The 57,671-nt window shown below is 46.6% G+C and carries 41 protein-coding genes (2 of these 41 only partly in view); 22 read left to right on the top strand and 19 right to left on the bottom strand.

Annotated features, from left to right (window positions below):
• Positions 1-1,299 carry the 5' portion of a translational GTPase TypA gene (typA, locus tag ECHVI_RS19750; protein WP_015267805.1) on the bottom strand. 507 nt of this gene lie to the left of the window's left edge, so 1,299 of the gene's 1,806 nt are visible here — the first part of the coding sequence; its start codon is at positions 1,297-1,299; its stop codon lies beyond the left edge, outside the window.
• 718 nt (positions 1,300-2,017) lie between these two features.
• Here typA and ECHVI_RS19745 point away from each other — a divergent pair.
• The 4 genes from ECHVI_RS19745 (at position 2,018) to ECHVI_RS19730 (ending at position 5,512) form a co-directional block, all read left to right on the top strand.
• Positions 2,018-2,227 carry a hypothetical protein gene (locus ECHVI_RS19745; protein ID WP_015267804.1) on the top strand — a complete coding sequence of 70 codons (210 nt, stop codon included), beginning with the start codon at positions 2,018-2,020 and terminating at the stop codon, positions 2,225-2,227.
• 142 nt (positions 2,228-2,369) lie between these two features.
• On the top strand, positions 2,370-3,743 hold the full coding sequence (gene hisS, locus ECHVI_RS19740) for a histidine--tRNA ligase (protein WP_015267803.1): 1,374 nt from the start codon (positions 2,370-2,372) through the stop codon (positions 3,741-3,743).
• Between the two features lie 340 nt (positions 3,744-4,083).
• Positions 4,084-4,419, top strand: coding sequence for a YbaB/EbfC family nucleoid-associated protein (locus ECHVI_RS19735; RefSeq protein WP_015267802.1), 336 nt, complete (start codon positions 4,084-4,086; stop codon positions 4,417-4,419).
• 85 nt (positions 4,420-4,504) lie between these two features.
• On the top strand, positions 4,505-5,512 hold the full coding sequence (locus ECHVI_RS19730; protein WP_015267801.1) for a glycosyltransferase family 2 protein: 1,008 nt from the start codon (positions 4,505-4,507) through the stop codon (positions 5,510-5,512).
• Here ECHVI_RS19730 and ECHVI_RS19725 read toward each other — a convergent pair.
• Positions 5,509-5,727 (bottom strand): PspC domain-containing protein, encoded by a 219-nt coding sequence (locus ECHVI_RS19725; RefSeq protein WP_015267800.1) that lies wholly within the window; start codon positions 5,725-5,727, stop codon positions 5,509-5,511. The two genes, ECHVI_RS19730 and ECHVI_RS19725, sit on opposite strands and share 4 nt — an antisense overlap.
• 81 nt (positions 5,728-5,808) lie before the next feature.
• Here ECHVI_RS19725 and ECHVI_RS19720 point away from each other — a divergent pair, with 81 nt between their 5' ends.
• The 5 genes from ECHVI_RS19720 (at position 5,809) to ECHVI_RS19695 (ending at position 11,279) form a co-directional block, all read left to right on the top strand.
• A complete protein-coding gene (locus ECHVI_RS19720; RefSeq protein WP_245553376.1) occupies positions 5,809-7,611 on the top strand; it encodes a tetratricopeptide repeat protein in 1,803 nt (600 codons plus the stop codon).
• Between the two features lie 844 nt (positions 7,612-8,455).
• Positions 8,456-9,439, top strand: coding sequence for an isoaspartyl peptidase/L-asparaginase family protein (locus ECHVI_RS19710; RefSeq protein WP_015267798.1), 984 nt, complete (start codon positions 8,456-8,458; stop codon positions 9,437-9,439).
• Positions 9,440-9,441: 2 nt separating this feature from the next.
• Positions 9,442-10,185 carry a copper homeostasis protein CutC gene (locus ECHVI_RS19705; protein WP_015267797.1) on the top strand — a complete coding sequence of 248 codons (744 nt, stop codon included), beginning with the start codon at positions 9,442-9,444 and terminating at the stop codon, positions 10,183-10,185.
• A gap of 57 nt (positions 10,186-10,242) precedes the next feature.
• A complete protein-coding gene (locus ECHVI_RS19700; RefSeq protein WP_052331455.1) occupies positions 10,243-10,689 on the top strand; it encodes a hypothetical protein in 447 nt (148 codons plus the stop codon).
• A gap of 128 nt (positions 10,690-10,817) precedes the next feature.
• Positions 10,818-11,279, top strand: a complete 462-nt coding sequence (locus ECHVI_RS19695) for a CBS domain-containing protein (protein WP_015267795.1) — start codon at positions 10,818-10,820, stop codon at positions 11,277-11,279.
• A gap of 33 nt (positions 11,280-11,312) precedes the next feature.
• Here the strand turns inward: ECHVI_RS19695 and ECHVI_RS19690 are convergent, their stop codons facing one another.
• Positions 11,313-12,083, bottom strand: a complete 771-nt coding sequence (locus ECHVI_RS19690; protein ID WP_015267794.1) for a YdcF family protein — start codon at positions 12,081-12,083, stop codon at positions 11,313-11,315.
• 446 nt (positions 12,084-12,529) lie between these two features.
• Between ECHVI_RS19690 and ECHVI_RS19685 the strand changes: the two genes are divergently transcribed.
• Positions 12,530-15,796: a UvrD-helicase domain-containing protein gene (locus ECHVI_RS19685; protein WP_015267793.1), complete on the top strand. Its 3,267-nt coding sequence runs from the start codon at positions 12,530-12,532 to the stop codon at positions 15,794-15,796.
• 94 nt (positions 15,797-15,890) lie between these two features.
• Positions 15,891-18,764: a PD-(D/E)XK nuclease family protein gene (locus tag ECHVI_RS19680; RefSeq protein WP_015267792.1), complete on the top strand. Its 2,874-nt coding sequence runs from the start codon at positions 15,891-15,893 to the stop codon at positions 18,762-18,764.
• Between the two features lie 65 nt (positions 18,765-18,829).
• Here the strand turns inward: ECHVI_RS19680 and ECHVI_RS19675 are convergent, their stop codons facing one another.
• Positions 18,830-19,282: a YciI family protein gene (locus tag ECHVI_RS19675; RefSeq protein WP_015267791.1), complete on the bottom strand. Its 453-nt coding sequence runs from the start codon at positions 19,280-19,282 to the stop codon at positions 18,830-18,832.
• A 720-nt stretch (positions 19,283-20,002) separates the two neighbouring features.
• On the opposite strand from ECHVI_RS19675, the gene ECHVI_RS23430 reads away from it, so the two are divergent.
• The 5 genes from ECHVI_RS23430 (at position 20,003) to ltrA (ending at position 25,697) form a co-directional block, all read left to right on the top strand.
• Complete coding sequence (locus tag ECHVI_RS23430; RefSeq protein ID WP_157501542.1) at positions 20,003-21,178, top strand: response regulator; 1,176 nt, start codon at positions 20,003-20,005, stop codon at positions 21,176-21,178.
• A gap of 69 nt (positions 21,179-21,247) precedes the next feature.
• On the top strand, positions 21,248-22,045 hold the full coding sequence (locus ECHVI_RS19660; protein WP_015267787.1) for an MlaE family ABC transporter permease: 798 nt from the start codon (positions 21,248-21,250) through the stop codon (positions 22,043-22,045).
• A gap of 3 nt (positions 22,046-22,048) precedes the next feature.
• Positions 22,049-22,798: an ABC transporter ATP-binding protein gene (locus ECHVI_RS19655; RefSeq protein WP_015267786.1), complete on the top strand. Its 750-nt coding sequence runs from the start codon at positions 22,049-22,051 to the stop codon at positions 22,796-22,798.
• A complete protein-coding gene (locus tag ECHVI_RS19650; RefSeq protein WP_015267785.1) occupies positions 22,798-23,796 on the top strand; it encodes an MlaD family protein in 999 nt (332 codons plus the stop codon). The genes ECHVI_RS19655 and ECHVI_RS19650 overlap by 1 nt, the downstream gene beginning before the upstream one ends.
• A 482-nt stretch (positions 23,797-24,278) precedes the next feature.
• Positions 24,279-25,697: a group II intron reverse transcriptase/maturase gene (gene ltrA / locus ECHVI_RS19645; protein WP_245553375.1), complete on the top strand. Its 1,419-nt coding sequence runs from the start codon at positions 24,279-24,281 to the stop codon at positions 25,695-25,697.
• 126 nt (positions 25,698-25,823) lie between these two features.
• Here ltrA and ECHVI_RS19640 read toward each other — a convergent pair whose 3' ends face one another.
• Positions 25,824-26,870, bottom strand: a complete 1,047-nt coding sequence (locus ECHVI_RS19640; RefSeq protein ID WP_015267784.1) for an endonuclease/exonuclease/phosphatase family protein — start codon at positions 26,868-26,870, stop codon at positions 25,824-25,826.
• A gap of 163 nt (positions 26,871-27,033) precedes the next feature.
• On the opposite strand from ECHVI_RS19640, the gene acnA reads away from it, so the two are divergent.
• Entirely contained in the window at positions 27,034-29,811 is a 2,778-nt protein-coding gene (acnA, locus tag ECHVI_RS19635; RefSeq protein ID WP_015267783.1) for an aconitate hydratase AcnA, read from the top strand.
• Positions 29,812-29,960: 149 nt separating this feature from the next.
• Here acnA and ECHVI_RS19630 read toward each other — a convergent pair whose 3' ends face one another.
• Both ECHVI_RS19630 and ECHVI_RS19625 read right to left on the bottom strand, forming a co-directional pair.
• Positions 29,961-32,840 (bottom strand): TIM-barrel domain-containing protein, encoded by a 2,880-nt coding sequence (locus ECHVI_RS19630; protein WP_245553374.1) that lies wholly within the window; start codon positions 32,838-32,840, stop codon positions 29,961-29,963.
• A 155-nt stretch (positions 32,841-32,995) separates the two neighbouring features.
• Positions 32,996-33,721 (bottom strand): AAA family ATPase, encoded by a 726-nt coding sequence (locus tag ECHVI_RS19625; protein WP_015267781.1) that lies wholly within the window; start codon positions 33,719-33,721, stop codon positions 32,996-32,998.
• A 293-nt stretch (positions 33,722-34,014) separates the two neighbouring features.
• Here ECHVI_RS19625 and pgi point away from each other — a divergent pair, with 293 nt between their 5' ends.
• Positions 34,015-35,658 (top strand): glucose-6-phosphate isomerase, encoded by a 1,644-nt coding sequence (gene pgi / locus ECHVI_RS19620; protein WP_041740057.1) that lies wholly within the window; start codon positions 34,015-34,017, stop codon positions 35,656-35,658.
• A 92-nt stretch (positions 35,659-35,750) separates the two neighbouring features.
• Positions 35,751-40,238, top strand: a complete 4,488-nt coding sequence (locus ECHVI_RS19615; protein WP_015267779.1) for an AAA family ATPase — start codon at positions 35,751-35,753, stop codon at positions 40,236-40,238.
• A 342-nt stretch (positions 40,239-40,580) separates the two neighbouring features.
• On the opposite strand, the gene ECHVI_RS19610 is transcribed toward ECHVI_RS19615, so the two are convergent.
• Positions 40,581-41,501, bottom strand: a complete 921-nt coding sequence (locus tag ECHVI_RS19610; RefSeq protein WP_015267778.1) for a 6-phosphogluconolactonase — start codon at positions 41,499-41,501, stop codon at positions 40,581-40,583.
• A gap of 321 nt (positions 41,502-41,822) precedes the next feature.
• Positions 41,823-42,911 carry a glutamate 5-kinase gene (proB, locus tag ECHVI_RS19605; RefSeq protein ID WP_015267777.1) on the bottom strand — a complete coding sequence of 363 codons (1,089 nt, stop codon included), beginning with the start codon at positions 42,909-42,911 and terminating at the stop codon, positions 41,823-41,825.
• Between the two features lie 642 nt (positions 42,912-43,553).
• Between proB and ECHVI_RS19600 the strand changes: the two genes are divergently transcribed.
• Both ECHVI_RS19600 and ECHVI_RS19595 read left to right on the top strand, forming a co-directional pair.
• Positions 43,554-44,912 (top strand): alanine/glycine:cation symporter family protein, encoded by a 1,359-nt coding sequence (locus ECHVI_RS19600; RefSeq protein ID WP_015267776.1) that lies wholly within the window; start codon positions 43,554-43,556, stop codon positions 44,910-44,912.
• A gap of 92 nt (positions 44,913-45,004) precedes the next feature.
• Positions 45,005-46,117 (top strand): glycerate kinase, encoded by a 1,113-nt coding sequence (locus ECHVI_RS19595; RefSeq protein WP_015267775.1) that lies wholly within the window; start codon positions 45,005-45,007, stop codon positions 46,115-46,117.
• A gap of 121 nt (positions 46,118-46,238) precedes the next feature.
• Here ECHVI_RS19595 and ECHVI_RS19590 read toward each other — a convergent pair whose 3' ends face one another.
• The 3 genes from ECHVI_RS19590 to ECHVI_RS19580 all read right to left on the bottom strand — a co-directional run bounded on the left by ECHVI_RS19590 (position 46,239) and on the right by ECHVI_RS19580 (position 50,277).
• Positions 46,239-47,258 carry a pirin family protein gene (locus tag ECHVI_RS19590; RefSeq protein WP_015267774.1) on the bottom strand — a complete coding sequence of 340 codons (1,020 nt, stop codon included), beginning with the start codon at positions 47,256-47,258 and terminating at the stop codon, positions 46,239-46,241.
• A gap of 106 nt (positions 47,259-47,364) precedes the next feature.
• Positions 47,365-47,862, bottom strand: coding sequence for a thioredoxin family protein (locus ECHVI_RS19585; RefSeq protein ID WP_015267773.1), 498 nt, complete (start codon positions 47,860-47,862; stop codon positions 47,365-47,367).
• Between the two features lie 51 nt (positions 47,863-47,913).
• Positions 47,914-50,277: a TonB-dependent receptor gene (locus tag ECHVI_RS19580; protein ID WP_015267772.1), complete on the bottom strand. Its 2,364-nt coding sequence runs from the start codon at positions 50,275-50,277 to the stop codon at positions 47,914-47,916.
• A 294-nt stretch (positions 50,278-50,571) separates the two neighbouring features.
• Here ECHVI_RS19580 and ECHVI_RS19575 point away from each other — a divergent pair, with 294 nt between their 5' ends.
• Complete coding sequence (locus tag ECHVI_RS19575) at positions 50,572-51,912, top strand: hypothetical protein (protein ID WP_015267771.1); 1,341 nt, start codon at positions 50,572-50,574, stop codon at positions 51,910-51,912.
• A 78-nt stretch (positions 51,913-51,990) separates the two neighbouring features.
• On the opposite strand, the gene ECHVI_RS19570 is transcribed toward ECHVI_RS19575, so the two are convergent.
• The 7 genes from ECHVI_RS19570 to ECHVI_RS19540 all read right to left on the bottom strand — a co-directional run.
• Entirely contained in the window at positions 51,991-52,791 is an 801-nt protein-coding gene (locus ECHVI_RS19570) for an MbnP family protein (RefSeq protein WP_015267770.1), read from the bottom strand.
• 60 nt (positions 52,792-52,851) lie between these two features.
• A complete protein-coding gene (locus ECHVI_RS19565; RefSeq protein ID WP_015267769.1) occupies positions 52,852-53,220 on the bottom strand; it encodes a hypothetical protein in 369 nt (122 codons plus the stop codon).
• 14 nt (positions 53,221-53,234) lie between these two features.
• On the bottom strand, positions 53,235-54,326 hold the full coding sequence (locus ECHVI_RS19560; protein WP_015267768.1) for a transporter family protein: 1,092 nt from the start codon (positions 54,324-54,326) through the stop codon (positions 53,235-53,237).
• Positions 54,327-54,335: 9 nt separating this feature from the next.
• Complete coding sequence (locus ECHVI_RS19555; protein ID WP_015267767.1) at positions 54,336-55,397, bottom strand: cytochrome-c peroxidase; 1,062 nt, start codon at positions 55,395-55,397, stop codon at positions 54,336-54,338.
• A gap of 15 nt (positions 55,398-55,412) precedes the next feature.
• On the bottom strand, positions 55,413-56,153 hold the full coding sequence (locus tag ECHVI_RS19550; protein ID WP_015267766.1) for an MbnP family protein: 741 nt from the start codon (positions 56,151-56,153) through the stop codon (positions 55,413-55,415).
• A 9-nt stretch (positions 56,154-56,162) separates the two neighbouring features.
• On the bottom strand, positions 56,163-57,263 hold the full coding sequence (locus tag ECHVI_RS19545; protein WP_157501540.1) for a cytochrome-c peroxidase: 1,101 nt from the start codon (positions 57,261-57,263) through the stop codon (positions 56,163-56,165).
• 378 nt (positions 57,264-57,641) lie between these two features.
• Positions 57,642-57,671, bottom strand: the 3' end of a protein-coding gene (locus ECHVI_RS19540; RefSeq protein ID WP_015267764.1) for a hypothetical protein. It continues 363 nt past the right edge of the window; the window shows 30 of its 393 coding nt (coding positions 364-393); its start codon lies off the right edge, out of view; it ends in the stop codon at positions 57,642-57,644.

Below are 57,671 nucleotides of genomic sequence, written 5' to 3'. Positions count from 1 at the left end.
GAGGTCTCCGCGTGGTTCCATCACGAGTAGTTCCCCTTTACGTTGCGTAGCCAGCTCAATTACCTTACCGGCTGTCTCTTCGGGTACATCTACTACAAGGGATTCGATTGGTTCGTTTTTGACACCGTCGATATCTTTATAGATTACCTGAGGTTGGCCCACCTGTAGTTCGTAGCCTTCACGCCTCATGGTTTCGATCAGTACGGACAAGTGGAGGATACCCCGGCCATAAACCAAGAATTTATCTTCATTGTCAGTAGGTTCTACCCGAAGGGCAAGGTTCTTTTCCATTTCCTTGAAGAGACGGTCTCTTAAGTGTCTGGAAGTAACGAATTTACCTTCCTTGCCAAAGAAAGGGGAGTTGTTGATCGTAAAGAGCATGTTCATGGTAGGCTCATCGATCGCAATTCTCGGAAGCGGCTCAGGGTTTTCAGCGTCGGCAATGGTGTCGCCGATCTCAAAACCTTCGATACCAGTCACTGCGCAGATATCACCAGCATGTACTTCTTCTACTTTATTTTTGCCAAGTCCTTCAAATACATGAAGTTCCTTGATACGCATTTTCTTGATGGATCCATCCGCTTTGCAAAGCGCGATCTGGGTGTTTTCTTTAAGCGTTCCACGCTTCAAACGGCCAATGGCAATCCTACCTACGAAATTGGAGAAATCCAAAGAGGTGATTTGCATTTGGGTGCTGCCTTCTTGGATGGTAGGGGCAGGGATGTGCTCGATGATGGTGTCCAAAAGCGGAAGAATGGAATCCGTAGGGTTTTTCCAATCAGGTCCCATCCAATTGTTTTTCGCGGAACCGTACATGGTCACGAAATCCAGTTGCTCTTCAGTAGCATCCAGGTTAAACATCAAATCAAACACCGCCTCGTGGACCTCGTCAGGGCGACAGTTAGGCTTGTCCACCTTGTTGACAACGACAATTGGGGTCAACCCCAGTCCCAATGCCTTGCTCAGTACGAATCGCGTCTGCGGCATAGGTCCCTCAAAGGCATCCACTAGAAGGATTACCCCGTCGGCCATTTTCAATACCCTTTCCACTTCACCGCCGAAGTCGGCGTGACCAGGAGTATCGATGATGTTGATTTTAATGTCTTTATATCTTACCGACACGTTTTTGGAAAGGATGGTAATGCCCCTTTCTCGTTCCAGGTCATTGTTGTCCAGGATAAGGTCGTCAAATTGCTGATTTTCACGGAAAATCTTGGAAGCGTGAATGATCTTGTCTACCAAGGTGGTTTTCCCGTGGTCAACGTGTGCGATAATCGCGATGTTACGAATATTCTGCATGATAAGGATTAATTAAGTTGCAAAAGTACGAATAAAATTTCGTATAATGTTTAAGCCTGTGTAAAGTTTATATCGTCTATTTTAAAAAATTGCCTTTTAAGTCTAGGCGCTCGCCCATTTTAAGCCTGAAGAGACGTAAACTTTGACACGACTAACAGCAGCATGGACTCCCGAACACGGCCATTAAGTAGCCTAGGGAAGATTGGGTAGACCACCATATCATCATTAGGCATCACGATACGTTACCGGTGATCATAGGATACCGCACAATTTTTCGGATTTAGAGGTAGCTTTTCCTTGCCGGCCACCTTTTGCCTTATTCTTATAACTCATTCTTTGCCTCACCATTGGTTTTGGGCACTATGTACTTGTAAGGAGTGGTTTTAGATGTCTTTTAAGGAACATTAATACACGATTTAACGTTGTTTATTTATAACGAGTTAGTGTTTGGTATCATTTTTGGAACAGTTTAAATCCTATTTGCCCAAAACCACTTATGAGGATCATATCGTATCTATAAGTATAGGGTCAAGATAGATTTTATGAAAATCATTTGCATTAAACTTAATTTGATTATATTTACGAAATGCAAATAATTTAGTGTAAAATACGTTTTATTAATTTTTAATGATAAGCTGAGCCTTAACAAGGCAGGAGACACGAAAGTGTAAAAGTATGATGGATTGTTTGATTTTAGACTGCTTAAACAGATGTAGTTATGAAATATCTAATAAAAATTGAGATTAATGATGTAGAGTTTCAAATCCATACAGAAGCAAGTAGTGAGAGAGAGGCCAAGGACAATGTATGGGAAATCATCAGGAGAAAGACCGCGGTGACGTCCATTGAGACGGAGTCATCTGAGCCTACCGACCATTCTATCGGCAGAAAGCTTGCTGAAGGAATCCGAAGTGCACTATTGTTGTGATGTTGAATGGAATAAAAACAGATTAGAATTTGGTAAAAATTTACACGTTATGACTCCGAAAAGAATTTAAAAAGACCGTGGCCCAAAAGCCATGGTCTTTTTTTTGAGGATATTTTTTACCTTTGGGCAAAATTAAGCATTCATGAGTATCCAAAAACCATCATTACCCAAAGGGACCCGCGATTTTGGCCCGGCACAAATGGCCCGCAGAAACTATATCCTGGACACCATCAAAGGTACTTTCCGCCTTTTTGGCTACCAGCAGTTGGAGACACCGTCCATGGAAAATTTATCGGTGCTGACCGGTAAGTATGGGGATGAAGGGGATCAATTGCTTTTTAAGATTTTGAACAGCGGTGATTTTCTCAAAAAAGTCCGACCGGAAGATTTGGAAAAAGGTGCGGTACAGGTATTGCCTAAAGTGGCGGAGAAAGGGCTGAGGTATGATCTGACGGTACCTTTTGCGCGTTATGTCGTGATGAACAGAAACGAGATTACTTTTCCGTTTAAGCGTTACCAGATCCAGCCGGTGTGGCGGGCAGACAGGCCCCAAAAGGGACGATATAGAGAATTTTACCAGTGTGATGCCGATGTGGTCGGTACAGACAGCCTGATCTGTGAAGCGGAAATCCTGCTAATGATCAGGAAGGTGTTTGCTGCATTTGGGTTGAGCGACTATGATATTAAGATCAATAACCGCAAGATCCTCACCGGGATTTCGGAGGTGATCGGGGCGCCCGGAAAAGAGGGCGAACTTTGCGTGGCCATCGATAAGCTGGACAAAATTGGCTGGGAGAAGGTTCAGGAAGAATTGGTGCAGCGAGGCTTTCACCAAGATGCCATCCAAAAACTGACTCCTATTATCAAGTTGGAAGGGGATAACAATAATAAACTGGAGTTCCTGAAGGACTTTTTAGCCACAAGTGAAGAAGGGCTGAAAGGTGTGGCCGAATTGGAAGAAGTCTTTTCCCTGTTGGAAGGGTTCGGCGAAAACCAAGCGCATGTCGTCTTCGATGTGGTACTGGCGCGCGGACTGTCCTATTATACAGGAGCCATATTTGAAGTGAAAGTGAACAATGTATCCATTGGCTCCGTCAGTGGTGGCGGTAGGTATGATAACCTGACCGGTGTGTTTGGACTTGAGGGAGTTTCCGGTGTAGGTTTTTCTTTTGGCGTGGACAGGATCTATGATGTGTTGGAGGAGCTAGGGCTCTTTCCAGAAGAAGAAATGCAGGCGACATCCGTGATGATCGGTTATTTCGATGAAAAGGGCCGGAACTATGGACTGAAAGTGCTCAATGGACTTCGCAAGGCCGGGCTGTCAGCGGAAATCTATCCTGATGTCGCGAAGGTCAAAAAGCAGTTCAATTATGCCGATAAAAAGCAAATCCCCTACGTGATGATGATTGGGGACGATGAAATCGCAGCCCATAAAGTGGCCTTGAAGAATTTAAAGACAGGAACGCAGGAAATGCACACGCTGGAAGAAGCCATAGGAATTATCAAAGCCAGCTAGCGGATGTCAGCAAATATGCTATGCCTTGATTAGGGAGGGCGGCGATCCACTGGCCAATTCGATTTTCGGGAACATGTTGGTCACCGATTAAATGGCTTTGAGAATAGAGGGGTATTCTGAACGCCAACCCTTGGGTTGACGTATAAATAGCACAACAAAATTCATCGCCAACTTCATGAAACACTGTACATGGGAGGTTGCAGTTTATTCATGCTGGTGAGGGGGTTGTTTTGAATTAGTATTTTATATTGGTTGGTTTTCCATGTTGATCCTTGGAGCGTCTTGCAACGAGAAGTCACCTGAAATCAATTATAGTTGGAATTAAAAAAGCGCGAAATTTATGTTTGATTTTATGAATATCATGAACAAGGTGAAGGAAGCTCAGGCCAAGATCAAAGAAAAGCAGGCAGAGCTGGTTCACCTTACTGCCGAAGCAGAAGCAGGAGCCGGGATGGTGAAGGTAATTGTCAATGGCCACCGTCAAATGGTCGACATCGCCATTGATGAAAGCTTGATGACACCGGACGACAAGGACATGCTCAAAGACCTCATCGTGGCAGCGGCCAACAAGGCCTATGAAAAGATGGACAAAATCATCAAGGAAGAGATGCAAAAAGCCACGGAAGGAATGATGCCCAATATTCCTGGTATGGACATGGGGAGCATGTTTGGATGAGACTTGGCATGACGAAAGCGGCATCGAGGGAAGTTTTGAATTGTGGCAGGACGCCATCTGACCAAAAACAAGGAAAGGGGAACAGATGAAGGAGGCCGCTGTCGTCATATTGAACTATAATGGGGAAGGGATGCTACGACGCTTCCTTCCGAACGTTTTGGAGAATAGTTTTTTTGATGTGATCGTCGTTGATAATAACAGTAGCGATGGTTCACGGCTTTTGATGGAAACGCACTTTTCAGAGGTGAGACTTATTTGCCTAGCCAAAAACCATGGGTTCAGCAGGGGGTATAATGAAGCACTTTCACAGCTAAAAGGACAGTACCGCCATTATATTTTATTGAATTCCGATGTAGCGGTAAGTCCGCAATGGGACCTTCGGCTAATCAATTGGCTAAAGTCACATCAGCACTTTGCCGCAGTCCAACCCAAAATCCTGTCAGCACAGGATAGATCCCGTTTTGATTATGCAGGAGCAGGAGGTGGCCATATTGACAGGTTAGGCTATCCCTTTTGTAGGGGAAGGGTGTTTGAAACCTTGGAAAAGGACTATGGTCAGTATGATGATGAGGTGGAGGTAGACTGGGTATCTGGAGCCTGTTATGCCGTGAAGGCCGATGTTTTTCATGAAATGAACGGGTTTGAGGCGGATTTCTTTGCCCATATGGAAGAGATAGACCTGTGTTGGCGCATGGTCCGAAATGGATGGAAGTTGGGGTACTTGGGCTCGGTATCTGTTTACCATCTTGGGGGCGGGACACTTTCCCGGACGAGTCCGTTTAAGACCTATCTGAATTTTCGAAACAACCTCCTGATGCTGCACAGAAACTTGACTACAGAAGGTTTCATGAAAGTGATGATGTTCAGGATGCCCTTGGATGCCGCAGCGGCCGCGCAGTTTGTGCTATCGGGAAAGGGCGACCATGCCGGACAAGTGATCAAAGCGTACCGTGATTTTTTGAAAATGCGGAACAGGTATAAAAAGGAAGGGGCTTTGGCATCAAAATTGCCTATCCAGAAAGCTAGTAAGGAAGTAACATCAGTTGTGCTTGCTTATTACGTGAAGGGCAAACGGACCTACCCCGAGCTTTAATCGAAAAGCACGGGGTTGTTACTCTTCCTGAAAAACTTTCTCACTTTCATCAGCATGGCCATGGTCACGTAAATAATGATCGGGGAGCCAAGCGTAATAAAAGAAGTGTAGATGAAGAACAGGCGAATGCCATCAATTGGGAAGTTGAGTTTTTCACCCAGTTTGGAACAAACTCCAAATGCTCTGTCTTCGAAGAATATTTTCAGTTTTTCCATCATCTTGGATTTTAAATATTGGCTAAAAGTAATATAAATATAATGAATATTCTAATAAACCGCCCTAAGCCTAATCAGTTTATGAAATACTCACTCAAGATTTTAATAGTTTGCTTTTCAGTGTTTTGGGTCTCTTGTAGTACGCAATCACTTTTTGACAAGGCTGGATTGCCGGATATTAAGGTGGACAAAGACCCGCTGGTACTGCATAACGATTCGGTTCGATTCAAATTACGTGCCACCATTCCAGCTGGCTTGGTCACAGAGGAAAATAAATATACACTGCTGCCGGAGTACCAGTATGGGGAAGGAGCACTTCCATTGGAAGAAATCAGCATAGATGAAAGTGATCTGGCAGGACCTGGGCAGGCAGTGGAAATTATCCGCAACATGGCTTTTCCATACATGGAAGGTATGGATAGGGGAACACTTCGCATAAAGGGACTCTTGGAAGAAGTGGAAACGGGAAAAACCTATACTACACCGTACATGACCTTGGCAAATGGCATCATCAGCACGGTAAATTTGGCCAGGGTGGGGCAGTTTGCCCCTGGAGAAAACATTCCAGAAGTAGGGGCTTACATGAGCTATGATGATGACTTTATGAACATGGCTGCCCACGAATTGGATTATTATTTCCCCAAAAGTTCCGCCCAAGCAAATCCCTCCGCATCCAATGAGGCCTTTACCAATGAATTGGAGCAATTGGTCGAAAAGGAAGCCGAAATCAATAAGATCGTGATCCAGGGGATGGCGTCTCCTGATGAGCCTGATTATGGTAGCTTGACTGCTGCGAGGGCGCAGGTGGCCGAACAACAAGTGAAGACGCAACTGAGAAAGTTAGGTTACACCGGTAACGTAGAAAATATCGAAATCGAATTACAGCGGAAGGAGCCCGATTGGCTGTTGTTCCGGCATTTGCTCAGGACATTTGAAGGAATAGATATGCAAGAGCGGGATAAATACTTCGATGTAATCTATGCAGATGAAAGTTATGAACACAAAGTGGAGCAGCTAAAGGAAATTCCTTCCTATCAGCGGTTTTCCAAGGAGAGGTTTGCCCAGATGCAGCTAGCAAAGATCATGGTAATGATGGCACAGGACCGCAGAAGTGATCCCGAGATTTCCGCCATGGCCAATAAGTATATCAACGGCACTGCGACAGGTGATGAGCTCACTGAGGCAGAGCTGGCCAGAGCAGCTACCTTTAATCCTGGCCTCAAGGACAAACAGCTGATCTATGAGGCCATGCTTAAGCAGCACGGTTCGGCCTTGGCCTATAACAATCTAGGGGTAGTGTACCTAAACCAGGCCCATCGCATGATCAAGATCAGCGATAAGAACAACAAGGTTAATGAGGCCATGAGGCTCTTCAGAATGTCCAATGAAATTCGGGAAAGTCCCCAAGCCATGCACAACATGGGGCAAGCCTACCTGATGTGGGGTGATTACGGGGCAGCTTACCTCGAAATATCCAAAGCGAATGCCCGGGCAGAGAACAACCCCGACTTCCAGCGTTTCAATGAAGGCAAACGAGGGGCGCTGGACATCATCAGAGGAGATTATAAATTGGCCACACTTCGGCTTGACAAAGCTCCTGAGACAGCCACTAACATGTTCAATAAAGGATTGGCCTATTATTTGGCCGAAGAATATGGTCAAGCGGCCATTGCCTTTGAAGAAAGTGCCTTGAGCAATATGGAGTTCGGATATGCATTTTATGGATTGGCTTTAGTGGCCGCCCAAAACAATGACGAAGAGCGGCTGTATGAAAACCTGGCAAAGGCTGTCCAGCGCAGTCCATACCTGAAACTCAGGGCAGCGACGGATTTGGAATTTAAGGACTATTTTACCAAACAGGCATTTATAGAGGCCATTAAGTAATCCATAAATAACGAATTTAGAAGTCAAACAGAACGTCCCCGAAAGCCATCGGGGACGTTTTTTTACCTGCATTTTATCAAAACCAGTACTCCGCTTAGCGAGATCCTTTGGATGGGGTAGACCGGGGAAAGTAGAGGGTAAGCGATATTTCTGGGGGTTGCTTTCCCCTTAAAACCTAAGCTGGGCTTATTTTAGTACTAAAAACGTTATGCCGAACCCTTTTTAGGAGGATGTGGGTTGGAAAAGGGTGCGCCAATCCCCAAATACTATGGCTGCCACGGTTCCTACGCCTAATCCTCCATCTCAGCCTCTCAGTGACGGTTTTATAATCGGAAAAGGTTTTTAGGAGGGCATGTCAACTATGGACAGGACGAATGCATCCATGATGATTTCATGGAGCATTTAGGGAATGTTTATCGCGGATATGATGGGCATGCTGATGGCAGGATCAACTAGCAGTATAATCCAAACCTTGGCAGGGAGCCTTCTTCATAGCCAAAGGCAAGTCCGAGGTAAACGTTCACCTCTTTTTAAGCCAAGGATCATAGGGATGAAGACGGATGTGCAATGCCTTAAGCATCCTGTCCGTGTTTATCAGCCTTCATCCGCGGCCCAATAGAAACCACTCGTAGCAAGGCGTAAGTTTAGCCACTGAAATAGGCTCCAAAGAAGGGGCGTCCTTCGCAAGCAGAGCCTTCCAAGCTTTCGTCCTTACTTTTGCTAAATTTGTCTCTAAATCGGATTAGTTAGTTAAAAAAATCACTTATTTGAGTGGTGGAAATATTATTTCTATGCAAAATTGATTATTTTTCGGACTGGTAAATCATGCAAAAAAGAACACATCATGTCAGATAGAAGAAAATTCCTTAAAAATTCCCTTTTGTCCTCGACCCTACTCGTACCAGGGGCCTTCCGAGGTGCTGTAGACAAGTGGTCAGGGCTTAAAAATGGGGAGAGCCACAAGCCCTTGATCCTTTCGACTTGGAACCATGGCATGCCTGCTAATGACAAAGCTTGGGAGGTTTTGGAAAAATCCGGAAACATCGTCGATGCTGTAGAGCAAGGGGTGATGGTCACAGAAAATGACTTGAAGAACCTTTCAGTAGGGCTCCAAGGGCTTCCGGATAGGGAAGGTATCGTGACCTTGGACGCTTCTATCATGAAAGGTGACGGCTCCTGCGGGTCGGTATGTTTTGTGAGGCAGGTAAAACATCCCATTTCCCTTGCCCGAAAGGTGATGGAAGATACTCCGCACGTGATGCTGGCAGGCGAGGGAGCTAGACAGTTTGCCATTCAGGAAGGTTTTCCCATAGAGAAGGAAGAACTGAGTCCTGCGGCCGAAAAAGCTTACGAGAAGTGGAAGCTTAAGTCGGAATATAAGCCGGTCATCAATATCGAAAACCACGATACCATAGGCATGATAGGCTTGGACCAAAATGGCAATTTGGCAGGATCTTGTACCACTAGTGGCCTGGCCTATAAAATGCACGGCAGGGTTGGAGACAGTCCGATCATAGGGGCAGGACTTTACGTGGACAATGAAGTAGGCGCTGCGACCGCAACGGGGTTGGGCGAATCGATAATCAAGATTTGTGGTAGTTTTCTTATCGTAGAACTTATGCGTCAGGGGAGAAGTCCCCAAGAAGCCTGTGAAGAGGCTGTCCGACGATTGATCAGTAAAAATAAGGGAATTGAAGGCATTCAAGCTGGATTTTTGGCCGTCAATAAGGATGGAGAACATGGGGCATATGCCGTTCACCCAGGATTTAACTATGCCATGCACCACAAAGAAGGGAAGGCTTTGGTAGACTCAAAAAGTAAATTTTAAAGATGACTAAGGTTTTGTTGGAAGCACCTGTGTTTACCGTGGAGGCAGCCATCAAGGCTTCCCAGTATGGCATTGACAGGTTGGAGCTTTGTGCTGATTTTCTGGAGGGAGGAGAGACGCCTTCTGCAGGAGCGCTCAAGTACATCAAAAGTAAGGTTGATATCCCGGTCTTTGTGATGATTCGGCCACGGGGTGGTGATTTTGTCTACACCAATGACGAGCTGCAGGTGATGAAAGAGGATATTCGTCTGTTAAAAGATTGTGGCGCAGATGGATTTGTCTTTGGTGTGCTCACCCCAAACGGGGAAGTGAATATCGGGGCATGCGAGCAATTGGTGGAAGCTGCAGGAGGATTGCCCTGTACCTTTCACAGGGCATTTGACGCAAGTAGAAATTTGGAAAAGTCCTTGGAGGCCGTCATTGAATGCGGGTTTAGGAGAATTCTTACCTCAGGCGGAAAAAACACCGTTACCGATGGGGCCGAGGTGATCAAAAGCCTCTTGCATAAAGCTGGAAACAGGATTATCATCATGCCCGGTGGAGGAATGAAAGTGGAATTGGTCGAAGCCCTTGCAGCGACGGGGAATCTCAGGGAAATCCATGCCAGTTGTAAGGCTTGGAGGAACTCATCCAGCAAATTTTGGAACGAGGACCTGGCCCTAAGTGCGCTACCAGATCATCAAGGAAAGGTTTTGACCGTCAGTAAAGAAGAGGTGGAAAGGTTTTTGCGGGTGCTGGATAACTAATCTCCAGCAATGATGAGAGTAGACACGAGATTTTATACGTCCTTAGTTTTGTGCCTTATGCTTGTAGCCTGTGGGCAAAAAAAGGAAACCGGTTCGGACGGATTACATGGAAACGAGCGTACGCCGTCCGAACCCCAAAATGAACCGGACAGCCTTTGTTTTGCTTACCTGAACGAAAAGGATACCGTTCGCCTGCACATCTACCAGAATACCGCAGGAAAGGTAAAGGGAAGACTTACCTATAAATTGTTTGAAAAGGATTTGAATTCCGGAACATTTGAAGGGGAGCGCTCGGGAGACACCTTAATAGCAGCGTATCGATTTGTTTCTGAAGGTCGTATTTCAACACGTGAGGTGGCATTTCTCTTTAAGGATAATTTGGTCTTGGAAGGATATGGCCCGATGGAAAAGAAGGGGGAGGTTTTCCGGTTTGTGGCACCAGAGGAGTTGACCTTTGGTCAGGGGATTCAGCTCTTGAGAGTGAATTGTGGTGGAGGTGAATAATTGGGGATATTGATTTTTTGGTATACGTTTATACGGGTTTTTAAAGTTATATTTTGTGAATCTTTTGTGTTTGTCCGTTTTTTTAAGTAGCTTATAAAGCTTGTAATACAAATAAACCCGAAAAAATCATGGTAAAAAGTTTTCAAGGGGTTCGCATGGCGGAACCCCAAACGCGCGCTTCACAGCCGATTTTGGTGTCCAATCACATGACCACCAACCTCACTACTTTCCACCCAGACGATACCATTGACCATGTCGTCCAGGTGTTGACCCAAAAGCGGATATCAGGGGCACCGGTGTTAGATGATGGCCAAAACCTTGTGGGCATCATTTCTGAAGTGGATTGCCTGAAGGAGATCATTCGGGGAAAATACAACAATACCCCACGAATGGCAGGTCGCGTACGAGAACACATGACCAAGGATGTGGTTACCATGGATCCAGAAGTGACCATTTTTGATGCAGCCCATCGGTTTTTGGAATTGAAGATAAGGCGTTTTCCTGTGCTCAAGGACGGGAAACTTTTAGGACAGATCAGCCTAAGTGATATTATCAGGGCCATGCCGCGTCTCAAATCGGAGACGTGGTAAACAGAATGAAAAGAAATTTACTACTTCCTTATTTTAAGTATACCCTACTAGCTTATAAACGGTCAGTCCTATCCACTCTTTGAACAGTTTATGCCAAAGCACCAATCCATCGGGGGTGGGAATAATTAGATTTTTGAAATCGGCTTTGATGTCAGAAGCATAATAATCCACCGGAAATACCTCGGTCGCAAGGCCTACTTTGTCAAAACAAGCTTTGGCCCTTTTCATGTGGAAGGCAGAAGTGATCAATAATTTCCTTGAAGCTGGTTCAAAATTTAGTTCCGTTAGCTTTTGCTTCGCGAAAAGGGCGTTTTGCCGGGTGTTGATCGCTTTATCCTCAATGATAATGTCCTCCCTGGGAACTCCGGCCATTTCCATAAAGTCTGCCAGTAATTTGGCCTCCGAATTTGAATTGGTGGGGTTCAATCCTTGCCCGCCGGTGATCAGTATTTTTGTTAACTTCTGCAATTTATAGAGTTGTACCGCTTGGGTGGCCCTATCAGCTCCTTTGTTAAAGAAAGTGCGGTCATAAGCGGTCTTGTCCAAGTTGGTTACCCCTGTCAATACAATGCCAACTTCATAAGTAGGCAAGGTGGCAATTGGCCGAAATGCCGGTTCCCACAAATACATGGCGGTGTTGGAAAGAAAGGAGTTGCAGAAAAACAGCAGGAGAACCAGTCCCAGGATGGACACTAACTTTCCTTTCTTTTGTTTTCTCCACACCAATCCCAAACACAAGCAAATGATGACAAGCGTAAGCGGCATGGCCAGAAAGGTTAGGAACTGCGCAAGATAGAAGAACATCGAACGTCAATATTTAAATGGTTAGTGAGGGTCAAGGCATATTTTTCGGGAATGATCAAATCAAAGTTTAACCTTTATTCATCCACGCCCTTAAAGCTGTTTTACGTACAGATAAGATGACCACAGGTTTAAGGTCCTTTTTATGCATAGTAGCATCCATCTGTGGCTGCATGAAAACGAACGATGGCTAGGAAGATGTTAAACCATCGAAATATGCATCCCCCGATTTTTTCGCTTGATCCATTGTTTACGGCGAAGATAGGCATACTTCGATTAATAGGGAATTATTAATGCGCACAATTGCGAGACCCAATTATTGCCCGGGATGAAGGCAAGTGCTCCTAGTGCTGGGGCTGAGGTGTGGGAATGGGTATAATTTGTGACACTTCGTGTCAAAGACTTTTTATATCCTTAAAATTCCCCTTGTTTTGTCTAAATTCATGACCATGGAAGCAAAGCCTTTTATCATTTATAAATCTTCTGCAGGTTCTGGAAAGACCTATACGCTGACCTTGGAATACCTTAAATTGGCCCTTGCCCAACCGATGGCGTTTAGGGGGATTTTGGCGGTTACTTTTACCAATAAGGCAACCCAGGAGATGAAAGGTCGGATCTTGGAGGTTCTCGGACGGCTAAAGAATGAAGTTCGACCACAGGAATTCCTTGACCAGCAGTTGATGCAGCATTTACAATTGGATGAAGAAGGGCTAAAAAGCAGGGCTAGTGTCGTGCTTTCGGCCATTTTGCATGATTATGCCAATTTCTCTGTTTCCACCATTGACAGCTTTTTCCAAAAGGTGGTTCGGGCTTTTGCCCGTGAAATCGACCTTCAGGCAAAGTTTGATGTGGCATTGGACCAAGCTGCCGTATTGGAGCGGGTGGTGGACAGGGTCGTTCAGCATGTGATGGATGATCCCTATTTACACAAGTGGCTGGTGGATTATGCGTTGACCAAGATTCAAGAAGGCCGTTCGTGGGATATTAGAAGCAATATCCGGGACTTGGGCATGGAAATCTTCACCGAAAACTTCAAGCAGTACCAACAGTTGATTCGGGAATTTCTTTCCAGTGAACAGAACTTGGATATATTCAGAAACTACCTCAACACGAAAAAGCAGGCCTTGTATAAAAAGGCCTCGGAGATGAAGATGGAGGCCAATTCCATTCGCCAGCAGTTTGGCTTGGAATGGACGGATTTTCCCTATGGAAGAAGGAGTTTTGCCATGCTGTTTGATAAGTTGGGAGAGCACACCAATCCAATTCCCGAATTAACGGAAAGCAGAAAAGTTGCCATTGATAATGAATCCAAATGGTATAGCAAGACAAGCAAACAAAAAGATGCCATTATCTCCGCCTACCATGCAGGCTTGGGAGATATTTACCGGGAGTTTGTGCCCTTACGGAAGGAGTGGTTGACCTATCAGGCCATAGACATGAATTTTTATGCCTATGGTATTTTCAGAAACCTGCTGGAAGAGCTCCGGGACCTGAAGGATGAGGAAAATATCCTGATGATTTCCGATGCCAACGATTTTTTGAAAGAGATTACCAAAGAGAACGATGCACCATTTATCTACGAAAAGGTAGGCAATCAATATAAACACTTTTTAATCGATGAATTTCAGGATACATCTGGATTTCAATGGGACAGTTTTAAACCCCTCTTGGAAAACTCCCTTGGCTATGAGCACACCAACCTGGTCGTAGGAGATGTAAAACAGTCCATTTACCGCTGGAGAGGGGGAGATATGAAGCTGCTGCTGGAGAAAGTCGAAGAAGATATCGGTCCTTCGAGCATACAAGTAAAGGGGCTGGACACCAATTACCGTTCCCTGCCCAACGTGGTGGCTTTTAACAATGCCCTTTTTAGTGCGCTTCCCGCGCAATTGGAGAGCACTTTTGAGCGAGAAACAGGGCACCAGCGACCAGGGATATTGACCAAGGCATACCAAGATGTGGCCCAGAAGGTACCGAGTGCCAAAAATGAAGGCGATTTTAAAGGATTGGTGCGGATGGAGTTTTTGGAAACGTCCAACGAGGAGGAGGAACCTGGCTATGAGGAAGCGGTTTTGGCGAAAATTCCAGAAATGGTCATGACCCTTCAGGACCAGGGTTACCGGCCAAAGGACATTGCCTTCTTGGTTAGAAAAAAGCACCAGGGAGCCATGATCACCGATGCTTTGATGGCCTATAAGCACGAACATCCCGAGCTGGAATACAGTTTTGACGTGGTTTCTGACGAGTCTATGTTTTTAAGTAAAGCAGCTACTGTAAAGGCCCTTATTGCTGCCCTGAACTATTTGGCCGATCCAGCAGATCCCGTTCCGTTTCAGACCATGTGGTTTTATTGGAGTTCACTTAACGGAAAGCCGATCTCCCATGAGGTCTTCTCTTCTTTGGAAAAGCCAGCATGGTTGGCGGAAAAGATTGCTGCATTTGAAAAGGAAGAGCAGCGGATCGCCCGATTGCCCCTGATGGAGTTGCTGGAGGAGTTGGTGGACATTTTAGGCTTTAACGACCTGAGGACCGAGCTGGCCTATATATCCGGTTTTAAGGAAGCCGTTTATGATTACGTAGCCAATAATCGGGCGGATCTTTCCGGTTTTCTCAATTGGTGGGAAGAAAATAGTGAAAAGCGTACGGTAAAGATTCCTGAAGGACACGATGCCATGCCGATCATGACCATCCATAAATCCAAGGGCCTGCAATATAAAGTGGTACTGATGCCCTTTTTGACCTGGAGGATCGTGGACTATTCCAAAGACAATATTATCTGGTCACCTTTTAGGGATACGGCCGAGGACGTGGAGGCCGTGATTCCTTTGACGCTTAAAAAGGAATTGGCAGATTCTATCTTTCAGCCCGTGCATTTGGAAGAGGTGACCATGGCTTATTTGGATACCCTGAACATGATTTATGTCGCCTTGACCAGGGCAGAGGAGGTATTGTGGACCCTTAGTCCCAAGAAGGTGGTGAAACAAACCACTAAGATTTCGCTTAATTCCCTGGAAAAAAACTTGCTGGAGCTGGTCGAGCAAGGAAAGCTCAAAACCGATTCCCACGACTTTTCGGAATGTTTTGACCAGGATTTAAATGTGTTTGAATGGGGGGCTTGGCCAGAAGGAAGCAGAGCATCACCAGCCATTCGTCCTGCGGAGGATCAATGGCTGACCTGGAACCACCGGCACTGGGGGGAACTGCTGGAAGTCAAAAAATATGCCGTGGATTTCAGTGAAGAGGGACTGGCCCAACGGCATAAAAGAAGCTTTGGGCTCTTGATCCATGAACTATTGGAAAAGTCAGACAGCCATCAAGCAGCCATGGACCAATTGCAGGCTTTTTATTTTGAAGGGAGACTGGACCAAGAAGAGCGGAGCCTTGTCAGTGAGCAATTGGATAAGCTGTTTATAAATGAGCAGTTTCGGTCATGGTTTGAAGGAGAAGGAAGGGTGCTGACCGAACAAGGGGTCATTCTTCCCGGGGGCAGGCAAAAACGACCGGATAGAATCGTAATCAAAGATAACGTGGCCGAGGTAGTGGATTTTAAAACCGGCGAGGAACTGGACAAGTACCAAAGGCAGGTGAGGGAATACATGCAGTTGGTGGCAGGCCTTGGTCATTTTCAGGTCAGAGGATTTCTCTGTTACCTCGAAACCGGGAAGATTGTGGAAGTATCGGCCACTAATGGTGGTCAATATGGCTTGTTTGACTAGCATTCAGCAGTTTTTCTTGGCCGGAGAGATAAGAAATAGACTTCGGCTTTTTGAATTAATTAACTAAAGATCATTCGATAAATAACCAGCTCCCATGGAGAGTTTTCTTAAAGACACCGCATCCGATTTATTACAGCGTCATGATGACCTCAGCAAAGTAGCCGTAGTACTCCCTAACAGAAGGGCTGGACTGTTCTTTATCCAGTATTTGGGCAAGCTAATCGACAAGCCCCAATGGATGCCTTCCGTGCTGACCGTGGAAGAGCTTTTTTATAAGTTTGCGCATAACCAACCTGCTGATCAGCTGACCTTGATTTTTGAATTGTACCGTGTCTATCGCGATCTGCAGCCAGATGCTGAGTCCTTTGATCGGTTTTACTTCTGGGGAGAAATGATCCTCAAGGACTTTAATGACATTGATCAGTTTATGGTCGATCCGGCCAAGCTGTACAAATTGGTGGCAGAAATAAAGGAAATTGAGACTGATCTGAGTTATTTGACCGAAAGTCAAATAGCCTTGGTGAAGCAATTTTGGAAATCATTTGAACGTGAGGGAAGGATAGGGGAAAATGGCCACAAGGATAAATTTATCCGGTATTGGCAATTGCTGTGGCCCCTTTACCAGCAGTTTAAAAGTGTCTTGGAAGCATCAGGCTACGCCTATTCCGGGATGCTTTATCGGCAGGTGGTGGAAAGAATGGATCAATTGGAGCACCCTAATGTCCATTATGCCTTTGTGGGATTTAATGCCTTTACCGGCACGGAGGAAAGGTTGATCAAGCATTTTGTAAAGGAATTTGAAGCGACGGTTTACTGGGATTTGGATGCGTTTTACTTGAATGATCCCCAGCAGGAAGCCGGTTTGTTTTTCAGGGAATATCAAAAGGATCCCGTGCTCGGGCCCACGTTTCCGGAAAAGCTTCCCGATCGAATCCAGCAAGTTCAGGCAAAAACCAACGTTTACCAAACCCCGCTAAAAATCAACCAGGCCAACCTGATCGGAAAGGTGTTGGAAGGGCTTGGTGAAGATGAGGTGCCCGAAGAAACGGTGGTCATCCTTCCTGATGAGCAATTGCTGTTTCCGGTGATGAACCAGCTTCCCGAGCAGGTGGACAAGGTGAACGTCACCATGGGGTATCCCATTCGGAATGCTCCCGTCTATGCATTTTTGGAGGCCGTCCTAGAGCTTCAGCGGTATGTAAAGGTAGAAAATGGGACGGTGACCTTTTACCATCAGGCCGTCAAGGAGCTGCTTGCCACAAGCTACCTAAAGGCTGAAAAGGAACAATTTGCGGATGCATTGCTAGAAAACATCCAGCGTAAAAACCAGGTGTATATTCCACAGTCAGCGTTGCAGGCAGGAGGGGAGCTCTATGAATTGATCTTTCAAAAGCTGGAGACCTCCGGGCTGTTTGCCTATTTGGAGCGTTTGATGCTGCTGTTGGCAGAACGGTTGGAGGGAGATCAGTTGCAGCGAAGTTACCTCTACCAATGTCACAAGCAGCTTACCCGTTTGAAGGAGATTTTTTCGAAGCAGGAATCGATTACCATTACCCTGGAATTTTTTATCAGGCTGTTCAGGCAGGTTTTTCGAGAGGTGCGGCTGCCCTTTGAGGGAGAGCCGCTAGCAGGACTTCAGGTCATGGGGGTATTGGAATCCCGTAACCTGGACTTTAAAAGGGTAATCATTGCCAATATGAACGAGGGCAGTTTTCCTCCCTCCGGCGGGCTGAATTCCCTTATTCCTTTCAATATCCGCAAAGCATTCGGGCTCCCTGTCCAGGAGCAAAATGATGCCATTTATGCCTATACTTTTTACCGGCTGCTCCATCGGGCGGAGGAAGTTCATATGATCTATTCCACAGCTTCGGATCAAGGCAAGGTAGGGGAGATGAGCCGATACATTCGCCAGATGACCATGGAGATGAACAGGGACATTCCTGAGGAGGTGGTGTTCGTTCCGGTGGATGTACATCCAGATGAGCCGATCACCATTAAAAAAACGGACGAGATCATGGCGTTATTGGGCAAATATTTGGTCAAGGAAGACGGGAATTCGGTTACGGCATTTTCCCCTTCGGCATTGAGCATATGGTTAGACTGCCGGTTGAAATTTTACTTCCGCTATTTGGCCAATATCACCGAGAAGGACCAAGTGGAAGAAGAGGTCAGTCCAGCGGTTTTTGGTAATTTGGCCCATTACAGCCTGGAATACCTTTACAAGGGCTTTATGGAGCGAAAGAAACGGCGGGTGGTCACGGAAGGGGATTTTGAGCAACTCCATAAATTCATTGGCCCCGCCATCGAAAAGGCCATTAGGGACTTTTACCATCTGGAAGAAGAAGCCGACACCCGCCTGAGCGGACAGTTGGCCATCGTCAGGGATGTATTGCAAAAATACATTGAAGCACTCCTGAAGTGGGATCAACAAGGGGCCCCGTTCGAGCTGGTGTCCCTGGAAAAGGATGTTAGTTATCGAACGGCCATTCCGGTAGCGGCAAATGGAGAAGAATATGCTGTGGCCCTGAAAGGGATCATAGACCGTGTAGACAAGCAGGACGGTGTGGTCCGGCTGATCGATTATAAGTCTGGCCAGGATACCAAGGATTTTCCCTCCATACCATCCCTGTTTGATCGGGAGGATACCAAAAGGAACAAGGCTGCCATGCAAACACTGATATATGGTTTGTTATACCAAGCCAAGTTTCCTGAAAACAAAACACCGCTCAAACCGGCCATTATTAACCTCAAGGAGATATTCAATGATGATTTCAATCCTTATCTGCAGGTTAAGGAAAGGGGAGGCAAAAAAGAGGAACTGGATAACTACCTGGATTTTCAGGAGCAATTCGAAGAAGGCCTGAAGGGAATGCTCTCGGAAATTTTTGATGAGTCCATTCCGTTCGATCAGACAGAAGACCTTAAGAAGTGCCAATATTGTCCTTTCAAGGATATATGCGGCCGCTAAATTCAGCGCGTTCCCTTAGCATGTCAGACAATTGATTATGGAAGAGGGCAGCCATAGGGGATGTACTAATAATCTATTTTTTGGATTTTTTCATGGATCTCGGGGATCGCCATGACGGCTGCGGATCCATACCACTCCAGCAATTCCATTTGGAGGACACCGGCCTTGATGGCGGGGTCTTCTGCAGTGAGTTTTTCTGCTTCTTCTATGGTTTCCAGATCAAAAATAAAAATGCCGCGAAGATCCCCTTTTCCGAAAAAAGGCCCTGCCAATACGAGGGTTTTATCTTCTGCCATTTTCCCAATATGTGCCATGTGTCCCTCTTGGATTTTGGCCCTTTCCTCATCGGAATACTGCTCCACTTTTGGTCCTCTTTTAAGAAAAGCCATGACGTATTTTCGCATTCCGTAATCGTCGGCTTCGTATTTTTTTGCCAATGCTTCATCGAACTTTTCCTGTCCAAAAACTGGCGAAAACAAGACCATAAGGAGGGCGAAGATAGAGAGGTGTTTTTTCATTTTTTTTGATCGTTTTTTGGGCCACTTTTTCACCTAAAAAGACGGGAACTTTTTAAGGGAATTTAGGCCAGTAAACTGCCTTGGATTCTTGGCTTTTTTTAGCGGCCTTTCACTGATGGAATGGTCCGTTTTATTACAGGAAATAAATCTTGTGAAAAGGACCATTTTCATTTTTTTATCCTTTACTGAAGATACGGATAAACTTCCCATGTTGGAAATTTTTTGACTGATTTTTATCCCCTATGTCGTGGCGAGATCTGGTGCTATTAGCAGGGAAAATAAAAGTCAAATCCATGGTGGTTTCCATAACCAAGGGTAGGGTGGAAGAAGGAAATACCGGCCTATTTTACTTTCATTTTCCCACCTTAACAAGGGCTGTCTTGGCGAACGTTAGGTGGGATTTCAGGGAGCTTTTAGTTAGAAAGTGCGGGCGTAAGAGAACGAATCATGCTCTTTTACATGCTGAGGAGCCCATCCATGAGGAATAATTTATCCAAATTAAATTGTTTGTTCTTTAGGGAGGTTATATTAATGTAAAGATTAAATATAAAGTATTTAAAATGTTGAAATATAGCTATATAAAATATTTTTAGCCTACACTAATTTAGCTGTATCTAATAAATTTAGGTGAAACTAATACAAAATTTACCCTTGTTGTTGAAGCGGTATAGGGTTTTGCGGGAATATTTTTTATATCTTAGTTTACAAGCAAAAGTTCGAATGAAGTCTAGTCTCAGAATAGCCATCATATATATTCTTGTAGGAGGAAGTTGGGTGACTTTTTCTTCATTGTTTCTTGACCAGAAACAAGAAGATCTAGGGTTATCCAATATGGTCATTTTTGAAGTGGTCAAGGCTGTTTTGTTTGTGTTGGCATCAGGCTTGTTGATTTACCTTTCGGTAGAGCGCTCCATGAAGTTGGACCGGAGAGTTTGGGAGGGATACGAAGCGGTCTTCGATAACATACCCATAAGCATGTGGGTTGTCGATAGGGAGACGGGGAAAATCATAAATTCCAACAACATGGCAGGAGCCATTTTTGGAGGAAAGATCCGACGAAAGAACGCCATTGATTTTGAATCGTTTTTTGGTATTTCCACTACTCAAATAAAGGCGGTATATTCAGCCCAAAATCAATCCATCAAAAAGTGCGAATTAAGGGATAGAAATGGTGAAACGAGAATGGTCGATTTGTTCTTAGTTCCGTTTCATAGAGACAGGAAAGCGAAGTTCATGGTGGCGGCCGTGGATAATACTTCCATCCATCAGAACATGTTGGAAAAGGAAATTTTGAATGCCTCACTGAAAGAGCAAAATGACCGTCTTCGAAAGTTTGCCTTTATGAATTCGCATAATCTCAGAAGGCCACTTTCCAATGTGCTCGGAATGGTAAACTTCATCAAGGAGGATCAAGGTAACAAGGAGATCCTTGAGATGCTCCGCCAGTCTACCGAGGAACTGGATGAAGAAGTGCGGAGAATGAATGAAATACTTGCAGATGAAATGGTACAAAACCAATTTGATACACCTATGACTGATCTTCGATCAAAGTCCATACTGATTGTGGATGATGACAAAGTACAACACCTGATCAATAAGAGGTTGTTGCTGAAAAACAATCCCCAGTTGGATTTGTATTTTTTTGCAAATCCAATTGAGGCCTTATTGTGGTTGGAAGAACATAAAGTGGACTTACTTTTGCTAGACATAAACATGCCCGAGATGAAGGGATGGGATTTTTTGGATCAATTGATCGAACGCAAGATAGAAGTGGAGGTTCGCATGCTCTCTTCTTCGATCGATCCAAGGGACGAAGACAGAAGTAGGCAGTATGACATGGTCAGCGGTTTTTTGGTGAAACCCTTGAAGAAAGAATCTTTAGAAGATATTTTGTGATGCATTTATCAATTTTAAATAAGTCTAATCGAGCTAAAATTATTAGTTTCGCACATTCAAGTTTAATTTATGGCTAATAGATCCAATAATAGAGAGCATTTGATCAGTCCGAAGATCGATTCGATGATGCTTGGGTTGGCGGATGCTTTTGCATTTATCAAGCGCTTCTTTAAGGAAGTCTGGATGCCTCCCTATGAGTTTAAGGAGGTTATTCGCCAATGCTACAAGATTGGTTATAATTCCCTGGCACTGATTTCCTTGACCGGTTTTATTGTCGGAATTGTATTCACCAATCAGTCCAGGCCGTCCTTATCAGAATTTGGGGCGACCTCTTGGCTGCCATCACTGATTTCCATCGCCATTGTGCGGGCGATGGGACCGCTGGTGACCGCGCTGATAGCGGCGGGTAAAGTAGGATCCAGTATCGGGGCGGAGATTGGCTCGATGAAAGTGACTGAGCAGATTGATGCGATGGAAGTGTCCGCTACCAACCCGTTCAAGTTTTTGGTGGTGACCCGTGTGCTGGCGACCACTTTCATGATCCCGGTATTGGTGATGTACACGGACTTTGTCGCGTTGATGGGGGCTTTCCTTTCGGTAAACAGCAATGAAAGTGTCAGCTTTTCCACCTATTTTGTACAAGTGTTTGAAGCGATCTCTTTTCTGGATATCTTTTCTTCCATTCTCAAGTCGCTGGTATTTGGTTTTACCATCGGAATAGTGGGATGCTATAAAGGGTACCATTCCTCCAAAGGAACGGAAGGAGTGGGCAAAGCAGCAAATGCTTCCGTGGTGTTGGCGATGTTTTTGATTTTTATAGAAGAGTTGCTGGCACTGCAGATTGTTAACTTTATCCGAATGTCCTAAGCTATGAGAGAAAAAGTAGTAGAAGTCAGGGGATTGAAAAAGTCTTTTGGAGAATTGGATGTCTTGATGGGAGTGGACCTGGACCTGTATAAAGGGGAAAACGTAGTGGTTTTGGGAAAATCCGGTACAGGAAAGTCCGTTTTGATCAAAATCATGGTGGGGCTGCTTACACAGGACGAAGGGACCATGAACGTTTTGGGAAAAGAAGTATCTAATCTCGGTGCGAAAGACCTCAATGAGCTGCGATTGAAAATTGGATTTTCATTTCAAGCCAGTGCGCTTTACGATAGTATGACCGTCCGTGAAAACTTGGAATTCCCCTTGGTGAGGAACGTTAAGGGGCTGAGCAGGACCGAAAAGGATAAGATGGTCGAAGAGGTATTGGAAGCTGTAGGCCTGTCCCAAACCATCAACCAAATGCCTTCAGAACTTTCTGGAGGACAAAGAAAGCGGATAGGTATCGCGCGAACCCTTATCCTCAAACCTGAAATCATGCTGTATGATGAGCCTACAGCAGGCCTCGATCCCATTACCTGTAGCGATATCAATAACCTGATCAATGAGGTCAGGGAAAATTACAATACCTCTTCTATCATTATCACACACGATTTGACCTGTGCCAGGGATACCGGAGACAGGGTAGCGGTGCTATTGGATGGCCAGTTTGGTGCCGAAGGCAAATTTGAAGAGGTGTTCAAGACACCTGAAGATCAGCGAGTGAAATCATTTTATGACTATAATTTCATTACATAATGAGAAATGATAATAAAAAATCAGTAATCGTCGGGATATTCGTTTTGGTAGGAATTATCATTGCGGTTGTCGGTATTTTGACTTTAGGAGCTCAGCAAAAGGTTTTTGTGAAAAGCGTTGGCCTGAAAGCGGTCTTCGATGATGTCCAAGGACTTCAGCCGGGAAATAACGTATGGTTTTCGGGAGTGAAGATCGGTACGGTGACTTCCATTAAATTTTATGGTGATTCGCAGGTAGAAATTGCCATGAACGTGGACGCGGACAGTAAGGAATATATCCGGAAGGATTCCAAGGCCACGATCAGTTCCGATGGCCTGATCGGCAACAAAATTATTGTCATTTATGGTGGAACCACCCAAGCGCCAGCCATTGAAGATGGTGACCGGTTGCAAGCGATTATGCCCCTGGATACCGATAATATGATGGAAACCTTGCAGGAAAACAACCAAAACCTTGTGTCCATCACCAACGACCTGAAAGTGCTGACGGGTAAAATAGCCAATGGAGAGGGAATCGTAGGAGCCGTCTTGACCGATAGCCTGTTGGCGGATAATTTTAAGAATACATTGGCGAGCCTGGAACGGACCGCGGCCAACAGCAGTCGTATTACCCAAGACTTGGGCAATTTTACGTCCAGCTTGGAAAAGGAAGGTACCATGCTTTATGAGCTGTCCCATGATACGACCATTTATTCCAGCTTGAAAAGGACGGCCAGTGAACTGGAAAATACCAGTATGACGGCCACTGCGGCAGCGACCAACTTTAAGGACGCCAGTGAAAAACTGAATTCCGATGACAATGCGGTAGGCATGCTCTTAAACGATGAGGAATTTGCGGAATACATCAAGGCCACGCTCAAAAATGCAGAGACCAGCACAGCACTTCTAAATGAAAACCTGGAGGCGCTAAAGTATGCTTGGATCATGCGGAAAGCACATAAACGTAAGGCAAAAGCGGAAGCCAAAGCCGCAGAGGAAGCTGAAAAAGCCAATGATTAATCAGCAATAGTACGAAACACGCTTGACGGCTGTTCATAATGAGCAGCCGTTTTTTGTTTGCCGTGCATGCTAAACATCAGGAGGGTTTAAGTCCCTTATGGGCGGGTTGGCACGAACCATTAGTTGAGGGCAAGGGTGTTTGGGGTGACCCAAAATCTGAAAGAAGCCTAAAACAAAGCTTTGTCCTAATGAATAAGAACTGGATATAAGGCCTACTTGGAGGATGAGGTGGCAATATACACCGAAGTCCGAAGTCCAAACGTAATTCAAGGAGGTAAATCCAGTAGTATAAAGTAGGTGATGTTTAGCTTAACACGGGAGGTCTGTATATCCGAGAGGCTATCAGAAGTCAGCAGCGGCCATAGTAGTGAGGAAGCTCCTGTAATGGGAGTGGAGCGAAGGGCCAAATCTTTAAACAAGGAGCAGTTACCGGACAAATTGCAACAACCACAATGAAAGCAGGAAAACGTATAATGGGTCAGATGAGTCTAGCAGGACTGGACGAATGGTCGAGCGTCCGTGCAGTCAAGGGAGCAGACGTATTCTGCAATCAAGGCGGCAAGGTTAGGCGAGAGTGGTTGTCAAGGTGCACGGAAGAACGAGCCTTGACCAAGGAATTGATGGGGAAGATAGTGTCCCCCTCAAACCTTGTTGCCGCCCTGCGGCAAGTAGTGTCCAACAAGGGCAGTGCAGGAATTGACGGGATGAGTGTGGAGGAGTTACGGCAGTGGTTTTCAAGTCATTACCATGAATTCCAATCGCAAATCATCACGGGTAAGTATCGGGTAGAATCCGTACGTGAGGTACAGATACCCAAACCCAATGGGGGAGTACGAATCCTTGGGATTCCCACGGTAAAAGACAGGCTGGTACAGCAAGCCATCAGTCAGGTACTAAGTTTACACTACGATCCCACGTTCTCGGACAGGAGCTACGGCTTTAGGCCAGACCGAGGGGCACATGATGCCCTCAGACAGGCCGGTCAAGAAGTGTCAGAAGGCCGGGACTGGATAGTAGATATAGACTTGGAGAAGTTCTTCGATACAGTGAACCACGACAGGCTTATGTGGTTGTTGGGGACACGGATTGGAGACAAAACCCTGCTGAAGCTCATTGGCAAGTTCCTTCGGGCAGGTATGCTCAAAGACGGACTGGTGAGCCAAGGGGTAAAAGGCATGCCCCAGGGCAGTCCACTATCCCCACTTCTTTCCAATATCATACTGGATGAACTGGACAAAGAACTGGAAGTACGTGGCCACCGCTTTGTACGCTACGCAGACGACCTGATCGTTATGGTCAAAAGTGAACCCTCTGCAAAGCGAGTGTTATCGAGTCTCACAGCGTTCATAGAGCAGCGTATGCTGCTGAAAGTGAACAAGTCAAAGAGCAAGATAAGCAGGCCATACGAGCTGAATTTTCTTGGCCACAGCATCCTGATCGAAGGCAGGTTGGGGCTTAGCAAGACCAGCGAGCAACGGCTGAAAGCAAAGCTCAAGCAACTTACCCAACGAAATCGGGGGATAAGCCTTGAACAGTTGGTGAAGGAGCTCAATCCCATCCTGAGGGGGTGGCTCAACTACTTCAAAAATGCCCAAATGATCGGAAGATTAAAGGCAATAGAAGGTTGGCTTAACCGCAGGATAAGGTGTTTTCGTCTTAAGCAATGTAAGCGGGCATTTACGATGGCAAAGCTCCTACACCGCCTTGGCGTACCATGGAACAGGAGTTGGGCGACTGCGGGAAGTTCGAAGGGATGGTACAGGTTATCAGTGACCCCTGCCGCCCATGAGGCAATGAACCTGAAATGGTTCGGTACAATAGGCCTATACAGCCTCAAGGAAAACTACGTTAAACATTTAAAGAAACCGCCCAGTACGACCCACGTACGCTGGGTGGTGTGAGAGGACAGCAAAGTTAGGGTAGCTCCCTATCTTTGCTTCCTACTCGATTTTATGCTTTACCAATAATTGGTGAAATACAATTAATATAGGTTTTTTTACAGTTGAATAAGGAATTTAGATGGTTCGTTAAAACTCTATTCCGCTGATGATTTTTTCCTCTGCGTCAGCTTTATCCTCCATATCGGCCTCTAGCTGCTCGTTTTCGTTGTTTTTATCCAGGACCAAATCCGCACTGATCGGGAAATGATCCGAACCGATGGATGGATGGACCATCATTTTTTTGAGGCGGAACTGGTGGCTTAAGAATATATGGTCCAAAGGCCAGCGGAGGAAGGGGTATTTGGCATGGAAGGTACTGTACATCCCGCGTCCCATCCGGGGATCGCCCATACCACTTATCTTTAGGAAAAGCTCCGTAGTATAGCTCCAGGCTACATCATTCAGGTCCCCCATGATGATGATGGGTTTTTTTTCGGATTTGGCCTTTTTCCCTACGATCAATATCTCCGCATCCCGCTCAGTGCTATGGGTGTTTTCTCCGGGCACAGGAGGGGTAGGATGGATGGCAAATAGCTTAATGAGTTGTCCATCAATCTGCAGATCGGCAAAGATGGAGGGAATGTCCTGATCAATGAGGTGATTGATTTCGATATTTTGAAGTGGGAATTTGGAATACAACAGCATGCCATAGGTATTTTCCAGTGGGAGGAGAACCTGATAGGAATAATCCACTTTCAGTGCTGCAATGGCATCTGCCCAGTGCTGATCGGTTTCGACCAACATGAAAAGGTGAGGCTGCTCTTTCTTGATTAATTGCAGGCATTTCTGGTAGTCCTTGTTGTATTGATAGACATTTGCCACGAGTACCTTGACCGTGGTCTTTTCATGCTTTTTGGCCGGTTTGACCATTTTGGTATGGAAGGGCGAATAGGGAACTATTTGCTTGAGAAGGTACAAAAACAGCAATCCAAGGATGATTACAATCCCTAAATCGACTTTTGATAAATGCTCATAACCGACAATTGTCCAGCAGATTAATAAAACCGATATTAACCATAACTTTTGGAAGCGAGGATAATCGAAAATCCGAAAAGTCCAATAGTCTTTTTTTACCAGTGGCATTAAAGTTGCGATAATTAGAAGAGCAGAAAACGCATATAGCACTGCTTTCATAGTATGGGCGATTTAAAGATGTACAATAAAAGCAAACCAGCTCTTATGCGCTGGGTTACAACTTACAATTTACTGTAAAAAAACTTATATTAAGGAATCATACTGTTTTTTAAGCAGTTATTATATAGAAACTATTTTTACCATTTATAACCATTAAAAACATATGTCACTAGATCCTTATCATATTAAAAAACAACTTGACACCGCCAAAGGGTCACTAAACTATTGGAGTTTAGCGGCACTGCAGGAGCAGGGCCACAAGATCAATGAGCTTCCGTTTTCAATCCGTATATTGCTGGAAAACGCGCTTCGGAACTATGATGACTTTGCGATCACCAAAGAGCATACCGAGACGTTGCTGAATTGGAAGCCTGAGGCTTCCGATAAGGATGTTCCTTACAAACCTGCCCGTGTCTTAATGCAGGATTTTACAGGTGTGCCCGCAGTAGTGGACATTGCCTCCTTGCGAGCGGAGGCAGTACGGAAGGGGAAAGATCCGCAAAAGATCAATCCACTGATTCCGGTGGATTTGGTCGTTGACCACTCTGTACAGGTAGATTATTTCGGGACGAATTATTCTTACAAGAAAAATGTGGATGTGGAATATGAGCGGAACGGAGAGCGTTATGAATTTTTAAAATGGGCCCAGAAGTCCTTTGATAACTTTTCGGTAGTTCCCCCAGGTATGGGCATCTGCCATCAAGTAAACCTCGAATATTTGGCCAAAGGCGTCATCGAACGCGACGGCAATGTGTTTCCCGATACCTTGGTCGGCACCGACTCACACACCCCGATGGTGAATGGCATTGGTGTCGTAGGCTGGGGAGTAGGGGGAATAGAAGCGGAAGCGGCCCTGCTCGGACAGCCCATCTATTTTATCATGCCGCAGGTAGTAGGACTTAAGTTGACCGGGGAATTGCCTTTGGGGACTACGGCCACGGATATGGTATTGACCATTACGGAGCTTTTGCGTAAACACGGTGTCGTGGGGAAATTTGTGGAGGTATTTGGACCTGGCTTGGACACCTTAACGGTTCCGGACAGGGCAACCATCTCCAATATGTCCCCTGAGTTTGGCTGTACGGTAACCTATTTCCCCATAGATGACCGTACCTTGGATTACATGAGCAAGACCAACAGGTCGAAAGACCAAATCAAGCTGGTGGAAGATTATGCCAAAGCCAATATGTTATGGCGAGAGGATGAAGAATCCGTAAAATACAGTAGTTTGGTCGAATTGGATTTGGGCACTGTTGAGCCTACCGTCTCCGGACCAAAACGTCCGCAGGACAAGATTTTGGTAAGGAACTTTAAAGAGAAGTTTGGCGAATTGCTGGAGGAAGTCCACGGGAGGGAGTATATCCCGATCGATAAAAGAGATAAGAGCCGATGGTTTAGCGAAGGTGGTGGACAGCCGGTGGATAAGCCAGGGGATCTTCCGGAAGATGTAGAAATCGCCACAAAAACCAAGAATGGTTTAAAAACAGTGGAAGTGAAGATCAATAACGAAGAGTTTGCGCTATCGGACGGGAGCATTGTTATTGCGGCCATCACTTCCTGTACCAATACCTCCAATCCAAGCGTGATGATCGGCGCCGGACTGGTGGCCCAAAAGGCCCGTGAGCGTGGACTTGACGTCAAGCCGTGGGTCAAAACTTCCCTGGCTCCAGGTTCTAAGGTGGTCACCGATTACCTAGAAGCCTCTGGGTTGTTGGATGACTTGGAAGCTTTGCGTTTCCATGTGGTCGGTTATGGCTGTACTTCCTGTATCGGTAACTCGGGTCCATTGCCCAAGCACATTGCCCATGCGGTGGAAGAAAATGACTTGGTCGTAGCTTCTGTTTTGTCCGGAAACAGGAATTTTGAGGCGCGTGTACACCCGCAGGTGAAAATGAATTACCTGATGTCACCCATGCTTGTCGTTGCTTATGCCTTGGCCGGAAGGGTAGATGTGGATCTCAATGAAGAGCCGCTTGGGTTTGACCCTAACCTGGAGCCGGTGTATCTCAAGGATATCTGGCCGAGCAATGATGAAATTTTTGAGGTGATGGGAAAAGTCCTAAGTCCCGGCGATTTTGACAAAAACTACGGAGAGATCTTCGAAGGCAACGAGCAATGGAAAAACCTGCAAGCGCCAAGCGATAAAGTGTACAATTGGTCTGAGAAGTCAACTTACATAAAGGAGGCTCCTTTCTTCCAAGGGCTCAGCAATGAAGTCCCAGAGCCCCAAAATATCCAAGGGGCAAGGGTGCTGCTGAAGCTTGGTGATTCCATTACCACGGACCATATTTCTCCGGCAGGGGCGTTTGCAGAAAGCTCCCCGGCAGGCCAATACCTTGTAGGACGAGGGGTGGAGAAGAAGGATTTCAACTCATACGGTTCCAGAAGAGGAAATGACGAAGTGATGGTCAGGGGGACCTTTGCCAATGTGCGGATTAAAAACCAATTGGCTTCACGAGAAGGAGGGTATACCACCCATATTCCTTCTGGAGAGGAAATGACGGTTTTTGAGGCCTCAGAAAAGTACCAAAAAGATGATACCCCACTGGTGGTATTGGCAGGAAAGGAATATGGGAGTGGATCATCCCGTGACTGGGCCGCAAAAGGAACCACACTTTTGGGAATTCATGCGGTCATAGCGGAGAGTTACGAGCGTATCCACCGCTCCAACCTGGTGGGGATGGGCGTACTGCCCCTGCAGTTTGCCGAGGGCCAGTCTGCTTCCAGTTTAGGCCTTGATGGAAAAGAGGAAATTACCATTGAGGGCATTACCGAGGGGTTGACACCATTGAAAAACCTCAAAGCCACCGCCAAGAAGGATGGAGGTGCTGTGGTCAATTTTGATGTGGTATGCCGCTTGGACTCCGAAGTGGAGATTGCCTATTATAAAAATGGCGGAATCCTCCATTATGTGCTGAGAGAGTTTTTGAAACAAGACTAATCCGAGCAACGCATTCGATCCGGCACAAAGTACCGGTTTGTGTTAATATCGGGTTTACGATAAAAAAGGGCTTCATGACACCATGAAGCCCTTTTTTCCATTTTAAAACCCAAAATTAACTTTTGTTCAATATTATTGACTTTTAGTCATTATTCTTCATCTAGCTTTAGTGCCATGGATTGGCCGGTATAGTGGATGGCTTTTTCAGTAGTAGCATCGGGCTTGTAGCCCGTTGGACGATCTTTTTGGACATAGATAACGTGGAAGGTTCGCGAGGTTAGCATTCCTTCGAATTCGCCTTCTTGTGCACCGATTGTCAGTGTTTTGGTGTTTTCGTCATAGGTTAATGGAATGATGGAAAACTGTCCTTGTTCATACTCGTAATTGCTGCCTTGATCTTCATACAGTTCAAAATAGCCATTTTGGCCCGCATAGACGTATAAGGTGATTTCATCGGCGGGTTTTTCATCGGTATACTCGATTTTAGGACCGAAGGGGATAATACTTCCTGCCTTTACAAATAAGGGAATTTTGTCATAAGGGGCTTCAATATTTTTTTCTACTCCTCCTGCTTGGTATTCACCTGTCAGCAGGTCGTACCAGCCTGTTTCCTTGGGAAAGTAAATGTCCCTGTTGGTAGCCTCGTAATGGTAAACGGGATTGACAAGAATGGAAGGGCCGAACATAAACTGGTCCTTGATTTGTCCCACACGCGGATCATGGTCAAAATCCATGATCAGAGGCCGCATAATCGTGTAGTCATCATGATGTACTTTTCCAGTTAAGGAATAGATATACGGCATCAACCGGTAGCGCAATTTGTTATAGAAGACGATGGATCGGTACGCGGGATGGCCTTCAGGGGCTATGTTAAAAACCTCTCGATAGGGGTATTGGCCATGGGATCGGTAGAGAGGGGTGAAGGTGCCATATTGGTACCATCTCGTGTTCAGTTCACGCCATTCTTCCAAGGCCTCCCCCTTAGGGTCGGGACGGTCGTATTTATCTTCGACAAAGAAGCCTCCGATATCCGTGGTCCAATAGGGCAATCCCGAAAGGGAGAAGTTAAGTCCTGCAGGAATTTGCTGTTCGAGCTCATCAAATCGGGCGGAAATGTCACCACTCCATGTGGCCGCACCATATCGCTGGATACCGGGAAATGCCGATCGGGTAAGGATAAATACCCGATCATCGGGATTGGTGGCTCGCTGACCATGATAGATACCTTTGGCATTGACCAGTGGATAGCCATTAAAATACTCGGTGGCAGTACCCAAGGCAGTGGGGTTCATGAGGGTTTTGCGGTGTTGGATGGAGGCATTGGACAGTACATCCGGTTCGGTCGCATCCAGCCACCAGGCATCTATGCCTTTTTGGTACAGTTTTTCGTTGATCTGTTTCCAGAAGAGCTCGCGAGCGCCAGGGTTGAATGCATCATAGAACGTGCTGATATATCCTTCCCCGATCCAATCGCGTTGGCGGTTGAGGATGTTTTGCTTGTAGAGCCAGCCTTTTTCGTCAAACTGTTTGTAATGTTCGATTCCTTCGTAGAATTTTGGCCAGACCGATATCATGATATGGGCGTGGTATTGGTCATGTACCTGGTCGATCATCCCAACTGGATCCGGGAAACGGGCAGGGTCAAAATCATGGCTGCCCCAGGCATCTTCCGGCCAATAGGACCAGTCTTGGACGATATTGTCCAGTGGAATATGCCGTTTTCGATATTCGGCCACGGTGCTCAAGAGCTCCTCTTGGGTTTTGTACCGCTCACGGCTTTGCCAAAAGCCCATGGCCCATTTGGGCATGATCTGGGCCTTACCTGTGAGCTGGCGGTATCCGGAAATAAGCTCATCCATATCCTGGCCTGCTACGAAGTAATAATCGAGCATTTTGCCCGCTTCAGAGCGAAAGGCATATGTCTCGGTGGTGCGGTACCGGTCGGGAGGAAGAAATTTTACGCTCAGGAAAGACTGGGTGGATTCGGGAATCCATTCGATCTTGAATGCTGTGGCTTTTTCCGTATCCAATGGAAGTTCAAAAACCAATGGTCCCGGGTTCCAACTTTCCCGCCAGCGGTCTACCAGCAACTGGCCATCCGCCCATACTTTTACATATCCGGAATAGGTCATGTGAAAACGATGTACCCCGCTTTCTCTCGCTTGAAGGCTTCCCTGCCAAGTGGCCGTGCCATTGGCCATATCAAAATCCTTGGGGATTTTGTTCAGGTCATCCAGAAAAGTATAGGCAATATGCCCTTCTTGTTCCTTTAAGCCTTCATTGGGCCGGTTCGGGTCATTGGCATAGGTGGCCGTAAGGAAGCCTTCCTTTCCGTTGGCATCAAAGAGCCTGAGTTCGGACAGCGGCATGGGCTCACGGTCATCCCCAAATTTGGTAATGGAATAATTGTCCCATAGAATGCCATAATTTCGGCTGGAAACCATAAAAGGAACGGCTACCACACTGTTGTACTGGGTAAGGTCTACATGGTAACCTTTATAGTTGAAAAGCCCTGTTTGTTGCTGGCCAAGGCCGTAGAAGGCTTCGTTTTCAGGACTTTTAAAGCGCTGTTGGATGGAAAATACCGCGTCATCTTCCAAATCGTCGGCAGGAGGACCAAATGCCTTTCCCGCTTTGGCTTCCTGTAATATCAGCTTTCCGGAAGCATCCTTAAAGGTAACCTCTCCAGTGGATTTTGAAATCCAAGCTTGGACTTTGGCGGTTTGGAGGCCTACCGAATCCGCTGTTTCCGTTTTTTCCCACGCGGGGGGACTGGGAAGTTGGTCGATGATCATCAGGCTGCTGTTGACAGGCCGCGTATCCAGAGGGGATGAAGTCACCCGGATGATGTTTTCGGTGATGACTTCCAGCCGGACTTGTTTAGGACTGTAGGGATCGTCAGAAGGGAGGGTAATGGTGATACCGTTTTCAGGTGGGAAGTTTTCTCCTGCTGATGGCGCACAGGCATACAGCAGGACTAACATCACAAAAGTGTAAATCAGTTTGGTAAGGGACATGATGGTTTTCAACTAAATAGGTTATTTGAGTTGTCCAAAGGTAAAAAAGCCCCAAAAGATCCTGCGTATCCAAATGTTTACAAAGGAGGGGTAAAATGTTAACAAGGGTGTTTTGGGTGTGAAAAATGGAGGATTTATCCCGTAAGCAAGGCGATCCTGTCCTGGGCCTAACCATTGAACAAGACATGCTGAATGTGCTTATAGTTCATCAAAAAGTCTTTGGTGACACGGTAGGTTTCCGTTTCCTCATAGGGAACCATTTTGATGCCCTGATGGGAAAATTCAAAAATACAGGCATTTGGATAGGCCAGTAGAATGGGAGAGTGGGTGGCCATAATGACCTGGGACTTTTGCTTTACCAACCTGTCCATTTGCGCCAAGGCATCCAGTTGTCTGGATGGACTTAGCGCAGACTCAATTTCATCAAAGAGGTAAAACCCATTTCCCCTAAACCTATTTTCCATAAGTGCCAGAAAAGATTCCCCATGAGAGCGGCTATGCAAAGAGCGATTGCCGTATTGTTGGTGGATATCTCCTCCGAGACGGTCGATTTCCGAGGCTACATTATAAAAAGACTCTGCTCTGAGAAAGAAACTATCTTTGGGTTTTCTATAGCCTTTTATGAAGGTGATATCTTCGGACAGTGTACTGTGACTTTCGTGTGTAGAGAAATTAAAGTTTTTGCTGCCGCCTTCGGCATTTAGCCCCATGCCTACTGCAATGGCCTCCAGCAAGGTGGATTTACCGCTGCCATTCTCGCCTACAAAAAACGTAACAGGGCATTCAAACGATAGCTCCTTTACGTTGGAAAGGGAAGGGATATCATATGGATAGCCTTTTTTATGGCCAAAATAAAGCTTCAAGGAGGTTAGAAAATTCTGATTAAGCTCCATATTAAGGGATTGAAAACCACAAGATAAAGTCAAATTAGCAAAAATCCAGCAGAATCGATAAAAATCACCACTGGGTCCACTTTCAAGTGCACGACAGCATTTGGTCTCATTTTTTCCTTGATACTCCCATTGCCCTGAAATTAACAAGATGGTAACTCAAACTCGTGCTTTTTAATTTCATCGCGAGCATATAAATCTTATTTTTGTTCACTGAATTGTTTTTTCACAAAACCATAAAAAGCTTATTAAACCACGACCAGCCCATAAAGGGCCAGTCGACCAACCTACAAAACATGAAAAATACGAATCCAACACAAACGGCAGCTTGGAAAAAACTTTCCCAGTTAGCTGACCAGAAAAAATCACAAACCATCCAATCACTTTTTGCAGACAGTAGTCGCTTCGATAAGTTTTCCGCCCGCTTTGAGGATATTTTGGTAGATTACTCTAAAAATAGGGTAGATGATGAAGTGTTGTCCACACTTTTTGAGCTGGCCAAGGAGACTGAACTCACGTCAGCCATCGAGGCCATGTTTACGGGCGGACACATCAACCAAACAGAAGACCGAGCGGTATTGCATACAGCCCTGAGAAACCGCAGTAACAATCCAGTAGAGGTGGATGGCAAGGATGTAATGCCTGAGGTCAATGCCGTATTGGAACAGATGAAGGTCTTTGCCGATAAGGTGAACAGTGGTGCATGGAAGGGATTCAGCGGAAAACCCATCAAATCCCTGGTCAACATCGGTATCGGAGGAAGTGACTTGGGGCCGGTCATGGTGACCGAGGCCTTGAAGCCGTACCAAAATGAACAGCTGGACATTCACTTTGTTTCCAATGTGGACGGAACGCACATGGCCGAAACCCTAAAGAAAGTAGATCCAGAGACGACCCTTTTCTTTATCGCCTCCAAGACATTTACCACCCAAGAAACCATGACCAATGCCCATACCGCAAGGTCTTGGTTCCTGGATCATGCGAAGGATGAAGCGGCGGTCGCCAAGCATTTTGTGGCACTTTCCACCAATGCGGAAGCGGTTTCGGCTTTTGGAATCGATACGGACAATATGTTTGCCTTTTGGGATTGGGTAGGCGGCCGGTATTCGCTGTGGTCAGCGATAGGACTGCCGATTGCCTGTGCCATTGGCTTTGACAATTTTGAGAAGCTTCTGGAAGGAGCACATGCTGTGGACAAGCATTTCAGAGGGACTGACTTTGAGTCAAATATTCCTGTGATCCTGGCCTTGATCGGAATTTGGAATACCAATTTCCTTGGGGCGGCATCCGAGGCCATATTGCCGTATGACCAGTATTTGCATCGTTTTGCCGCTTATTTTCAGCAGGGCAACATGGAAAGCAATGGAAAATATGTCTCCAGAAACGGAGAAAAGGTGGATTACACCACTGGCCCGATCATATGGGGCGAGCCCGGTACCAATGGACAGCATGCTTTTTATCAGTTGATTCATCAAGGTACGCATTTGATTCCTTGTGATTTCATTGCACCGGCCATTTCCCATAATCCCGTAGGAGATCACCATCCCAAGTTGCTTTCTAATTTCTTTGCACAAACAGAAGCCCTGATGAACGGTAAATCACTGGAAGAGGTGAAGGAGGAACTGACCAAAGCCGGGAAGTCAGCTGCGGAAATAGCAAAATTGGCTCCACATAAGGTGTTTGAAGGCAACCGGCCCACCAATTCCATTTTGGTGAAAAAGGTTGATCCTTACACGTTAGGTTGCTTGGTGGCGATGTACGAGCATAAGATCTTCGTCCAAGGCGTAATCTGGAATATCTTTAGCTTTGACCAATGGGGAGTGGAGCTTGGGAAAGTGCTTGCCAAGAAAATCCTTCCTGAGCTGGAAGGAGAAGAAAAAGTGAGTTCCCATGATGCCTCTACCAATGGCCTGATCAATGCCTATAAGGCCATGCGATAAACCTATTTGGTTTGTATACTCTTTAAAGCCCGGCGTTTTGTCGGGCTTTTTCATTTTCTATCTTTGATTTTCCAAAAGAAAATTAACCGTACATGCGCATTACCGACGCCCATCAAAACAACCTTAAAAATGTTTCATTGGACCTTCCCGAAAACCGGTTGATTGTCGTCACCGGACTGTCGGGATCAGGAAAATCCTCCTTGGCCATGGGGGTGATTGCCAATGAGGGATATCGCTATTTTCTGGAGAGCCTGCCAGCCTATAACCAGCAGCATGCCCAAGCCATTCCTACGGCCGAGGTGGAGCATATTTCGGCCTTGCCTCCTGTCATCAAGGTGGAACAGTCCAAGCGATTCCAATCCATCAATGCGACGTTTGGAACCCTCTCGGAGTTGACACCGCTGTTTCGGGTGCTGTTTGCGCGGTATGCAGGGGAGGAGACCATGAGCAAATCCCTTTTTTCATTTAACCACCCCAAAGGAGCCTGCGAGCACTGTCGTGGGATTGGTGAGGCGGAATACATCGATATCCATAAATTGGTGGGGGACGAAAACAAGACGCTGCGGGAAGGAGCGATTACGACCACCCTGCCCAATGGATACATCGTCTATTCCCAAGTGACAGTGGAGGAGCTGAATAAGGTATGTGCGGCACATGGATTTTCAGTGGATGTTCCGTGGAAGGACCTTAGTAAGGAGCAGCAAGACGTCATTTTATATGGCAGCGATCGGATCAAGGTATTTTACGGAAAGCACAGCCTGGAGTCGCGCCTCAGGTGGGAGGGGTTTAAGGCCAAACCCCGCGAGGAAGGATATTATAAAGGAATTATTCCGATCATGTCGGATATCCTGAGGCTGGATAGAAATGTGAGTATCCTACGTTTTGTGAGTGCCAAAATATGCCCGAGCTGTCATGGAGCAAGGATAAAGGCTGAGCACCTGAGGTACCGATGGAAGGGATTGAACTTTCAGGAATGGATGGACCTTTCCTTGCAGCAGTTGTATGACCGTTTGCAAGCACAGTCCTTGTCCGGTGGTGAAAAAGTACTGGTCGATAAGTTGTGTACCCAACTGCTGGACCTTATCCGGCTGGGAATGGAGCATTATCAGCTGAGTACTTCCAGTATGGATATTTCTTCCGGAGATGGCCAGCGGATAAAGTTGATCAAGCAGGTGAACAGTAGTCTTCAAGGGATTTTATATGTATTTGATGAACCTTCTATCGGTCTTCCTGCAGCTTATCAGCAGCATCTTCGCCATATTTTTGACCGATTGATCCTTCGGGGAAACACGGTGATGGTGGTGGAGCACGACCTGAATTTTATCCAATCGGCAGATTGGGTGGTGGAATTGGGCCCCAAAGCAGGAATAGAAGGGGGAGAAGTGATCTTTAATGGCTCCATAGATTCATTTTTAACAGCAGATCCCGCTAAAAGCCCGACCTTGACTGCGATTCAAAATCAGAATGAGCCGTCCAGAAAACCGGCAGCATCCCAGCAGGTCAATGCTTTTCAGCCCCAGCCGCAGACCTTGTCCGTCGTCAGTCGGAAAACCGGCAAGCTGTTGGAAACGATCACTGCTTTTTGTGATCAGCAAGGGTTAACCTTCCTGACCGTTACCGACCAGCCAATTGGGAAGACTCCTCGGAGCAATCCTTCTACTTACACCGGCCTGGCCGATGGCATTCGGGATTTGTTGGCCAAGACCTCAACGGCAAAATCGCTAAAATTGGCGAAAAGTGCTTTTTCTTTCAATAATAAAAGTGGCCGCTGTCCCAACTGTGAAGGAGCGGGCGTCATTACCCTGTCCATGAGCGTGATGGGAAATATCAACCAGGTATGCCCGGTCTGTCAGGGCAAGCGCTTTAAACCTGACGTATTAAAAGTCTCATGGCAGGGGAAAAACATCGCAGAAATCTATGACCTGAGTATCCGGGAAGCGGCTGAGTTTTTTGCCGAAGAAAAGAAATTGGCCAATATATTGGCCTTGATGCTGCAGCTTGGGCTGGGATACATCAAGCTGGGACAGCCTTCCAATACGCTGTCAGGGGGTGAAGCGCAACGGATCAAGCTGACCAAGCATTTTGCCAAACCTTCCAAAAAGACTGTTTTGCTGCTGGAAGAGCCCAGTATTGGCCTGCACCAGCAAAATGTCCAGCAACTGATGGATGCCCTGAACCAGCTAAAAAAGCAAACCGCCGGCATTGTATGCTTTGAAAACCACCAGCTTTTCCAATCCCAATGTGATGTCTGGGTGGATAATGCCTTGGCCGCCCAGCCAACGGCTATTCCATTGCCACCAGCACAGCGACGGGACATCATCGCGATCCACGGTGCCCGGACCCATGCCCTCAAAGATATCAGCCTGGAATTTCCCAAGGAACATTTGTCAGTGGTAACGGGCATTTCCGGCTCTGGAAAATCATCATTGGTCATCGACACCCTGCACGGATTTGGCCTGCAGGAAATGACCAAACAGTTTTCCAGCTACCAGCAATCAAGGGTCGGAGTAAATTTCCAGTTGGAAGTGGATTATATCGAGGGCCTTACCCCAAGCATATGCATCACCCGAAAAGAAAAGAGCTTTTCCGAACGGTCAGACGTTGCCCAGCAAACGGATTTCGACAAAACCTTACGTTTTGCCTTTTCCAGAAAGGCACAATACACCGGTTTGGATTGGTCGGCAAGTCATTTTTCAAACAATCATGAATTAGGTAAATGCGGGATTTGTGACGGGGTAGGACAGGAATTGCTTCCTGACCTTGATAAAATGGTGTTGGATGGAGGCTTAAGCATCAACGATGGACTGTTTGAGCACCATAAGGGCCTAGCCTACTATGGCCAGGCGAGTGGACAGTACATGGCCGTGTTAGGGGAAGTCGGTAAAGCATACGGATTTGACCTGAATACCCCATTCAATGAATTGACTCCTGTTCAAAAAGACGTCATATTCAAAGGAGTGGAAGGAAAAACCTGGGAAGCGACCTGGAAGTTCAGGACAAAAACCCGAGAAGGTACCCAGCAGGTAAACATGAAGTGGAGCGGTCTTTTCAAATACCTGATGGATGAGTACTTTCTGACCCGAAAGAACAAATACCAACCGCTGAAATCCTTGCTTTCGTACAATGAGTGCAGCCATTGTCAGGGAAGTGGCCTTCAGCCAGAAAGGTTAGCGGTGCAGATCGGTGGGAATTCCATTCATGCCCTGAAATCCATGGATTTCAAGAAGCTTGACCATTGGTTAAAGAACGTTGGGGCTACCGAAAGCATCGATCAACAGCTGATCGGGAACGTCAAGGCGAATTTGGCCAATACCCTTAAAAGGGCGAAGCAATTGCATATCGACCACTTGCAACTGAACCGAAAGTCGGCTACGCTCAGTGGAGGGGAGCAGCAGCGCGTCACGCTGATCAAGCAGCTCAACAGTCCTCTCAAGGGAATTACTTACCTGCTGGATGAGCCGTCTGCGGGACTGTCGGCAGACAATATTCCTGATTTGGTGCAGCTCCTGAGAGAATTGGTGGAAAAGGGCAATACCGTGATCGTAATCGAGCATAACAAGGAAATAATGCTGGCTGCGGAAAAACTGGTGGAAATTGGCCCCCAAGCGGGACAAGAAGGGGGATATATAACCTTCCACGGTAGCCCAGCGGCATTTTTGGAACGGCCGGATAGCCATCCATTTTTAAAGCGGCCAGCTCAGCCCCTGACTTTAGCGACAGGAAATCAGACGATTTTATTGAAGGATCTGGCGCGGCACACGTTAGTTAAAAAGTCATTGGAAGTATCTGTTGGGGGCATTACGGCCATTACGGGTAAGTCCGGCATTGGGAAGACGACCTTGGTAAAGGACGTCTTGATTCCAAGTATCGAACAGGAACATCCGGTGAACTGCGCAGCCATTACTTGGCCCAAAGCATACAGCGGTGCCCAGTATTTTGAGCCAAAAAAGTTGCAGGCCCATAACCGTACCTTATTGGTAGATTATTTGGACCTATTAAAAGACATCTGTAAGGTCTTTTCCAAGGAAACAGGACGAAAGGCAAGGGACTTTTCCTATAAAAACAAAGCCAGCCAATGCCCCAACTGTAAAGGAGCCGGTGTGGTATCCACCAGTTTGGATGTAGCAGCCAACCATATCGAAACATGCGAGGTTTGCCACGGCCAGCGGTATCAGGCCAATTTATTGGAATACCGCGTAGGAGGATTGCACATTGCCGAAGTGCTCGCCCTGTCCGTCCGTGAATTGCGAAGTTGGTTGGCCGATCACCAAGTAGCTACTTCGAGAGAAACGTTTATCCAGCAACTGGACGCCATTGGGTTGGCCCATCTCCGGTTGGATCAAGCGGTAAAATCCCTCTCATCAGGTGAGAAGCAACGATTGTTACTGCTCCATTGGCTCAAAAGCAAGACCCGGGACCAGCTATTGATTTTGGATGAGCCCAGCACGGGACTGCACTATGCCGATATCGACCTGCTTTTTGAGATCCTTTCCAGCTTAAGCCGCGATAACGATATCTTGGTCATTGACCACAATCCTTATTTATTGGAAAAAATTGGGGTGGGCGTGGTCTTAGCGTGATGGAAGATGACTTTCGAATGTTAAACTCGGAATATGCATCAGCTTATCTACATCACGGTGCACAAGTATTACGAGCTGAAATTGCTTTAAAATCAGCCGCTTCGCTTTAGTTTTCGGTATAACCGTGGCGATGCTATGCTTACACCTCCAAACTAACTGATTTTCTTGCACTTTCAACTCTCAATACGATTCCTAATGCATAAACCGGGTAAAAAATAGGGGAGTGTGCCTCCCCGTTTAACAAAATAAGCTGTCTCAAACCTTATTTTCTCTTTTTTATAGGGAAAGATTACGAGGTAACGATTTCATTTGGTTGGTTTATGAGACCGCACATATTTCGGATTAAACGCCCAAGTTAGGCAGCACAAAGGATTTTGTATTTGCATTTAACCTGATCCACAGGCCTGGGTTGGCGTTTAATTGTTGCAAGGCTTCAGCAGGATCAGCACTGATGGAAGTGTTCAGCACCTTGGCGTACGTGTTGACTTTGGCAGGTGCAGAATCGGCATCCACTACAGATTGAACCACCTTTTTGGCTTGCATGATGGCCGCTGGGCCCAAGGTGAGAATATACTCGGCAGACCGGCATTCTTTTTCATCGTCTTCGCTAACGACGCTTCCACCAGCTTTAAACTTGCTGATGTGGTGCTCCAGAATACTGCTGGAAATGGGAATCAATCCGGCAACATGTTGGGGCTTTGCACCGGAAAAGGGCTTGATATAGGCAAGGTGTGAGGCTTGGTTTTCCTCTGGGCCATGGCCGATAAAGAAGATATCCAACCCACCCAAGGATTCCAATTTGTTCAGGTAGGCCACAAGGGCAGATTCCAAATCCTCCGTATCGGTTTGCATGGGGGTAAAACTCTTTATCTTGTTAAAAAATGCCTCGCCCAAGATCCGCTCAAAATCCCTGACAAAACTAAAGCCATTGGCCATGCCCATCGGCGCCAGGGCATCTTGGGTAAATACATTCAACCTGGCGAGCAGCTCATCCTTTTCACCGGACTCGGCCAATTTTCCCAATAGACGGTGCAGTTCTTGGGCGCCCCTGCCGCCAAGGAGGGCAATGTTGATGTCCCCTTCTTTGGCTTCTGCCGTGGCATATAGCTCATTCAGCATGGCTTGGCCAACTTCCGCCTCGCTGGCCAGGACCGTCGGCGTAATACCATGGTCGGTAAGGGTAATGGTTTGGGCGTTTTCTTTGGACAGCCATACATTGTTGTTCTCTTCATCTCTGGAGAATGGTGTCTGGTCTGTGTTCATTGTCATTGCAGTTTATGGTGTTGGATTGGTAAAATTTCCCATTGATGGCTTATGCCGATCATAAGCCTATAGAATTGTCAAAAATACGTTTAAAAGAAGGGAATACCCGCACGAATCGTCATTTTTCTAGGTGTTTCGCCCATATTCTCCACAGTGCTGCAATGACGGAAATGTAAACGGTGAAGCCCAACCACTATCCATGGGATGCGTGATCCATCGTGAAGCAGCAGCGGTAATGGCCTTCAGTAAATCCAAAGAAATGGTGAATGCTCCGGGGAGAAATAGTTTGCATGCCAATCATTTATCAATTCGCCATCACGCTTAGCTATCTTGGTGAAGGTAGAGGTAATCATAATGAATAAGGGGTTTTTGATTGCTCAGCCCCTTTTTTTCGGCAGCCACTTTAGCACCATAAGCGGATTTTCCCAGCCCAATTTTCCTGCCATCTTCCGACAGGATACGGATAATGTCCCCTTTCGAAAAATCCCCACGGATCTCAAGGACACCGATGGGAAGGAGACTGGTGATTTTGTCAGATCTAAGGGCGTTTTCAGCACCACTATTGATGATGACCTCCCCAGTAGAGTAATGTTCACTGTGGGCGATCCACTTTTTAGGGCTTTGTTTGGCTTTGGACGGTTCGAAGTAGGTACATCGCAAGCGGTTGTGGAAATAGTCCACGAGGACATCTTCCCGTTTGCCATTGGCAATGGTGACGCCGATGCCCAAGTCCGCGGACTTCTTGGCCATGTTCATCTTGGTAAGCATCCCGCCCCGCCCAAAAGAACTCTTGGAGCTGGAGATGAAATTGGCCATGGAAGGAGTGTCCGCATCGACTTTTTCGATCAGCACCGCCTCCGGATCACTGGGATGGCCTTTGAAGATTCCTTCCACATTGCTGAGGATGATCAGGTCCTTGGCATCCAGCATGGCCGCCACCAATCCGGCCAGTTCGTCATTATCGGTAAACATCAGCTCTGTAACCGATACGGTGTCATTTTCATTGATGACCGGTATGATATTGTTTTTCAAAAGCCCTTCCAAACAGTTTTTCATGTTCAGGAAGTGTTTTCTGTCCCTGAAATCACTTTTGGTAACCATGATCTGGGCGATCGGCGTGTTATGATCCCCAAACAGCTGCTTGTATTGCCTGATCAATTCAATCTGACCTACTGCGGCTAAAATTTGTTTTTGGATGACCGGATCGGTCTTTTCTTCGAAAACAGTGGATGTACGGCCATAAGCCACGGCCCCTGATGTGATCAGGACGATTTCCTGACCTTGCTCACGAAGGTAAACCATTTGGCGAACCAAGGCTTTCATGCGCATGGTATCGGGAGTGCCATCGGCTTGGGTCAGTACATTGGAGCCTATTTTGATGACGATGGTATTGGCCTTTCGATGGATCATACGGTTAGTTTATAAAGCACCACCAAAAATAACAAGCTTTCCCGATATTTCTTGCGGGTTGTCCGGATGTTTATTGAAGGGGCATTCTCACGGATGGCACGGGAGCGTTTATGGTTCTGGCGGAATGCACAGCGGATATGGAATGTAACAGATGATTAAAGTAGGGAAAGTGACTGGAAAGCTATGAAAATGATGCGCTTTTGGTGACATTTTTACCCTTCCCAACTCTTTGAACGGATTTCTAAAATCAAGCCTTTCCGACCAAATTATCAGGCAATTGGGAGCCTTCAAAGTGTTGACCTATACCAAACGCTGAGTTTTTTTTAGCATTCACATAGAATTGTGATTTTAAAAATTGAATCGGTTTCCAATCGATTGGAGGTGCTATGCAACAATTGCTGATTGATCCCGAATTGTCCAATTAGTCCCTAGGCTTTGTGATTAACTTCAGCAGTGCATTTTTAATAGCCAGTAAAAGCAACATTAGCATGGCTAATTATTTCTGAGTATTCCGTGTGCAAAAAATTCAGCTAGATTATATAATTCATTTTGGATAAGTAGGAAAATGGTGGTAATATTCATTTTTTAGTTTTGGTTTCGGAAAAAAGTCAAGACTGAATTGGATTGAATTAAACGTTAGCTATGGGGCAATTGATCATTGATTTTAGTAATTGGATTTGGGGATGGCCATTGTTGTACCTGCTTTTGGGCGGAGGCACCTTATTGTTTTTATACTCTGGATTGATTCCCTTCAGGGGATTTGGCCATGCCATGAAGGTGGTCGGCGGAAAATATGATGATCCCAATGCCAAAGGCGACATTACCTCCTTTCAAGCGCTTTCTTCGGCCATCGCCGCGACAGTGGGGCTGGGCAATATCAGCGGAGTAGCCTTGGCCATTGGAACGGGCGGCCCAGGGGCAATCTTCTGGATGTGGGTGTCTGCATTTGTCGGAATGGCCACCAAGTACTTTACCTGCACGTTGGCCATCATGTACCGGGGAAAGGACAGCTCAGGCCATATCCAAGGAGGTCCCATGTATGTGATAGAAGAGGGGATGGGAAAGAAATGGCGGTTTTTATCGGTCATCTTTTGTGTGGCCGGAATCATGGGGTTGTTGGCGATCTTCCAGGCCAATCAGTTGACCGATGTCATCCGTGTGGTGCTGCTCAAACCTTTTGGGCTTGACCATGGTACGACGACCCGCTGGATCTTGGGAGTTTCCATGATGCTTTTGGTGGCCACGGTGATTTTGGGCGGAATACAGCGGATTGCTGCGGTTGCTTCCAAGCTGGTACCGTTTATGGTGACCCTTTATTTCATAAGCGTACTGGTGATCCTTTTCAGGTTCGGTGATGAGATATTGCCGTCATTTTGGTTTATCCTCGAAGATGCCTTTACCGGAAAAGCCGTTTTGGGCGGTTCTATTGGAGCGGTGATCATTACAGGTGCCAGAAGAGCAGCCTTTAGCAATGAGGCCGGTATCGGAACAGCCCCCATGGTGCATGGAGCCTCCAAGAACGAAGAACCGGTACGGGAAGGGTTGATCGCCATGCTGGGCCCATTTATCGATACCATCGTGGTATGTACCCTGACAGCCATGACCATCATGGTCACCGGCGTATGGGAAACCGGCGAAAAAGATGGGGTGCTGATGACCCTCTCTGCTTTTCAGAGTGGGATTCCTGTGGTAGGAAAGTACTTCTTAATGGCCGCAGTACTGGTATTTGCGCTGTCCACGATGTTTACGTACAGTTACTATGGCCATAAATGCTTCAACTACCTTTTTGGTGCGGACAAGGCCAATTATTATAATTACTTCTATCTGCTGACCATCGTTGGTGGAGCAGTCGTTTCCCTAAAGGTTGTAATGAGTTTTGTCGATGGGATGTATGCCGTGATGGCCTTCCCAACCATGATATCGGCCATCTACCTGTCCCCAAAAGTACGGGCAGCCACTAAGGACTATTTCAGACGGATGAAGGAAAAAAATACATTGTAACCCTCTTCTTTCCATCCATGGTGTAAGCACTTGACTGGGAAAGAACTCTTCCCAATAAATGGCTCCGAAGCAAACAACCAATTACCTATACCATGAATATCTTGATTGCACCCAACGCCTTCAAAGGGACCATCCCTGCTGATCGTGCTGCTGCGCTGATCGAGGAAGTGCTCCGCCAATACCTTTCCCATGCTGAATACCAACGGTGTCCTATTGCCGATGGCGGTGACGGGACATGTTTTTTGCTTGGTAACCAATTGAAATTAAATAAGATAGAGGCGGTAGGCCTGAATGCAATAGGATTAACTGAACAAGGTTTAATTTTTTTAAATGAAAGTCGAAAAGAAGCGTGGATCGATGTGTCCACTTTAAGCGGCTTGGCGGGATTGCCGCCTTTCGGGGTGAACGCCCAATTGACCAGTACTTTTGGGACGGGGCAATTGATAATGGAAGCCATACGGCGAGGCGCAGAACACATCATTTTGGGACTCGGTGGGAGTGCGACGGTGGACATGGGCACTGGGATTTTGCGGGCATTGGGCTATTTGTTTTTGGACAAAAACGGACGGGAGATCCCAATGTTCAGCCCTGGCTTTTTGGAGAGGATTGCCCATATCCAGCGACCGGTGGCCATGAACAAAGTCCGGTTTACGTGTTTATGCGATGTAAAGAATACTTTTTTCGGTAGCCAGGGAGCCATTCCTGTTTTTGGTCCCCAAAAGGGCCTGTCAGAAGCCGATCAGCATGTTTTTGAAAGTGCTGCAAAGGGCGTTTTTGAATTGCTGAAAGCCAAGGGGGATGGACAATTGACAGATCAACCAGGGTTTGGGGCTGCTGGTGGTATTGCGTTGGGGCTGAGTGCTTTTTTTTCCGTGAAGATCGAGGAAGGTGCCCATTATTTCTTCGAACAAGTGAACATGCAAGAAAAGGTGAGCTGGGCGGATTGGGTGATCACCGGAGAGGGGAAATTTGACAGCCAGTCTGCAGCGGGAAAGGGAAGCTATAAGCTCTTGGGCTTGGCCAATAAACATCAAAAAAAGACCTTACTGATCACTTCCGGAGGGGAAAAAGATGGCAAAGAGGCAGGATTTGACGACGTGGTGCAGCTGCCAAAACTCAACATGGATGACCTGGATTTCAAGCAAAAAGCAGCAGAAAACTTGAAAAGCTCACTTCAATTCTTCCTGGAGAAATCCAACATCTGAAAGGAAATGGGAACAGGTCAGAAACAGGTCATTCCGACGATAGGAGAGCTGTTCCCATCCATGGTTTGGTGGACAGGGAGATGCTTCCTACCGTCGAGATGACCGTTATTAACAAGGTACTTTAACCTTTCACTTCTTCGCGTCCATCAGCATGGATCGCAAAGCGTCCCTTGTCTTTGGGGTGGGTGGGTTCGTGGTTTGGCCACGGCCAGCCACCAAACTGGGTTTTCTGGAATTCCATCATGGCTTGGTGGATTTCCTGTGTGCTGTTCATCACAAATGGTCCATGCTGAACGACCGGTTCATTGATCGGTTTGCCTTGGAGGAAAAGCAACTCTGCCGGCTGGTCGCCATTGACAAAGGTGATTTCCTTTTCAGAAAACAGGTCTATGGAGTGACCTTCCGGTACCTCAAACCCTTCTGCTTCCAGCTTTTCACCTTTATAGAAGAACAGGGAACGATTGATGCCTTCAGCGGTCGCCGGAAGTGTCCATTTGGCATTCGGCGCCAGCTTTATCGTCCATATGGCCACTTGGTTTTCGGGATCTGCTGCCCACGAATCGGGATTTGGGGCAGGAGCCTTTACATCCCCATATTGGCCAGCGATGACCTTGATGGCAATGTCGTTTCCATTGGCATCTTTTTCTTTAATAACAGGAATGGTCTCTCCCCACAGCATTTTGAAATGGGCAGGAACGTTTTTGTTGGCCTTTGGAAGATTTAGCCATAGCTGGAAGAGCAGCAATGGGTTCTTTTCTTCCTTGTTGAGCAAAGGAAACATTTCACTGTGCATCACGCCTTTGCCGGCCGTCATCCACTGCACATCTCCTTGACCAAAACGGCCTGCAGCTCCCAAGGAATCCGAATGATCCGCAAAGCCTCGCTCGACCAAGGTAATCGTCTCAAATCCCTTGTGAGGATGGGCCGGAAAGCCGGGCACTTTGCTGCCATGGTACATTCTCCATCCATCCTTGATCGTAAAATCCTGTCCGATATTCCGACCTTCCAATGAGGCTTTTGGCCCAAGATCATCATTTCCCTCCGGAAATTCATCCAAATGATATGCACAGAACAAGAAGGGATCCTGGGTTTGCCACTGGAATCCAAGTTGTCTGATTTTTTTTACTGCTGTATCTTTCATATTGCCCTCCTAAGACTGGTTGAATTATATGTAAATGAATTTAATGTATATACATTTATTTGGAAAGAAAAGTTTCACTTTTATCAAAAAAATGCAGAGAGCACGTTTATCTCGATAAAGCAGCATCCTGCTGCAGCCAGTGTAGCAGTTTTTCGCGATGTTGGTATTCAAATCTCCGGTCGATCACCCTGAACGCTTCATCCAGAAGAATAAGGGTGGGAGGCGTGAACTTACCATTTCTACCTCCCAATAAAAGGGCTAAATCATGGATGCCCGGACGTTTGTCCGTGGCTTGGTGATTGACGAGGTCAAGGCCATCAAAGCGGACGGTGTCCCGGGTTTCAGCATCCATCCGGACCGCATAATATTCTCGGTTTATGGTGGTGATGACCGCTGCGTCGGTAAAAACCTTTTTGTCCATCTTTTTGCAGTAGGTACACCAGTCGGTGTAAAAATCGATAAACACCTTTTTGGGAGCCAGCCTTAAGGAATCCTCCAATTGTTCGAATGTCAACCAATTGATTTTTTCTTGGCCATGGGCAGTAGGGTGCAGGCCGGTTAAGACGCTGGTCAGCAACATGATCGGGAGCAGTAATGTTTTCATAGCCGTCTTCATTTTATCCGTTTAACTTTTCCATCCTTCATCTCCCTTACTTCAATGAAAATCCCCGATTTTCACCCCAAAGAAAAATGTCCGAGGCCTTGCTGGTCCATAAATATAATTGGAATCACGCAAAGCTCCCGTGTCAAAGTCTTTTTGGTAACTGTTTAACAGGTTCTGTACGCCTCCAGATAGCTCCATATGGAAACCTTTTATCAGGTCGAAGTGGTAAGCCAATTTGATATTGGCATCGAAAAACTGTTGACTGTCCACCAGTTCCATAAAACCTGATTCGCTGACTACATGTGGCACAATCATGGATCCGGTGTAGGAACCGGTCAGGTCGAAGTTCAATTTGTCGGTCAAGATCAGGTTGGTGGAAAGATAGCCGTGGGCATTGGGAGATCGTAAAAACTCCTCGGTCGTGACGGTCGGCTCGTTTTCATTTTCCATTTCTGGTTCGAAAAGCACCTGCGGATCATGATAAGTGGATCGCTGCAAGGTTCCACCTGCCTGTACGGTGACTTTTGGGGAAGGAGAGAGGTTCAGTTCGACATTTCCTCCTCTTACTACAGCTCCTGAACCGTTCCTGACTTCTTCTAAAATGGATCCATTGGGCAAGGTGGCTCCGGTGCTGACAGTGGTAAAAGGCCGCTTCAGTTGGGTATAGAACCCTTCTGCCAAAAAGCTAAACTGAAGATCACCGATGGAGTTGCTGAGGTTAAGGGAAGTAGTGTATGCATCGGAAAGTTCTGTTTTCAGCTCATCCGAAAGGATCACAAAGGTGGGTTCACCACCGACAGAGGAAATGTGCAGGTCTTCATTAAACGCCTGAGGGGCCCTGAATCCCCTGGCATAGCCTATCCGGAATTGCAGGTCTTCCCGGATATCGTAAAGAATATTGACACGTGGACTGAATACGCCCGTCGATACATCCACGTTGCGGACGATGGACGACAGTCCATAATGGCCATCCACGACGGTATGGTCAAACCTGCCTCCCGCCAAAGCGGTCAGGCGGTCGTTGGGGCGCCATTCGTATTGGCCGTAAAACCCGAGGGTATGGACGGACTGATCAATAAGACGTTGGTACCCGCTGATCTCGTCTTCTACATCGCTCAACTGGTATTCTGCGCCAAAAATAACCACGTCATCATGGGCAAAACTTCTGGAGAATTGGCTTCCTGCGACCATGGATAGGTCATGGGTTTTGCCGTAGGCGTTGGCGGCCAAGGAGCTATCAGCAGCGGTGCGGCCTCCTCCCAAACCGCCATAGTAGCTGTCCCTGATCGTTTTTTGCCCGGAAATATAGGTGGAAAAGTGGTTTTTGCTGTCTTTACTGTACAGGTCATAGGTCAGGCCTCCGATGATGGTATTGTGGGTGAGCTCCTCGGTAATGTCCGTAAAGTGGGGGGGGAGGTCCAAATGGTCCCCGCCTCTGCGGTACTCCTTGATGGCGCTGAAATCCAAACTTACCTTACTGCGATCGTTGGGTTTTAGGAAGGCTTTCATGCCAAATGTATTGTTTTCCAAACGCGTGATTTCGGTAAAGCCATCTCCATTGGCATCATAACTCCCCCGCTGACGGTACATCCCATGGAAGGTGACTCCAGTGCTAAGGTCTTCGCTGGTAAGGGAGCCGTTGAAATTCAAGCTATTGTCAGGAGTAGTGCCATCGATCAGGGAAAAATTGGATCCGATCTGCCAGGTATTTTCTACAGGTTCTTTGGTGATGATGTTTATGGTGCCGCCGATAGCATTGGAGCCATAAAGGGCAGATCCGCCTCCGCGAACGACCTCTACACGCTCAATGATGTTGGTTGGGATTTGATCGAGCCCATAGACGCTATTAAGGGAGCTAAAGACCGCCCGACTGTTGATCAAAATCTGGGAATAGGCTCCTTCCAGCCCGTTTAACCTTACCTGTGTAAATCCACAGTTTTGGCAATTGGTTTCCACCCGAACACCAGGTTGGTAGTTAAGCCCTTCAGACAAGGCCACGGATTGGGTGGCATTGAACAATTTGGGATTGAGTACATTGACCACGACAGGTGCTTCTTTTCGGTCCAGCTCATAACGCGTGGCGCTGATGACCACTTCATGCAGGTTCAGCTTATCTTCCTTGAGCTGAAAATTAACTTGGGTGGTGCTGCCCGCAGTGACGGCTACGGTTTTTTGGACGGTTTGAAACCCCATCAAACTTACTTTTAAGGTGATGTTGCCCTCAGGAATATCGTGAAGTTCATAGGTTCCGTTTTCTGTCGTCATCGTACCAAAATCCGTTCCTACTACCTGTACCGATGCAAAAACGGTTGATGAATTGGGAACATCCACTTGGCCCTCTACACTGCCTACATCCTGACCAACTGCCTGATGAAAGAGAAAAATATACAAGAATATGGTAATGACTTGTTTCATGTAGTATAAAATGGTTTTGCTAAACTTTTTGTTGATATAAGCGAAATTAAAAATTAAATTAGTATAAAAAAAAAGTTAGATTAGGCTAAAGTTAGGTTTCTGTTGTTTTTTTCTCGGATGATGACAAAAAATGCGCGCTACTGGTGATGTTCTTTGAAGGAAAACAGGCTAACAGCTACCGTTCATAAGTGTATTTCTCCTATTACATAAAAAATATGCAAACAATGGATGGATGGGTCATTTTACCGTAGGTATAGGCTTAACAGTATCCCAATTTAAATTCCATTATTAGACATGAAGTATTTTAGTGTTTGCCTAGTCTTTTTTATAACCTATTCCGTCACTACTTGGGCACAAACTTCACCATCAACTTCTCCAGCTTCCAAGAAAAAGGAACTACGTTTTCAGCTCAATGAAGATGGAAGCCACTATGTTAAAGGGACCTTTCTTAATCAAATTTGGCTCCGTAATACGTGGACGAATCCAGGTTCGCTGGTTTATGGCAGCCCGGATGACCAGGTTATGGACATTGGCCTGAGAAGGACCAGGATACAGGTTTTTGGTCAATTGACCGACAAGGTGTTTTTTTATACCCAGTTTGGCCAAAATAACCTGTCCTATCGCTCTCCGCGGAAGCAGGGGATATTTTTCCTTGATGCGATAGGGGAATATCAGGTAGTCGGTGAAAAAATGTCCATCGGAGCAGGTCTGACTGGGTGGAACGGGGTTTCACGGTATGCGAGCCCTTCCATTGGCTCCATTCTATCCTTGGATGCCCCCCTTTACCAGCAGGCGACCAATGATGTGAATGACCAGTTTGTGCGAAAGCTGAGTGTTTATGCCAAAGGGCAGCTGGGCCAGCTAGATTATCGATTGGCCGTGTCCAAGCCGATGTCCATTGAGCAGTCTTCCGTACAGGGGCCTGTGATTGCCGAAAATTCCCTTTTCTCTTCAGAAATAGGTTATGCGCAGTACCATGGTTATTTCAAATACATGTTTCTGGACAAAGAATCCAATACCACACCCTACCAGGCAGGATCTTATTTGGGAACGAAAAGTGTCTTCAATATAGGCGCGGGCTTTATGGCCCAAAAGGATGCCATGTGGCATTATGCCGAAAGTTCTACCGATACGGTCAGGACCAACTTGGGGATAATGGCCATCGATGCCTTCTATGACAGGCCCATAAATCGAAGCAAGGGAAATGCTATTACGGCATATGCTGCCTATACGTACAGCGATTATGGAAAAAACTACATCAGGAATGTCGGCGCCATGAATCCGGCCACAGGTGTCAATGCTGAAGGAACTCTGAATGGCCCAGGAAGCGCTTTTCCTACGATTGGTACCGGAAGCACCTTTTATGCGCAGTTTGGCTATCTCTTCAGGAGGGACCTGCTCGGTAATGCCGGGACCTTGCAGCCCTATGTCAGCAGCCAGTATTCCCAGTTTGACCGCTTGGATGACCCTATGGCGATGTATGACGGCGGGGTAAATTGGTTAATCGAAGGGAATCGGGTGAAATTGTCCTTTAGCTATCAAAGCCGGCCCATCTTTGCTGCCAACAGCCAAGGGAGCTATGTCGTGGATGAGCGCAAAGGAATGGCCGTGATGCAGTTCCAAGTGGCGCTGTGATCAAAAATCATTAAAAATTTATATAAGGGTTAAGGTAAAATGTGAAAAGGTGAAGGCTAATGGCCTTCACCTTTTTTATTATTCTGCAGTAAATGCTGCTTGGTAGTTGTTGGAAAGTTTCATCATCATATCGGGATTGGAGGCCCCGATCATGTACTTGGTTCCGGACATCAATGCTTCGTCAAATGTAATTTCTGCAAATAATGATTGGACATCATTTTTTATCCTGATGACATTTTCGGCATCCGTTTTTACCGTTACTGGACTTGCCAATTGGAGGGATACCGTTCTGAAGCTATCATTTGAACCTGTTTCGAAGGCAAATTCCACGGCATCCTCTCCTTGACCAACAGTACCCTTTGTTTTGGAGAAAATGTAACTGGTAAACCACATCCAAGAAGAATAGGCCATATTCTGGAGGGCGTTTAGTTCACCAGCGGTGCGTGTCAAGTCATCATTATATTCGGGATCTATTCCCAGTGCAAAGCTGACTCCCGTATATGTGCCATCGGGGATGTTTTTGAGCACAATGGTCTCACGTACGGAATCCGGTAGCACGAAGGTGTCCTGAACCAATTGTTCCTTCATGTGCTGGACCAAATAATAAGATTCAGGTACCTGATACTTAGTGCCGTTTTCATGAGTCAGTTCTACATTTGAAATCCAATAGCGTAGTTCATTGAACGTTAGCGCAGTGCCGTTTTCGGTTGTAAAGGTTTTCCCAAGCTCAAAGGCCTCTTCCCCAAAAGCGTGGTCTATACGAATGGAAAGCGCCGATTGATTTTCGATGGTCATGGCGTCATCAGTGTCATTGGTACATGAAGCCATGGCTCCAACGACTAAAAATGCTACTAATAATCTATTTAAGATATTTTTCATTTTTCTTTTTATGGTTTGATGAATGAAGTAAGTGTAGGGAGACCCTACGAACGTTTCAGGTTATAAAAAGATGTTTGGTGGTTTAATCGGCCTGTGGTCAAAACCCTTGCATGGAATTCCCTTCCCCCATGCCATTTTGATGATTGGAACCTTACTGAAGAATTGAAAAACAGGGAAATTCGAAAAATAGAGTATTTCCTGGTGTCTTTCACCTTTTAGGTTTTTTTCTTCATCCGAGGCATCAGCAGTGAGCTGGAGTTTACTGACCAGCACACAGTTTGCCCTGCATACGGTAATGGGGGCATTCCTGTCCACACATGCCACTTTTGCCAACTGTTCCTGATGAATTTTAAAATCCACGTAAACAATCGGAGCGGCCAGGATCTTGACCATCAGTAAGGCCACCAAAGCAAGAAACTTTAGGTTCATGATGGCTGATTGGTTTATAGTTTGAATGCTTTGATCAGCCCGATGCTGAGGCGGTTTTGATGCTGGATTTGGTTTCCATTCAGGTTTTGGTAGACCGGTGTTTGCCACATCACGCTAAGGGTCCATTCTTGCCGGTTGACATCCAACCCCGCTTGGGCAAAGGCAACCTTTCCGCCGGTAAGCTGCTGTTCTTCCCCTTTCCAGTGATCCTTCTGGGACTGCTCGTAGTAGGCACCGACATTGGGCACCAAGAGCCAATCTCCCTTGAATGATAATTGGTGAAAACCAATGGCCGAGGCATTAATACTGTTGCCAAATTGATAGTTTTGGGCTCCTTCAGTAGACTGCTTGTAACTGAACCCGGCATTTAGCCCTGTTTTGGTGTAGAACAATTGGTAATTCAGCCTGGCCACATAGCTCCAAGATCCCGTTCCAGGCTGGATGATTGGGTCAAACGCATCACCATTTGCAGCGATTTGACGGGATTGACCGGTGGGGGCGACGATCGCCAGTCCAGGACGGAAGGTGTGACGTGCCTTGTCCTGATAAATGTAGTGGATAAAATCTGCCGCAATGGTCAGGTCACCCCAGCCATGTACGTTCAAGGTGGTGTCTTGCACGGGATTGGGCAGGTCCAGCATTTTTTGGTAATGGACCCTGTTGGACTCATAGGGAAGGAGAAAAGTAAAGTTCCATTGGTTTTTCCAAGTGAAATTTCCCCTTAGCTCTACGGTTTCATAGGTTTCCCAGTCTTGATCCGTCTTGTTGACATACAGTCCGGTGCCTTCGGGTTCATGCATGACGATCATGTCCTGATCGAGGGATGGGGTTACCGCCGTTCTGGCTTGGGGGGCATATTTTGCCGTGGCTCCATTTTCGAATCCATTGGCCAAGCTGCTCGTGACCACCGCGGTGCCCGGGTTGGGGGAGGTGTAGCCGTATCGGTCGTATCCGCCAAATTGCCGGTGCCGGTAAAACAGCCCAATATAGCTCCGGTTTTGCAGCAAGCTGTATTCAAAGAAGTTGCAGCTGTCACAAGCCTGGGCTTCCTTGGACAGTAAAGGAAGGGAAAGCAGAATAAATAGTATGGATAATGTTTTTTTCATGATATTGGCTTACTCTTGATAAGCTTTATTATGGATAAATTGGTGATCGCTGAGGGTGGCCAAGAAAGCCAAAAGGGCCTCCCGCTCTGTATGGGATAGTCGAATGCCATTTTCCAGCTCCGGGGCAAGGCTTTCGTTGAGCTGTATGCCTTTTTCATAATGGTCCAGCACCTCGTCCAAGGTAGCAAACCTCCCGTCATGCATATAAGGAGCGGTGAATAGGAGGTTTCTCAATGAAGGGGTCTTATAGGCTCCACGGTCCATTTCGTCAAAAGAAATTCGGTATCTCCCCAGCAACAGGCCTTCCAGTTCATAAGGATCAGGATAAGTTTGGTCCAACCCGTTGTTATGGTAACGCAGGTCGGTAAACAAGCCTTCCTTATGGCAGCTGCTGCAGTGCTGCTGATAGAGGCGATACCCTTGGATTTCTTCCTCACTAAGGGTGGCCTCATTCCTTTTCCATTGGTCGTAGCGACTGTCTTGAGAGATGAGTGTTCGGACAAATTGGGCCAAGGCCCTGCCCATAAGGGCGCTGGTAATGGAATCTGTCTGAAAAGCAGCCTTGAAGAGCGAAGGGTATGCTGGGCTTTCACGCAGGTATGGAATGACCTTGTTCAGGTCTGCCCCCATTTCATCTGGATGGGTCAAGGGACCAAAAACCAGTGATTCCAAGTTGGTCGCTCCCCCGTCCCAAAACAAGCCATCGTGCCAAGCGAGGTTAAACAGCGTAGGGGAGTGCCTGTGGAGTGTTTTGCCGGACACCCCCGCTGCAGTCAAGTCTACCCCGTCACCGAAGGCCAGCGCAGGCAGATGGCAGCTGCTACAGGCTACTTGGCCATTGGCCGAAAGCCTCGGGTCATAGAAGAGGGTTTTGCCCAATAGGACGCCCTCCTCGCTAATGGGGTTTCTGGAGGGCTGTGGAAATGCTGGCTGTTGCAGGGTAGCAGAAACCTCGGGAAGGTAATATTCCGGGTTTGGTTTCATGGTTTCCGCAGCGTCTTGCAAGCATCCTGAGAGCAAACTTCCCACAGCCAAGGCCAAGATAAGGCGATATGTGACGGTTGTTTTCAATCCCGAATGATTTGACTACTGAAGGCTGAAAAAACCTTCCTGATAATTATTGGCGATGCTGATGGCTGTTTCTCCGCCCATGATGCTGGTGTTTTCCAAGTCATGGACGACAATTTCATGAGGAGCCGTAAACAACTGATCTAGGTTGGCCTCGAAGTCAAGCTCCACCACTACTTCTTTTCCTAAGGTTTTCCCGGCTGACGCGAGGTCAAAATCAATGGCCTTAAAGTTTTGTTCGCTTTCAGGGTCATTATTACCGATGTGGACGATAAGTCCTTGGCGGGCTGAACCCTCAAATTCCCATTCCCCCTCCAAAACGAAAAACTTATAGCCGGTATTCCAGTTCCAGGCCATGTCGTTGCTGGGATCCAAATCGCCCACTTGGTCAGTGGAGAGGTTTCGGGCCTTGTCAATGCCGATATAAAAGGTCAATTGGTCGTAACGGTCTGAGGGAATTTCTACGCTGAATTGCTTTTTCCCTGCCTCATCGATCAGGAAATAGCCATCTGGTACCGAAAAGCGATTGCCGGAGGTACTGTTCGTAAAGGTGATGTTGGAAACGTAATATTTGAACTTTCGCGGGGTAAAGCTTTCGCCAGAAGGCAAGGCAAAGGCAGGTCCCTCCAAGGCCAGTGGAGTGCCATCCAGGCTATGGGAAAAGTTAAAGGTCACCGCGATGTTTGAAGGGGTTTCCTCTTGGTCATTACAGCCCGTAAAGGCGATGAGTGTCAATACAATAATGAATATCTTTTTCATGTCGTTTGTTTAATTAAATGGATCCGAGAATTTCGGATTGGTAATGAATTTTTCATCCGTCAGGGTGTGCAGAAAGGACAGTATGGCTTCTTTTTCTCCGTCCGTCAGGTATAGTTTGATGTTCTCTCCAGGAGCAATCGTCTCATTGCTGGCCTCCAAAATGAGGATATCCAACGTGCTGTTCATCTGGATGTGTTCATCATAGTGCTCCAGGACTTCCGTTAGTGTTTCAAACCGTCCATCATGCATATAAGGTGCTGTAAGGGCGATGTTCCGGAGGGTAGGGGCTTTGAATTTTCCTTTGTCCTTGGGAAGTCCGGTTACTGCGGCCAAACCTTCCTCAAGGTAGGCGTCTTGGTCAAGGCCATTGTTATGAAAGCCCAGAAGGTTATTGCGGTCACCAGAGGTCAAAAAGCCCAAGTGACAGTCTCCGCAGTTACCGCCGCGAATGTGCAGGGAAGGTTCTGGGTGGGTGAAGAAAAGCTCCATCCCCAGTTGCTCTTGTTCGGTAAATTCCACCTCACCCCTGATCCACTGGTCAAACCTCGAATCACCTGAGATCAAAGTGCGCATGAACTGCGCAAGGGCCTTTCCGATCATGGTTTCCGTGATTTGATTTGAGCCAAATGCTTTCTCAAATCGCTCAGGGTAATTTTCGTCGGCTTGGAGTCGGGCCACAGCTTCTGCTATGGGCAAATTCATTTCCCGATGGTCCTCAATGGGTTGCAAGGCTTGCTCCTCCAGGCTGGCCGCCCTTCCGTCCCAAAAGAACCGGGATGTCCAGTGCAGGTTGGCCAGTGACATGGCATTTTTGTCGCCAGGGGTACCGTTCACCCCAGTGCTGATTTTCTTGCCGTCCGTGAAGGCTTTGGCCTGTTGATGGCAAGAGGCGCACGCCATGGTGCCGTCTATGGAGAGTTGTTTTTCATAAAACAGCATTCGGCCGAGTGCCACACCCTCTTCGGTCAACGGATTATTGGCCGGCATGGGCACATCATTGGGGAAGTACTCGGGATGCTCCAAGGTGATCACTGGGTTTGGCGTAGAAGGCTCTTCGGGCTCTTCCTTGCTACAGGCCCACATCAGCAAGCACAAGAGTACTGTTCCCATAAAACATGGGGCTTGGTATCGCATGGTCGGTTTGGATACAAGGTAAATGTTCCCTCAAGGCATGGTCCGTGCAGCCACACCGCGAAATTGCAGCGTAGGTGGATGCCCATTTCCTGTAGAAATACAGCAATCAAATTGCCCATCTGGGGACATTTCCAATGGATAATATTTAGAAATAGAAATTAGCTTACGGCTTTCGGCAATTTAGAAGCAAGGAATGATGGTTACTCCTTTTTCTCCTGGGAAAGCCAAAAGCACTTGAACCCATAAGATGCATTGGCCTCTCCAGGCCACGGCTCATAGAAGTTGTGGCCTAAAATGGCATCAAAGTCAGTCGCTACGCTTTTACACATAACGATTCTTCATGCATTAAACGGGTTATACCAATGGGGAAACTGCGTCCTGAGG

The sequence above is a fragment of the Echinicola vietnamensis DSM 17526 genome, assembly GCF_000325705.1.
GTDB classification, from domain to species: domain Bacteria; phylum Bacteroidota; class Bacteroidia; order Cytophagales; family Cyclobacteriaceae; genus Echinicola; species Echinicola vietnamensis.
Note: the sequence above shows the minus strand (reverse complement) of the source record. Positions and strands in the feature narration are given on the sequence as shown.

Coding starts and splice junctions, on each gene's coding strand:
- ECHVI_RS19720 (WP_245553376.1), top strand. CDS start 5,809: ATGAAATACTCACTCAAGATTTTAATAGTTTGCTTTTCAGTGTTTTGG.
- ECHVI_RS19590 (WP_015267774.1), bottom strand. CDS start 47,258: ATGAAAGATACAGCAGTAAAAAAAATCAGACAACTTGGATTCCAGTGG.
- ECHVI_RS19685 (WP_015267793.1), top strand. CDS start 12,530: ATGGAAGCAAAGCCTTTTATCATTTATAAATCTTCTGCAGGTTCTGGA.
- ECHVI_RS19570 (WP_015267770.1), bottom strand. CDS start 52,791: ATGAAAAATATCTTAAATAGATTATTAGTAGCATTTTTAGTCGTTGGA.
- ECHVI_RS19560 (WP_015267768.1), bottom strand. CDS start 54,326: ATGAAAAAAACATTATCCATACTATTTATTCTGCTTTCCCTTCCTTTA.
- ECHVI_RS19700 (WP_052331455.1), top strand. CDS start 10,243: ATGCTTGTAGCCTGTGGGCAAAAAAAGGAAACCGGTTCGGACGGATTA.
- ECHVI_RS19695 (WP_015267795.1), top strand. CDS start 10,818: ATGGTAAAAAGTTTTCAAGGGGTTCGCATGGCGGAACCCCAAACGCGC.
- ECHVI_RS19600 (WP_015267776.1), top strand. CDS start 43,554: ATGGGGCAATTGATCATTGATTTTAGTAATTGGATTTGGGGATGGCCA.
- ECHVI_RS19690 (WP_015267794.1), bottom strand. CDS start 12,083: ATGTTCTTCTATCTTGCGCAGTTCCTAACCTTTCTGGCCATGCCGCTT.
- proB (WP_015267777.1), bottom strand. CDS start 42,911: ATGATCCATCGAAAGGCCAATACCATCGTCATCAAAATAGGCTCCAAT.
- ECHVI_RS19625 (WP_015267781.1), bottom strand. CDS start 33,721: ATGGAGCTTAATCAGAATTTTCTAACCTCCTTGAAGCTTTATTTTGGC.
- ECHVI_RS19725 (WP_015267800.1), bottom strand. CDS start 5,727: ATGGAAAAACTGAAAATATTCTTCGAAGACAGAGCATTTGGAGTTTGT.
- ECHVI_RS19675 (WP_015267791.1), bottom strand. CDS start 19,282: ATGAAAAAACACCTCTCTATCTTCGCCCTCCTTATGGTCTTGTTTTCG.
- ECHVI_RS19610 (WP_015267778.1), bottom strand. CDS start 41,501: ATGAACACAGACCAGACACCATTCTCCAGAGATGAAGAGAACAACAAT.
- ECHVI_RS19585 (WP_015267773.1), bottom strand. CDS start 47,862: ATGAAAACATTACTGCTCCCGATCATGTTGCTGACCAGCGTCTTAACC.
- ECHVI_RS19640 (WP_015267784.1), bottom strand. CDS start 26,870: ATGAAAGCAGTGCTATATGCGTTTTCTGCTCTTCTAATTATCGCAACT.
- ECHVI_RS19680 (WP_015267792.1), top strand. CDS start 15,891: ATGGAGAGTTTTCTTAAAGACACCGCATCCGATTTATTACAGCGTCAT.
- ECHVI_RS19655 (WP_015267786.1), top strand. CDS start 22,049: ATGAGAGAAAAAGTAGTAGAAGTCAGGGGATTGAAAAAGTCTTTTGGA.
- ECHVI_RS19735 (WP_015267802.1), top strand. CDS start 4,084: ATGTTTGATTTTATGAATATCATGAACAAGGTGAAGGAAGCTCAGGCC.
- pgi (WP_041740057.1), top strand. CDS start 34,015: ATGAAAAATACGAATCCAACACAAACGGCAGCTTGGAAAAAACTTTCC.
- ECHVI_RS23430 (WP_157501542.1), top strand. CDS start 20,003: ATGAAGTCTAGTCTCAGAATAGCCATCATATATATTCTTGTAGGAGGA.
- ECHVI_RS19565 (WP_015267769.1), bottom strand. CDS start 53,220: ATGAACCTAAAGTTTCTTGCTTTGGTGGCCTTACTGATGGTCAAGATC.
- ECHVI_RS19580 (WP_015267772.1), bottom strand. CDS start 50,277: ATGAAACAAGTCATTACCATATTCTTGTATATTTTTCTCTTTCATCAG.
- ECHVI_RS19595 (WP_015267775.1), top strand. CDS start 45,005: ATGAATATCTTGATTGCACCCAACGCCTTCAAAGGGACCATCCCTGCT.
- ECHVI_RS19710 (WP_015267798.1), top strand. CDS start 8,456: ATGTCAGATAGAAGAAAATTCCTTAAAAATTCCCTTTTGTCCTCGACC.
- ltrA (WP_245553375.1), top strand. CDS start 24,279: ATGAGTCTAGCAGGACTGGACGAATGGTCGAGCGTCCGTGCAGTCAAG.
- ECHVI_RS19730 (WP_015267801.1), top strand. CDS start 4,505: ATGAAGGAGGCCGCTGTCGTCATATTGAACTATAATGGGGAAGGGATG.
- ECHVI_RS19550 (WP_015267766.1), bottom strand. CDS start 56,153: ATGAAAAAGATATTCATTATTGTATTGACACTCATCGCCTTTACGGGC.
- ECHVI_RS19575 (WP_015267771.1), top strand. CDS start 50,572: ATGAAGTATTTTAGTGTTTGCCTAGTCTTTTTTATAACCTATTCCGTC.
- ECHVI_RS19615 (WP_015267779.1), top strand. CDS start 35,751: ATGCGCATTACCGACGCCCATCAAAACAACCTTAAAAATGTTTCATTG.
- ECHVI_RS19705 (WP_015267797.1), top strand. CDS start 9,442: ATGACTAAGGTTTTGTTGGAAGCACCTGTGTTTACCGTGGAGGCAGCC.
- ECHVI_RS19650 (WP_015267785.1), top strand. CDS start 22,798: ATGAGAAATGATAATAAAAAATCAGTAATCGTCGGGATATTCGTTTTG.
- acnA (WP_015267783.1), top strand. CDS start 27,034: ATGTCACTAGATCCTTATCATATTAAAAAACAACTTGACACCGCCAAA.
- ECHVI_RS19660 (WP_015267787.1), top strand. CDS start 21,248: ATGGCTAATAGATCCAATAATAGAGAGCATTTGATCAGTCCGAAGATC.
- hisS (WP_015267803.1), top strand. CDS start 2,370: ATGAGTATCCAAAAACCATCATTACCCAAAGGGACCCGCGATTTTGGC.
- ECHVI_RS19545 (WP_157501540.1), bottom strand. CDS start 57,263: ATGGGAACAGTACTCTTGTGCTTGCTGATGTGGGCCTGTAGCAAGGAA.
- ECHVI_RS19745 (WP_015267804.1), top strand. CDS start 2,018: ATGAAATATCTAATAAAAATTGAGATTAATGATGTAGAGTTTCAAATC.